Below are 54,639 nucleotides of genomic sequence, written 5' to 3'. Positions count from 1 at the left end.
GGGCCTCTCCCAGCTCCACCGGCACGCCCACGAGCGAGCCGTATTCGGTCCACGAACCGTCGTAGTTCTTGACGTTGGCCTGGCCGAGCAGCTCGTGCAGCACGAACCAGGTGTGCGCCGAACGCTCGCCGATGCGGCAGTAGGCGATGGTGTCCTTGCCGAAATCGACCCCGGCGTCGGCGTAGAGGGTCTTGAGCTCGTCGTCGGAACGGAAGGTGCCGTCGTCGTTCGCGGCCTTGCTCCACGGGATGTTGCGGGCGGTCGGCACGTGGCCGGCGCGCTGCGCCTGCTCCTGCGGAAGGTGCGCCGGGGCCAGCAGCTTGCCGGTGAACTCGTCGGGCGAACGGACGTCGACCAGGTTGAGCTTGCCGATCGCGGCCACGACGTCGTCGCGGAACGCGCGGATCGAGGCGTCCTGCTCCTGGGCGGTGTAGGTGGTGGCCTCGCGGCTCGGGACGTCCTTCACCAGTTCGCGGGAGTCGAGCTCCCACTTCTTGCGGCCGCCGTCGAGGAGCTGGACCTTCTCGTGGCCGTAGAGCTTGAAGTACCAGTAGGCGTAGGAGGCGAACCAGTTGTTGTTGCCACCGTAGAGGACCACGGTGTCGTCGTTGCCGATGCCGCGCGACGAGAGCAGCGCCTCGAAGCCGGCCTTGTCGACGAAGTCGCGACGGACCGGGTCCTGCAGGTCGTCGCGCCAGTCGATCTTGACGGCGCCGCGGATGTGACCCTTGTCGTAGGCGCTGGTGTCTTCGTCGACCTCGACGAGGACGACACCCGGCGTGTCGAGGTTGGCCTCGACCCAGTCAGCGTCGACCAGAGCAGCGGAGCGGCTCATGAGTAATTTCTCCCAGGTTGTAGACGGCGGATGAGCAGATACATTTCGCAGCCCAGGCACAAGCCGAAGGCGGCGTTGAGGAAGGCGGCCAGCAGTGCCGCTGCTGTCGCACCCAGGGCCAGAGGAATGATTCCGGAGGAGAAACCGATCAGGCCGACGACGCTGAAGAAGATGCCCACGCCCTGCGCGAACTGGGGCGGACGTGCGTCTTCCAGTTCTGACGGCGGTCCGAGCCGGGGCCTGACGAACTTCTTGAAGAAGAGCCCGTAGGGCGGATGGCCGAAAGCGCCGAACGCGAAGACGATCGCCTGGAGCGCCAATAACCAGGCGCTCCCCGTGACGAGGACTATCGCGAGAACCAGAGTGGTGACGGCCGCGCCGAAGCGAGGGCCTCGGGGATCGACTTGCATCGTCGGATGCTCCTGATGGGTTTCGTGACTGCGGCGGTGAATGCCGCTGGAATCACCCTCAGGCCATGCGACAGAGAGCCGTCGCGACGCGGCAGAAGTCAACCGCCCGTCGCTTCGTGAGCTTCTCTGTCGTGGGAGTCATGAGAGCGACAGTACCTTTCGTCTCGCCATCTGTCACATGCCGTCCGCTTACTGAGACGGATTGTCCACGGCCAGAGCGAGCGCCGCGATGACGTCGGCCTTCCTGGGCTGGCCAGATGCCTTTTTCACGATTCTTCCGTCTTTGTCCAGGACGAAAACCGTGGGCGTTCTCATCACGTCGTGGGCGCGTACGAGATCAAGTCTCGATTCGGCGTCGATCTCGACATGACGGACGCCGGGCACCATCTCCGCGACCTCCGCGAGCACCCGCCGGGTCGCCCGGCACGGCTGGCAGAACGCGGTCGAGAACTGGACGAGCGTGGCCCGCTCTCCGAGCGGCTCACCAAGATCCATCGCGCCGTCTCTCTCACGGAACGCGCCCGCGCGCGCCTTCAGCAGGAACCCCGCTAAGGTCCCCGCCGCGAGCGTCACCGCGAGCACGACGAAACCGGTCATCGTCGGGGGCAACCACCGGGAGCCCCGGGTTCATTCCCGGGTCAGCCGACGGGAATGGTGATGAGCCGGGTGCCGTTGGCGGCGCGCAGCTCGAACCGGGCGATCTCGGCGATCGCCAGTGAGGTCGAGCCGGTGAAGGTGGCGGTGCCGTCTTCGTAGGCGCCGCCCGCCTTGACGTCCCAGCTCGCGACCGGGGTGTCGGGGCCCTGGCGCGGGATCGCGAACAGCTGGCACGTGGTGTCGACGGGCACGCCGGTCATGGTGGCGGCGACCTCGGTGCCGCCCTCGCCGGGCGTCAGGTCGAGGCGCAGCGTGACCTTGCCCCGATGACCTTCGACGGTGACGGGCTCGGCGACCATCTTGGTGACCGCCTCGTCGCCGGGCTGGGTGGCGTCGGCGGGCGCGTCGGTCGTGGCCTTCGGAGCCTGGGTGACCCTGGGCGCCTTCGACGGGGCGGCCGGCGGTTCGGCGGACTCGATCTTGATCTCGGACGGGCCGGTGCCCGCCGCGGCGCTGTTCGCGCCGTCTTCCGCCGCCGCATCGGGGGTGTCGGCCGCGGTGTAGCCGGGAGCCCGGGCCGCGGCGCTGGCGGCCGGGGCTGCTTCCGGAGCGCCTCCGGCGGCGGTCATGGCCGGCGATTCGGACGCGGTGTTGAGGACGCTCACGCCGCCCCAGGTCACGATCGCGACGGTCGCGGCCAGGCCCAGCATCATGCGGGTGATCTTGAGGCGCCGGTGGCGCCTGGCCGAGTCGGCCAGCAGGCGGTCGAGGACCGCCCGGGGCGGGGTCGCGGCGTGTTCGACGTCGGCGGCCGACACGCGGCCCAGCATCGGCGGCAGGCCGGACAGCTCGGCCAGTTCGGCCTGACACTCGTCGCAGGTGTCGAGGTGGGCCTCGACCATGGCGGTCTCGCGGGCGTCGAGGGCGCCCAATACGTACACACCCAGAGAGATCTTGACGTCGTCGTGGTTCACGGCGCGAGCCCCCGCTCCTCCAGCGCCAGTTTGAGCGCGCGCAGCGCGTAGTAGGTGCGCGATTTCACGGTGCCCGGCGGGATGCCGAGCGACTCGGAGGCCTCCTTGACCGACTGGCCGCCGTAGTAGACGGCCAGCAGGACCTCACGATGGTCGGGCCGGAGCGAGGCCAGCGCGTCGGCGATGGCCCACGACTCGACGGCCTTGTCGAGTTCGTCGGCGGCCGGGAGGACCGCCAGCGCCTCGTCGCCGGTCTCCTGCGGGCGGGACTTGCGCGCCCTGGCCTGGTCGACGACCAGGTTGCGGGCCACGGTGAACAGCCACGCCCGGACCGGGCGGTCGGCGATGGGGTTCTTCCAGGCCCGGAGGATGGTCTCCTGCACGATGTCCTCCGCCCTCCCCGGGTCACCGGTCAATCGCAGTACGTAACCGTAGAGCGGCCCGGCATGGTCGTCGAAGAGGGCCCTCACGAGTTCCTCGTCGGCCGTCCCGGCTGCGCTCACATCCTCAGAACGCACCCGGCGGCGCTTCGGTTCACCGCGAAAGAGGGACATCGGTCGCCGTCGCGTCGATGGCCAGGCCGCCACCCGGGGCCGACCGGACCTCGGTGATCTCCAGGTCGAGCGGGAGTCCCTTCACCGGGACGGTGAAGGTGATCAGGCGCTCGGCGTTGGGCACGTTGAAGCCGCCCGCGATCGTCACCTTGGCGGGGGTGAGGCGCAGCACGCCGTCTTTGACCGCGACCTTCATGTCGGCGGTGACCGGGACCTTGTTGCCCAGAGCGGTCACCTCGCCGGAGACCCGGACCGTGCCGTTGCCGCCGCCGCCCTCGATCTTGATGCCGCGCGGCGCCCGCGCGTTGAGGGTCTCCTCGGAGATGGTGACCGTGCCGGTGACCCGCTCGGCGGTGATCTCGGTGCCCGAGGCGTTCTGGATCAGATCCATCAGCGGCGCGTTCACGCCGTAGAGGGTCGCCTGGACGTCGCTGAGCCGGATCCCCTCGCGCTCGATGTCACCGATGTCGATGGCGATCTCCTCGTAGCGGCCGCTGATCGCCTGGGTCAGGAACGGCACCCCGTTGACCTGGACGGTCGGCGGGACGTTGAGATCGGCACTGGCCTGGATCTGCTTGGCGATCTCGCGCTGCACACCGGCGACGGCCACGCGGTCGAGGACCACGGCCAACACGATGAGCACGAGCAGCGCCACCACGAGCTTGCGCACCGCATCCTCCGTCGGCCGGGGGGTTTCGGGTCAGCCTATCCGCCGGCAAACGGCGGCAGAACCTCCACGGTGGCACCTTCCGGGAGCATCACCGTGGCGGGGTCGCGGGTGCCGGCCGGGTGGCCGTCGACCAGGAACGAACAGCGCGGCAGCACTCTGGCCAGCGCCTCGGTCCTTGTGATTTTGGTAACAAGCTCGCCAAGTGTTTCCGCGTCGAATGTTTCCTCGCCGACGCCCGCCGCTTCCTTCGCCGCGGCCCAAAAGCGCACTGTTCCCCTAGCCATACGCCTCTCCAGCCCCATTTCCGCGTACTCACAGTGAGCGTTTGGATACGGTGATTCTCCACGTGAAGTGCTGTTCACACGGTGGACGCACATTGGACGCAAAGTTGCTGTGGGCTAATCTACGAGCAACGGGACCTGGGCGACGTAGCCCCCGGGTCCTTACGTGTTTCTACGGCCCTGCCGTTGACGCGGATCGAAGGAGGCGAGCCTGTGATCGTGCACAGCGCGGTGCTCTCCCGGCACGCCCGCCCGTTTGGCGAGGAGGCCTCATGAGCAATTTGCTATTGCTGACCAACGCACTGGAACCGTCCGCCGAAGTTCTGCCGGCGCTCGGGCTGCTGCTCCACTCGGTCCGGGTCGCCCCCGCCGAGGGGACCGCACTGCTCGACGCCCCACCCTCCGACGCGATCCTGGTCGACGCGCGGCGTGAGCTCGTGCAGGCCAAGAGCCTGTGCCGGCTGCTGCGGACCACCGGAATCGACTGCCCGCTCCTGGTCATCGTGACCGAGGGCGGCCTCGCGGCGATGACCGCCGAGTGGGGCGCAGATGACGTGATCCTCGACACCGCCGGCCCGGCCGAGGTCGAGGCCCGCCTCCGGATGGCGATCGGCAAGCTGTCGCTCGCCGCCGCCGAGGAGGTGCCCGACGAGATCCGCAGCGGCGATCTGGCGATCGACGAGGCGACCTACACCGCGCGTCTGCGCGGCCGGGCGCTCGACCTCACCTTCAAGGAGTTCGAGCTGCTCAAGTACCTGGCCCAGCACCCGGGCCGGGTCTTCACCCGAGCCCAGCTCCTCCAGGAGGTCTGGGGTTACGACTACTTCGGCGGCACCCGCACCGTCGACGTCCACGTGCGGCGCCTGCGCGCCAAGCTGGGCGCCGAGTACGAGGCCCTGATCGGCACGGTCCGCAACGTCGGCTACCGCTTCGTGCCCGACCGTGGCAACGAGATGGCCCAGGAGCTGGAAGCCGCTCGCCGCTGAGACATGTCACAGCATGGGAAAAGCCCCCGGTCGTCGTTGACCGGGGGCTTTCCTGTTCGCTACGGCAGAACGGTGATGTGGTTCGCGACCGGGGGCGCGATCGGGGAGTGCGCCACGAAGTAGGCCTCGAACGCGTCGATGTCGAGCGCGCCGCTCCACAGGTCGGTGCCCGCGGTGAAGCCGAGGAAGGCGTCACCGCCGCCGACGAGGAAGTTGTTGGCCGCGACACGGATCGACTGCGTCGGGGTCACCGGCACGCCGTCGATCTTGATGTTCGACACCTTCGAGCCCCAGGCGGCGCTGTTGCTGTAGGAGTAGGTGAAGTTGGACGACGGCTGCAGGATCTTGGTGAAGGCCTGGTTGTTCGGGCCACCCACCCACTGCTGCTCCAGAACCGTCTTGAGCTGGGCGCCGGTCAGCGTGACGACCTGCACGAGGTTGTTGAACGGCTGAACGGTGAACAGCTCGCCGTAGGTGGTCACACCCGCGCCCTCGCCGACGGGCGAGCTGGCGTAGGTGAGGTTCGCCCGCACGCCGCCCGGGTTCATCAGGGCGATCTCGGCGTTGCCGCCGGTCTTGGCGGACTCGAGCTGCGAGTCGGCGATCAGGTTGCCCAGGGGGGACTCACCCGAGGCGACCGCGGTGTTGTTGATGTCGGCGGTGATGTCGCCGACCTTCTTGTTGGCGACGGTCGCGACGCGGGCCTTCCAGTCGTTGATGAACGACACGGTGGCCGGGTCGGGCGTGACGGTGCGGCGCACGACGGTGTTGTCGGCGACGACCGAGGACCGGACGATGTCGCCGGTCGCCTTGTTGATCTTGAAGTCGATCTGGGTCAGCACGCGGCCGAACGACGAGCCCTGCGTGTAGACCCGGGTCTGGCCGGCCGGGTCGATGGCCTGGCAGATGTAGGCCTGGTGCGAGTGACCGCTGATGACGACGTCGATCTCGGGGTCGATGCCCTCGGCGATCCGCGAGCCGGGGCCCTTGGTGATCGGGCAGGCGTCGGGGCTCTGGTTCGGGGTGACCTGGTCACCCTCGTGGACCAGGACGACCTGGGCCTTGATGCCCTTGACGTCGCGGAGGTACTCGGAGGTGCGGTTGGCGGCGGCGACCTCGTCGGTGAACTCGAGCCCGGCGATGCCGGACGCGGTCACGATCGACGGGGTGGTCTTGGTGACCAGGCCGATGAACGCGACCTTCTCGCCGTTGATGCGTTCCACGTAGTAGGGCGAGAGGGCGTCCTTGTTCTTCTTCTTGTCGATCACGTTGGCCGCGATGAACTCGAAGTCGGTGCCCTTCCACTTGCCGGCGGGCGAGCACCCGTCGACCGGGTGGCACTTGCCCTCCATGATGCGCTTGAGCTCGGCGTAACCCTCGTCGAACTCGTGGTTACCGGCGCTGGAGGTGGCCAGCTCGAGCGAGTCGAGGAAGGCGGCGGTCGGCTCGTCGTGGAAAGCGGCCGACAGCAGCGGCGAGGCGCCGATCAGGTCACCGGCCGCGACGAGGACGGTGTCGCGGTTGCGCTGCTGCTTGACGTAGGTGGCGAGGTAGGCGGCGCCGCCCGCGCCGTCGACGATGGTGCCGGTCTCGTCGGCGATGCGGCCGCTGGAGCCCGTCGGGGGCTCCAGGTTGCCGTGCAGGTCGTTGATCGAGAGAATCCGGATCGGAATCAGCTCGTCCTTCTTGTCCTTGCCGGACGCGCTCGCACCCGCGGGGCCGATCGCGAGAGCTATCGCACCCGCCGTGGCGACCGTGGCCACGGCGAGTCTCTTGAGGGAAGCAGGGGTCATGGTCATTGAGCCTAGAGTGACCACCTGGCCAGCCAATGGCTCAAAGGTAACGATTCCCCGTAGCGACACCTGGCGGGATTTGCCAGTAGGGGGTACGTAGAGTGCCTTCCATGAACGCGCACGTGGAGATCAGGGAACGACTGGATGAAGACACGGTTTCCGAGGTCCGGCGGCTCGTCCAGGCCGCGACCGACGCCGATGGCGTCCGCCCGCTGAACGAGCACGTCATGCTCCATCTCCGGTACGGAGGTGACCCCGGCGCCAAGAGCGCACTTTTGTACGACTCGGGCGTTTTGTCAGGTTTTGCCCACTTGGACCCGACGGACGAGGTCGAGGGACCGTCCGGGGAACTGGTCGTCGCCCCCTCCGCCCGCGGACGCGGCCTGGGCCGGATGCTGCTCGACGCGGTCGTCACCGAGACCGGAGGCCGCCTGCGCCTGTGGGCCCACGGCGACCACCCCGCCGCCGGGCGCCTGGCCTCCTCGGCCGGGTTCCAGCGGGTCCGCTCGCTCTGGCAGATGCGCCGCAGCCTGTTCGCCCCGTTCCCGGCCGCCCGGGTGCCCGAGGGCGTGGAGATCCGCACGTTCACGCCCGGCCAGGACGAACTCGAATGGGTCGGCCTCAACGCCCGCGCGTTCGCCCACCACCCCGAGCAGGGCTCCTGGACCATCGACGACGTGAAGCGGCGCGAGGAGGAGCCCTGGTTCGACGCGGCCGGGTTCTTCACGGCCTTCCGGGGGCAGACGATGGCCGGCTTCCACTGGACCAAGGTCCACGGCGACGGCGGCCACGGCCACGAGCCCATCGGCGAGGTGTACGTGGTGGGCGTGGACCCCTCGGAGCAGGGCTCTGGCCTGGGGAAGGCGCTGACGCTGACGGGGCTCTCGCACCTGCGGGCGCTGGGGTTGTCGCAGGTGATGCTGTACGTGGATGAGGACAACGGCGCGGCGATCAGGTTGTACGAGGGCCTGGGCTTCAGCCGCTGGGACGTCGACGTGATGTACGCACCGTCCCCGTGAGATCGCCCGGCCCACCCACCCGGGGCCGGATCAGCATGCCCGATGTTGCCGACGGATTCGGATGCCGCTTCCACGGGCTGTGGATAACCCTGGCCCACCCACCCATGGCGTTGTGGATGACCCGTGACGGCGGCCCGCCGGGAGCGCGGGCTTGACGCCGGATGACAGAGCGCAGCGGAGACGGCGGGCAGTGCCGGGGTGGGCGGAGCCGTAACGGAGAAAAGAAAGGCGTGTGATCCCCGTGATCACACGCCTGTTCTCTTTAATAGGGCTACTCGATGATCGCGTGGGCGATCCAGTAGGTGATGGCCGCGACGATTCCGGCGGCCGGGATGGTCAGGACCCAGGCGGTGACGATGTTGCCGGCGACCCCCCAGCGGACGGCCGACAGGCGCTTGGTCGCGCCGACGCCCATGATCGCGCTGGTGATCGTGTGGGTGGTGGAGATGGGGGCCTGGAAGCCGATGGCCGCGACGTAGAGAACCGTCGCCGCCGCGCTCTCCGCCGCGAAACCCTGGGGCGGGTTGAGGGCGATGATGCGCCGGCCGAGGGTCCGCATGATCCGCCAGCCACCCGCGTAGGTGCCGAGCGAGATCGCCGCCGCGGCGGCCAGGATGACCCACTGCGGGATGTCCTCGCCGGGACCGGCGTATCCCCCGACGACCAGCGCGAGGAAGATCACGCCCATCGTCTTCTGGGCGTCCTGCAGACCGTGGCCGAGGGCCATGGCCGCGGCGGACACCGTCTGGGCGTACCGGAAGCCCCGCCCCGTGGAGTGGGGGTTCGATTTGCGGAAGATCCACAGAATCGCGATCATGATGCCACCCGCGAGGGTGAAGCCGACGAGCGGCGAGATGATCATCGGGATGACCACCTTCTCCAGCACGCCGTCCCAGTGGACGGTCACGCTGGCCGCCAGCGCCGACCCGACGAGCCCGCCGATGAGCGCGTGGGACGAGGAGGAGGGCAGCCCGAAGTACCACGTGATGAGGTTCCACGTGATCGCCCCGACGAGCCCCGCCCCCACGATGACCAGGCCATGCGTGCCTTCGGGCGGCTCGATGATGCCGCTGCCGACGGTCTTGGCGACCTGCTCCCCCAGGTGCGCGCCGATGAAGTTCATGACGGCCGCCATCAACAGCGCGGCCCGGGGAGTCAGCGCCCGCGTCGAGACCGAGGTCGCGATCGCGTTCGCCGCGTCGTGGAACCCATTCGTGTAGTCAAACACCAGTGCGATGACGACCACACTGATGACGAGCGCAAGCTCCACTTAACTTTCCTTGACCGCAATCGACTCGACCGTGTTGGCGACGTGCTCGAAGGCGTCGGCCGCCGACTCGAGCTGGTCGATGACCTCTTTCATCTTGAGGACGGTCAGCGCGTCGTACTCGCCGGAGAAGAGCTTGGCCAGCAGCCGCCGGTAGACCTGGTCGGCCTGGTTCTCGAGCCGGTTGATCTCGATCCAGTATTCGTTGAGGTTGTTCAGGCTCCGCAGCCGCGGCATCGCCTCGGCGGTCAGCTCGGCGGCGCGTTCCAGCACCTCGACCTGCCGCACGACCTCCTTGGGCAGATGATCGATCTGGTAGAGCACGATCAGATCGGCCGCCGCCTCCATGAAGTCCATGACGTCGTCGAGGTTGGACGCGAGCTTGTAGATGTCTTCCCGGTCGAACGGTGTGATGAAGCTCTCGTTCAACCGGTTGAGGATGGCGTGAGTACGCTCGTCGCCCGCGTGTTCACACGCGCGCATCTTCTCAGCGAGAGCCTCACGGTCGGAACCGTCACTGATGATCTCGACCAGCAGCCGTGACGCTGTGACGAGGTTGTTCGCCGAGTCGGCGAACAAGTCGTAGTAACTGTCCTCACGGGGCGTGAGACGCAGACGCACGTGGATCTCCAGATGTGCGGGGACTGTCCGCAGAGAAGAGTAGAGGCAACCAGGCAGAACGTGAACTTAAGGTAGATGTCACCTAATGGTTGCCCAATGGGCTTCCCCTGACACATAAGGTTCTTTGCTCGTTTTAGATCTTGGTGCGGTGGAAGTTCAGGAACGATCTTGACGGGGTGGGGCCGCGCTGGCCCTGGTACCTGGAGTCGTACTTGGCGGAGCCGTAAGGGTGCTCGGCCGGGCTGCTCAGCCGGAAGAGACAGAGCTGACCGATCTTCATGCCGGGCCACAGCTTGATGGGCAGCGTGGCGACGTTGCTGAGCTCCAGAGTGACGTGACCGTCGAACCCCGGGTCGATGAAGCCGGCGGTCGAGTGGGTGAGGAGGCCCAGCCTTCCCAGGCTCGACTTCCCCTCCAGACGGCTGGCGATGTCATCGGGCAACGAGATGACCTCGTAGGTGCTGGCGAGGACGAACTCCCCGGGGTGGAGGATGAACGGTTCGTCCGTCTCCGGCTCCACCAGTCTCGTCAGGTCGGGCTGCTCGATCGACGGGTCGATGTGGGGGTAGCGGTGGTTCTCGAAGACCCGGAACATCCGGTCCAGCCTCACGTCGATGCTGGACGGTTGGATCATGTCGGGGTCGTAGGGGGTGAGCCTGACTCTGCCCCGTTCCACCTCGGCTTTGATGTCGCGATCTGAAAGCAGCACGGACCACAGGGTAGTGGGAAGTGGGGCGTGTACCTGGCGGGGATCATGTAGAGTGGGCGATGCACCTTGCGGGTGTAGTTCAATGGCAGAACATCAGCTTCCCAAGCTGACAGCGCGGGTTCGATTCCCGTCACCCGCTCTTGGGCGAGCCCTGCTCGGCGCTTTTGGCGCCTTCGCGGGGCTTTTGTCATTCTGGGGGGCGACCCCCAGACCCCCGCTGTCAGGGGGCTTCGCCCCCTCACGCTCCCCCCGGCCGCTATCGCGTCCTGACATCGCTATCGCTCTGGGTCGCTGCGCTCCTTGCGAGGGCGCTCCGCCCCTCGCGCTCCCTGGCAAGGCCTCGCTGCGCTCGGGTTGCTGCTCGCTTCGCTCGTTAAGACTTTCTTTCTTTACGGCTTCGCCTGGCCGGTGGCCGATCGACTTCGGCTGCCCGGTCACTGTGGGCCGACAAGGTCATGTCTGGCGGAGTTGCTCATATCTCATGGCGATCCGGCGAGCGGCCGTTACGTAGTCACTCGCAGGGTTGAAGGCGTAAACCGGACGACCAGACCTGGATGTGCGCCCTGACTGCCAGCGGAACCAGTGGCCGTTGGTCCACACGACAAGGCCGTACCAGAGCGATAGCAAGCGACCAGTAATACCCTCACGATCGCCTGGTGGGGTTGAGCGCCGTAGGTGGTCGTGGCGATCGCCGGTCTGAGGCTTCGTTCCTCAGCCCCAGCCCATCGGAGACGTAGCGTCAAGGCTTAAAGCAAGCTGGCCTTCGCTCAACCAAGCAGATCGACGAACGGTGCGAGGGAGTAGGTGCTCCCGTCTGCCCCTGGTAAAGCCTCGCTTCGTTCAGACTGCTCTCGCTTCGCTGTCAGTGGAGGAGGAGGCTAGAAGCCGTGCAGCAACCGTCCATTTGGAGCCGAGCGCGCGATTGAACGAGCACTCGATTCGCTGCCGGCTTATAGCCCTTACGGCCGATACCTTAAAAGGGCGGTTTCGACAGCGTGGCGTGGAATGCCAACTCTCTCTAGATTTAGGATGCGAATTCTGTTCAGCCTGGAGTCGTATGCGGACATGCTTGGACTTGTGGTTAGCAGGGACGAGGCCGGGGTTGGTTGAGCGAGTAAGAAATCTCCAAGGGCTACGACATCTGCATAGTCACCAGGCCAATCGTCACCTAACCCGATATGAATGTCTACAACCTCTGACCAAGGGACAATAAGTGGGCGGCTTCCCCATTTCACCAACTTCACCTCTAGATCACTTACCTCTAACCTGCCACCTAAGAACCGCAACAATGTGGAAGAGTCGGAGCCTGCAACTGGAGAATCACCGCCACGCCGCCCAGCGCCTGTTGGTAGTCCGAGGTAAATCTGCAGGAGTGCGAAGATGGCCAACACGGTAAGTACACCCCATATCCATGGAGTGTACGACTCGGGTATTTTTATGGTGTTTGTTGCAAGATTGCCAATCAAGGGAAAAGCGACCAGCGCTAGCGCCCAGAGGGCAAAAGCGGCACGGTGACGCATACGTGCCCCGCTCCTTATATCTTTTTGTTCAATGCAGACGACCTAAGATAGCCATAAAATATGCGGGAGGGTGGAAGTGACTCCAAAGATTATCGCCGTGACAATCACAGAATAGATCAGGTGAACAATGCGAGAGACACCAGCCCGCTCAAGCCGCTTAATGCCATAGGCAAACCAAACAGGGATGATCAAGCCAATCAATGTTGCCACCTTAAGGATCATAGCCCTGTCGAATGCCAATTGGTACATGACACCTAGGTAGGCTGGTAGACCATAGACCGTAAGGGGCCCTATACACCAACCGATGATGCCGCCCCAGCGAATCCTTCGGTCGTCAATGTAGGCCATTATGCTTGCAGGCAGTTCTAGATCGGGACGCCCGATTAATCCACCCATAATAGCAAACTTTCGCAGAGCCTCCTTTAAGGCGATTTCGAGATCCTGGCATTTTTTCTCAGCCTTTTCCTTAGCCTCACGAGCCTCTTTTAAGTCGGCATTCAGTCGTTCAATCTCCACTTCGATGCCTTTTTGCGCCTGAACGAGAACAGCGCGGTCATCACGTTTGCGCTGTTCAATTTCTCGCTGCCTTCTGGCAGGTATGGCCTTTAGTTCGGTCGATTCCTCCAATTCTCTTCCCTCTTGTTGTACTAGGCTTACCTCCCCACGTAATGCCGATATCACGTCGATAAGTGTCCGCAGTCGCTCATCTGCCTCTTCCTTGGCCGCATTGGCGATTTCGACCTTTGCTCGCAGATCCTCTACTTCATACCGAGCGTTGGCGCTTGCCCGTACGGCCTCAAGCCGCAGTCGTTGCGCTCGTTCGATCTCTCCAGTGGACAACGGTCGCCGATTCGCGGCAGCAGCGTCCTTCAGTAACGAGGATATGAAGTCAGGCGGAGGAATCTCTTGCCCACGCAGGAAGCGCGAGATCAACCGAGTGCTCATTGATTTTTCTTGAGCATATTCTCGAATTGATTTGTCAAGTTGATTGAACAATAAGTTGATATACTCTGCGAGCTTGTGTACCTCTGGCAAGAGGTCGTCCGGAAGAGACTTCGATCGGCTCGTGGGCATAACTCACCTTGGCATGACAGCTTGACGGATTACTAGTGCCAAGCGTGGTCATCGACTAAACCAGATATGGGCTGGTCAGACGTCGATCATGCACCGTCAGGTAGTGCTCCCGGGCTTCCGTGGAGTCACTTTGCTTGACTTGTGGCCGGGCACCCAGGCTAGCCAGGTAGGTAGACACACATACCGCAGGTTATAGGGACGCTTGTCTAGCAGCGTGTCAGCTGCAGCCCGCTAGGACGCGTTCCGAAGTGCCGCACCAAGCAAGCGTGTCGCTGCTGGAAAATGAAGGAGATCGCCGATAGGTGAGTTGATCGGCCACCAGGAACCTGACCACATGAGATCTCACGGCCCCTCAGGGTGACGCAGCGGTTCGACTCAAGCGATGAGTATCGCGCCTGACGGACGCCCTCACCGCGTGTTCGCCATGCACTGGCAGGCGTACTGCGTGCCATTAGCCAAGGCAAGGAGGGGTCAACCACGGTCAGGCGTGACCAACAAGCTTCCCAGGTCAAGGCCCCCACAGGCCGTGATCCATGCACTTCCCAAGCTGACAGCGCGGGTTCGATTCCCGTCACCCGCTCTCGGGCGAGCTTTGCTCGCGCTTTTGGCGCCTTCGCGGGGCTTTTGTCATTCTGGGGGGCGACCCCCAGACCCCCGCTGTCAGGGGGCTTCCGCCCCCTCACGCTCCCCCTGGCCCGCTTCGCGGTCCTGGCATCGCTTCACCTCTGGGTCGCTTTCGCTCCTTGCCAGGGCGCTCCGCCCCTCGCGCTCCCTGGCAAGGCCTCGCTGCGCTCGGGATGCTGCTCGCTTCGCTCGTTCAATCCCTTTTTCCGTTACGGCTTCGCCTGGCCGGCCGCCCAACCGTCTCCTGCCACCCGTCAGGAGACCCGATGCTCGTGGTGACTCCAGTGGGCCGAAGGATTTGGTTGGCGTCATCAGCCTGAGCCGTTCCTTCGCGGGCGAGCTGGCATCATCAGAGGAGGAGGCTGAGACTATGAACTTCGATCGGATCACCGTGGAGCCTGGGAGGCTTGAAGGTAAGCCGACCATCCGTAGCCTGCGCATGTCTGTCGAGACGCTGGTGAGGCTGGTCGCCGGAGGATGGACTTTCGACGAGATCCTCTCCGATTACCCCGACCTGGAGCTTGAGGACATCAGGCAGGCGCTCGAATACGCAGCGGCCTCCACGAACGTCCACTTCTACAGTCTCCGCGAACCGGCGTGAACTTCCTGATCGACGAGAACCTTTCGCCCCGAGTCGCCGAGCTGTTGAGCAAGGCCGGTCACGATGCGGTACACGTACGCGATCTCCACGCGACGAGTGCTCCAGACGTGACGATCATGGAGCTCGCTGTACATGGCGGAAGGGTGATCGTGTCTGCGGACACTGACTTCGGGGCGCTTCTGGCCTATAGCCGCGCTACCGAACCATCCGTCATCCTCGTACGAGAGCTGATCGGACTCCGGCCACCAGAACTCGTCAACATCATTCTGGCCAACCTCGAGGTTCTCCAGGAGCATCTCGAGTCGGGAGCAGTCACGGCTTTCTCGCCGAACGGCATCCGAGTACGAGCGCTCCCCCTACGCTGAAGCCATCGATGATCCCCTTGCCAGAACGCAGGGTCACTCAAAGGCTCTCACGGGTTGTCACGGTCAACCGTCTTCACCTGTTGGACTGGATTCACCCAGCTTGGATAACAGCCTTCAGCCGTTGGTTCCCAAGTTGAACAGCGCAGGTTCGATTCCCGTCACCCACTCTTGGGCGAGCCCTGCTCGGCGCTTCTGGCGCCTTCGCAGGACTTTGCGTTGCCTGGGCCCCGCATGCGAAGGGACTTCTTCCCCTCGCGCTCCCCCTGGTCCGCTGTCGCGTCCCCGTCGTCGCGTCGCTCCTTGCGAAGGCGCTCCGCCCCTCGCGCTCCCTGGCAAGGCCTCGCTTCGCTCGGTCGGCTGCTCGCTTCGCTCGTAGAACCATTTTCTATTACGGCTTCGCCCAGCCTGCAGCCGATCGACTTCGGGGCCGGTTCCTCCGGTCGACCAGGTCTCACGCTCAGGTCTCACGTGACTTGGCGAGAAGAGGACCGCTGGGCAAGGCCGCACAGAGGCCCGGGACATACCGGTTCCCGTGGCGGGAGCCTTCAACTCGTCATTTCAACCCGCCCTCCCGCGGGTTGAACCAGGCCCGTGTGACGTACATGGTGGAGGAAAGAGATCTCCCTTTCCCTCAGCAGCGGAGGTTGGCATGTCGGTCGACGAGTCGGGGACTACACGTCGTACGGTGATCGTCAGGAGCCTGACCGGCGGATTCGCCGCCGTGCTCGGCTTGGTCGGAATACGCCCGGCGCACGCGTCCGTGGAGACTGCGGCCGAGGACGCGACTGCGGGAGTGGTCCTCGCCAAGACCAAGAGCATCCCTGTACGCGGTGGGAAGATCATCAAAGGAAAGTACGTCGTGACCCAGCCCAAGAAGGGGGTGTTCCGGGTGTTCAGTGCGAAATGCACCCACCAGGGGTGCACCGTGGCGAGCGTCAGCGGCGGCACGATCAACTGCCCCTGCCATGGCAGCAAGTTCGCGATCTCCACGGGATCCGTCGTGCAGGGCCCGGCCAACAAGCCACTGCCCCGGAAGCAGATCACCGTCTCCCGCGGGGTCATCCGTCTCAAGTGATTCCCGGTCCGGCTGTATGCACGGGATCACGGGCCTTGGTCTGCTGGATTGAGTGAGCGTCTTTCCTAGAGGACGACTTCAAGGAAGACATGACCTCGTCGCAGCCGAGGCCAGATCCTGCTACACCGACTTCTGGGACGGGAATCGGCTTATCGCTCCGATCCATGAGCAGCCCGAACTGGGCATTCTCAGCTCAATCAAGATCGTTAATGCTCTTTACAAGCAGGATGCCAGGAGTTCGAAATCTCCTAGGCACCACCGGCTGAACGGCACTTCCCTAGACCAAGAAGTGGCGTTCGTACCATTAGCCGACGGGTCGTCACGCCGCGTTCGGCCTCCACCCGAGCACTCACGGGCGGCAGTCGGGCGGGCGGCGTGGAAGTCGCCCCCAGCCGCCGGCAGCTCAAGCCGCTATGAACATCACAGTGTTCCTGACGGGACTCGAACCCGCATCAACGTAGCCAGGTGAGGAAATCGCGCTTCCCTGCCGGGGGCTAAGGTTCCCCAACCCGCACGGTTACCCGTACAGGCCCGGTCCCGGTGCATCCGCAACCCTCTGGCATGACACCCTTCGTTTTGGGCCGCTCTATCCAGTTGAGCTACAGGAACATTGGTGATCAGCAGCAAAGTCATCATCAGACGGCGTAGCCCCAGCCGCAAGAGCTCTTGCCCCCGGTGGAGGCCAATCACAGTCACGCACAAAGGGTCGCAGGAGCCTAACAGGGGCAGAAGCGGGTGACCGTAGCTCACCTCACCTCAAAGCGCCTGAACCGCAGTCAGGCTCTTGTGATGTCAGGGGGCTTTGCCCCCTCACACTCCCCCGGCCCGCTATCGCGTCCCCGCCGTCGCTTCGCTCGAAGGCGCTCCACCCCTCGCGCTCCCAGGCAAGGCCTCGCTTCGCTCGTGAAGACCTTCTTTCTTTACGGCTTCGCCTGCTCTCTGGCCGACCGACTCTGGTTCCCCGATCACTGTGGGCCGACAGTGTCATGTCTGGCCGAGTTGCTCATTTCTCATGGCTGGCTCAGGAAACGGGCCAGAATTTGGGCGGAGTCTCGGACGGTACGCAGAGTTTGTACCTTGAGCCGGGGCTCGGGTCGATACCGGTCAAGACGACGAGATGCTGGGCCGTGGCATGGGCGAGCAGGTTCAGGACGCCCGGAAGCGCCGCGCAGACAGTCGCGATTGCGATGCCCGTGCCGGTGAGGCCGGCGTGCTTGTGCGGGTATTGGATGCGGTGGATACCGGAGCGCGATTGCTTCGACCTCATGCGGGCGCTGCATCTGCTTGGCATCGTTGGTCAGGACTGCCCCGAACCCCTCGTCGGCGGCCATCGGCCACAAGGCCAGGTCCTTAGCGCCCTTCCAGCCGTCGAGGTCGAGGACGTGAGTGATCTCGTGGAGATCCTCGACGAGATTTCTGATGGCTACGGCGATGGGGGTGGCGACGTTCTCGTCGAGCAGCAGCCTCAAGCGGCCGTCCCGGTCTGCGGGCGGTAGCTCTCGACGTACCTCGCGAAGTCCAAGGCGTCTCGGGCGGCTTCAGGAGAGACCTGCGGGTAGAAGCGCTGAATACGTTCGGGGGCGACGCCGTCGCGGAGCAGGCCCGCGACTTCCTCGTAAGGTACGCGGGTTCCTTCAATGACCGGTTCGCCGCCGCGGATCTCCGGGTCGACTTCCAGGTGCTCCCGGGGCTTCATGAGGTCGGGGATCTGGCGGCCCTGGACGTAGAAGGGCCGGAGGACGTCTATGAACTGGTCGATGACGATCTGCCCGCCACGTTTGACCAGGTCGATCGCATGCTCAGGTTCGACCAGGTAGATCGTCGACAGGTCGGCCACGAGCTTGTACGCCGAAAGGTGTTCGGCGAAGCCGAGGCCGAAGCGGAGCTCGTTGAGGGCCTTGCGGATGCTCTGCAGAGACTGCTCGCGGCGGAGGCTGACGCAGGTTCGGAGGGCGACGATGTCCTTGAAGGAGTAGAGAATCGGGCGTTCCGGTGAGATCTCCGGGACGAGAATCGGGGTTCCGTCCGGGCCGGGTTTCCGCCAGTGCTGGAGCTGCCTCAGCGTGGCGCCGGACAACGCGGCCGCGAGTCTCGGCTCGTACGACATGGATCCTCACCCCCTCTCGTCTCTACCCATCATCGCAAAGGAGTTCAGCCTGACACAGGCGAATCGGACGTGCCCGAACAGCGCCCGATGGTGGGACTGTAGCCTCGCTAGGCTCGCGGGATGTTCGGGTGGTTTCGGAGGGATCGTCGGGTGGAAGTCCAGATCGTTCAGGGGCGGCTTGCCGAAGTGCCGACCGCTGAGGCGAAGGGTATGGATCGGCGCGCCTTTGGCGAGTTCGTGGGCCCCCAGGGTGAATTGGCCTCCTACGCCTTCGGGTGGACGACCGGGGAGGAGCCGAGAGTCGCCCGCTTGACGGTCGGGATCGGCGCCGGCAATCCCGGGGGCGGAACATTCCACGCCGTGGTGTTCGAGAACGAGGACGGTCATGCGTTCTCGCTCACCGATGAGCCGTTTGAGCGGGTGCCTGAGGGCGGACCGGACCTGACTGCAGACGAGGCACGCGCCCATCCGGACCTGCCGTTCATCTGGTGGGTCGTAGACCAGGTCATAGAACGTGATCAGCGCGCGTTGTGGATGCGGCATTGGCTTCTCGGCACCTCTTGCATCCAGACCGCTGAAGTCTTCGACCTTCGTGAGCCTGTTCTCCTCATCGGTCATGACGCCGGGGATGGCCTCTGGCAGCTCATCGGCACCACGGCCGCCGACAGCAGCGGAAAGATCGGCCATCTCCACCATGCGGTGGACACGGATCCGACCCTGGCCGAGGTGCTCGACCTGCCCCCGGGCCACACCGCGACCCGCCCCCACGTCGGAGCACCCTGGACCCGCCACCACGGCTACCCGGCGTAGATGCCCAGGCACGTCTCCTTCAGCTCGACCAGATCAAAGTGGACGTTGCGCGGTTCCAGCCTCAGCGGCGTCCACACATGTTCGAGAGGCGGCCATCTAGTGGCGGAGAGCGGTTTGACCTTTCCATGTTGGCGTGAGGAGGGCCTCGTCACCCTCGCAGGCCTTCTTACCTCTCTGGGTTCGATGGTCGAGGGATACCGGTGGCGGTTGGTGGTGGACGAACTGCTCAGCCCCCGCCACCGGGAGATCACCGAAGCCGCGGAAAGCTTCCTCATTCGTACTGAGCAGCTTGTCGCGATGTTCGGAGACGATGCTCAGCTCATCGATGGTGAGTTGACCGCTCACGATGCGGACGGGTCGGCTGTAGATCTGACGATTCGCGCCCTGGACAGCACGTGGTGGGACGTGGAGACGACCATGCAGGAAGTTCTGGACGAGGTATCGCGGCTCTATCCCGATGCGGAGGCGTTGCCTTAGCCATACTGCTTGATCACTTGGTCGGCGACTTGGAACGTCGTCCGGCAGTCGGGGCAGGTCGCGTCTCCGAAAAGGTGGAGCAGTTTCATCGCGAGGTTCTCCCGGCCGAGACTCTGCGCCATGTCGTACATGCGCCGCGCCAGAAGGTCGAGTCCGGAGGGAAGCGCAGGAGCCAGCTCACCCTTCGGAGGGTCGTCCTCGATCGCGTAGTCGCCCGAAGTAGCGAAATAGCCGTCCGCACCTATCGCGACGAAGAGATGGACACCGCAGCCGGGGCAGTTCTCCAGCTCGAACTCCCCTTGCGCCAACTGATCCAGACTTTCGTCCCAGACCGGCACGTTCTCGAAGGCGAGCAGCGCCTGCAGCATGTAGGTGAACGAGTCCTCGTCAATGGCGGCGTGCATGGTCTCATCGGTCAGGACCAGCAGTTCTTCGATCTCCGGAGCATGGATCGCGCGTACGTCCCCGGCTCCGTGTGGTTGTCTCGCCCCGGCCACGATCGAGCCGCACAGGGAGAGGATCATGGTGCGGTCTTCAGGGGCCCAGGTTCGGGCGATCTCCGTCAGGCGTGGAAGCGCGGCGAAGCTCGCCGGATAGACCGTCATCTGGTGGCAGATGCACGACCACAGCTCCTCCCATACCTCTGCGCGGGAATCCGGTACGAGCTGATCGAGTAGATCGGGAATGTTCTCCGCGGAGCCATAGGCATGGGTGAGCCGGGACCAATCCGTCATGTCGGCCATCCAACCAGGCTGCTCGACGTCGCGAACAAGGGCTGAGCGCACCACCGCCATTAGGCTCACGGGCGCACCGTCGAGCGATGGCGAACCCGAGAGGAAACACCGTCCGTGCATGACTACGACGTCCCGGCCTGGGGGCCGCTTCCCGTTCGTCCGGCGGCGCTGCGATGGCTGCTGCTTCTGCCCCTGACCCTGGTGGTTCTGCCGCTGTGGTGGGTGGTGTGGGTCGTCCTCGCGATCTGCCTCTACTGCTTGGCGCCGGTGGCCCAGCTGATCGTCTACGTCGTGCCGCGTGCCGAGAAGGGCGCGATCCGCATGCTGGACGCCACATTGGGCCGATTACCGTTCGTCCCGCTGTGGTGCGTGACCCCGGTGGCGCTGGTGCGGGAGGGCGACACGGCGTACTACCAAGAGCGTGTGGACCGGCGCGTCGAGAAGCAGACCCGACGCGTGGAGACCTCTCAGTACCACCGCGACCTGGAACTCGGCGCACACTACTTCCGCGGCGCCGGCGCCGGTTACGTCCTGCGCGTCGCCTCGGAGCAGGGCTGGAACCTTCACCCGGTGCTGCGCTCGCACCCCCGGCGACGGCTCCGGCTGCGTCACAACGGCCGACCACGGCCTGACCTCAGGGCGGGACGGTGACCGCCGGCGTGGCCACGTCGTCGTTTGGAGAGTTCGTCTACAGCTCACGGGGCGAGGGGATGGCGATCATCCCCAGCGCGGCGATTTCGGTGAGTGCCCGACCAGACAGATCTCGGACTTCCGCCCATCCGGGATCGGTGGCGAGCCCTTCGGGGGTCCATTTGTCGGCGTTGGGCTGACCACTCATCTCTGCCAAACGGTCGTCGATGCGACGTAACAGCTCATGAAAGGCCGGGGACAGCTCGTCGACGCTGTGCGGCACCCACCCGTTCGCCCAGTCGAAATCGAGCGCCAATTCGTCCTCGCTCCACCCGTGCCGGTCAAGCCACGCGACCTGTTCGTCAGCGGAGGCGGCCAGCATCACCAGCGTCTCCGCCAGTCGTAACACCGAGGTCGGTACGTCAGGCGTCGGCTTCACGACCATTGGTTGACGCCCCTGACAGGTCGGTCTGGGCACTCCGTACAGACGAAGAGATACATCGACCCAGCATCGCCGATCATGATGCCGGCGGGGCCCATCTGCTCCAGATCAAAGTCCGAACTCAGGAGATGGCGCTCCTCGATCGGGACCCACCTCGTCGCGGATCCAGGATCGTGCTCCCAACTGGCGATCGTCAGCAAGTGCCGCATCTCGTGACCCTGGCCGCACGTCACGACCTCGGAAGACTGGACCCAGTCGACCCACCCGCCGACCTTCGTTCCCGGAGCGACCGACAGGTGATATTGGTAACTCCACTTTTCCGGGTCGTCCAGAGACGACTCCCATTCATCGAGTTTCCCGAACAGTTCCGCTGTCATCTCCTCCGAAGCCGGAAACTCCTTGACCCGCTCAGGCGAGAGCACACAGGGCCTCGGAATGTATCCCTTCTCATAGGCTGCGGGTTCGGGCACCTCGGTGATGACGTCCTCGATGAGCTTCGAATCACGCCAGCTCACATGCACCACCGGCCGATAGTCGGATTCGTGGACGAACGGGCACCACAACACCTGGCACACATCAGCACCCGCCGGGAACGGCAGTTCAGGCACATGCCGAGCGTAGATCTGGAGAATCGGCACCATCGCTATCGGCTGCGAGCCCGAGAGGTCCTCGTGGTCGGCGGACTCGCAAAACGGCCAGGGCTCGTCGACGGGCCAGAGCAACGGTCCGCCCATGGAACTGTCCGTGACAGAAGGTGTGCCGCGGCGCGGGTGCAGGCGGACAGTGGTTTTGCTTTGGCCGGCCAGTTCCGGAAAGAGTGCCGCCACATCCACCGGTGGCGGCGGTGTCGTTAGCCCCATACCTTGTCACTCCGATCGCAGGCAACGTTGGGACGGCACACCATAAGGCAGCTTGAGGCGCCCTAGTCACCTGCGCTCTGGCCGTCCGAAGCCCCTCCGAGGGGAATGTCCAGCTCTCGAACTCGCCTTCCGTCTTCGTCCCGGCGGTAGACGCTCAGGGACGACGCCCTGCCGATCAGCGGCAGGTTCATCCCCGCCGCCTCACTGAAGCCGACTCGCAATGCGGCCTGGTCGGCATGGCGCCCGACGGTCATGTGAGGAAGGAAAAGCGACGGCTGCCGCACACCGCGAAGCACCTGGCGGTAGATGGACTCGTGCAGCCACCGCACCTGCTCTCGACCCACGCCGACCAGCAGGAACCAAACCGTCGGAGTCGAGAGCTCGATCGCGATCCGCCAGCCGGGACACCGGCCCAGGCCACTCGAACGGAAACGCGACGGTGATGTGGGCCGGCACGGCGGCGGCGAGAGGATCCCACCTATCGCGGAATCGCTCGACCCCTGCCGTGTTCATCTCGGGGAAGATGGCGATGACACGCGTGGTCACGGCGGCGATACTCCCGTCCCAAGGGCACGTCCTACTCGTCCGGTTCCCAGGCCAGGAGCAGGTCGAACAGGCGTCGGCCGCCGTCGAGCTCCAGCGAGTCCACCTGAATCCGGCCGTACAGAGCGAGGACCAGCTCACCGGCCGTGCCCCGGGCGGAGGCGTCAGCCGCGGTGCCCGGCGCGGAGAGACGGGTGATCCGTGCGCCTTCGGCGGAGAGGGAGAGGCGCCAGGAGCGGCCCTCGGTGGCGTGGTAGTCGACGGCGGCGGGCTCGTGCGGCCAGGGGGCCGTCCCGGCGACGCAGGTGGACAGGAATTCGTCGACACCGTCGAGCGCCACCTCGTCCGGTAGCGGTTGCGGGGCGCCCACGGTGACCTGGGCGTCGTAGGTGTGCAGGGCGATCTCCTGGAGCTGGTGCCGGGCGACGGCACCGCAAGTCTGCGGCGACTGCGACGTGCCCCACCACGTCCAGCAACCGCGATCCGGGCCGGCCTCCCGTAGTGCGTCCAATAGCTCCTGCGTCGATGCGGCCGACCAGGCCAGCAGGGCCTCGCGCTCCCGAGGCGGGGCGCCCTTCCACACGGATTTGGTTGTGGCGGCGGGTCCGGCGGCGATGGTCGCGGCCCAGGAGCGGCGCCCCTCGCCCAGGTGCCGCACCAAATCGAACAGCGTCCACTCGGGGCAGGTCGGCACCGGCATGTCGAGGCCGGGCGCGACGGCGACCGCGGCGCGGAAGGCGGCCGATCGTTCGCCGATCAGCCTCAGCAGATCCGGGAACTCCAGAGTGTTCTCCACTCCGGCTGTCTATCACCGCGCTCCGGCATCCGTGTCGTATCGAACGTGCCAGAACGCCGATCAGCGCTGAGTCGCACCCCCGCGCTCTTGGGCAAGGCCTCGCTTCGCTCGTTAAGAGCTTCTTTTTGTTACGGCTTCGCCTGCTCTCCGGCCAACCGACTTCGCTGGTCACTGCGGCCGACAACGCCGTATCTGACCCCGGCTGGGAGTCACCAGCAGCGAAGGTCCCAACCATGGCCGTCGTGGCCGTTGTCCTGAATCTCGACGATGATCCGCCGACGACCACCGTCGTCCGACGGGGAAGGCTGTGGCTGAGACAGTGTCCATACGTAGATCTCAAACGGCCCCTCTCCCTCGACCGGTTCGATCTTCGCCGCCTGGTAGTACTCGAGCGTCTCCTCCGCCGACATGAATGTATGCAGGTCGAAACGGACCCGATAGCCACACGAGTCCTTGGAATTCCGGCCGGGCGCCACCACGCCCTGCGCCTCGTAATCGCCGAAGTCGGTCCCCTGCGGGAGGGGATGGCTCATAACCCGGTCCGCGAAACCGGCGAGCAGATGATTGTGGAACCATGCCGGCGCCATGAGAACCGCGTAGACCAGCAGAATCGCCGTGAGCACCTTCACCGCACGGCGAGCCCACCGCCGTTGGCTACTCGATAAAGAGCGATGGGGCTGCAGTTCCTCTGGTGAAGCAGTTGACACGGCCACCATCCTCCTGCAGACGCGATCACCGGCCCTCTATCTTTTCACCTCACAGACGGCCTGTATTCCGCAGGGATTGGTCGCCTGCCGAATTCACGTGCGGCAAGACGAGAGAATGACAGAAAGCGCGAGGCCCACCATCCTGAGCCCCGGTAGCCAGGCCGTTGCACATCCGGATTGTCTGAAGGGGGGCCGGAACTGAGTGGAGACGCCAGACGAAAGCGGCTCGGCCAATGTCGGCGACTGGATAGCCGCCTATCAGCTCAACCAAATCCAGGCCCAACACCCTGAACGGGGTGAGGGCCGGCGGGTGTTCGCCCACATGGCCTTCTTCGCCCTGGACGGCGCGGAGAAGGCCGGATATCCCAAGCGGCACGCGGACGCCGTCCGGTTCCACCTCCGCGGCCTGCTGATCAATGAGCTGCCACCCGACGGAGATCCCCTGTGGGATCCCGACGCACTCGGCGCGGACGTACTGGCCGCTCTGCCGTTGTCCCTGCAGCAGGCCCAGACCTGGACTGCAGACTGGACCGCCCGGCCCCGGATCGAGATCCTGGCTCTGCGCACCTGCAAGAACCTGCTCGAACCGATGAGGACGATCGCCGACCGGGTGACCGCCGAACCGCTGAGAACGCAGCTTGACCAATGGCTCGAGCTTCAGCCGCGTCTCCCCTGACCGTCGGTCGCGAGACAACCTGTTCACATCACGTCCTCGCTTCCAAGGCCCCGCCAATGCCGTTGATGCCGGTCCTGACCGATGACCGCGTTTTGCCGGATTGGCAACACGGCTTGGGCTCTGACCTGGCCTGACTCTAAGGTCGGGGACGATCAACGAGTGGAGGGGCGATGCACCGGATCCTGGATGTGGGCGCAGGACGGATTCACGTGGTGGAGCAGGGCAGCGGTCCGCTGGTGCTGCTCGTCCACGGGTTTCCCGAGTCGTGGTACTCGTGGCGGCTGCAGCTTCCCGTGCTGGCGGCGGCCGGGTATCGGGCCGTTGCGATCGATGTGCGGGGGTATGGGCGTTCGTCCAAGCCGGACGACCCGGCCGCCTACCGGATGCTCGATCTGATCGCTGACAACGTGGCGGTGGTGCGGGCGCTCGGGGAGAGCTCCGCTGTGGTCGTCGGGCACGACTGGGGGGCGTCGATCGCGGCGCACTCAGCGCTCGTCGAGCCTGACGTGTTCCGGGCGGTCGCGATGTTGAGCGTTCCCTACACTCCGCCTGGCGGGCCTCGTCCCAGCGAGGTGTTCGCCCGGATGGGCGGTGAGGAGGAGTTCTACATCTCCTACTTCCAGCAGCCGGGGCGGGCCGAGGCCGAGATCGAGCCCGATGTGCGCGGCTGGCTGGGCGGGATCTACAGCGCCCTGTCGTCCGACACGATGGTGGACGGCCCCGACCCTCACTTCGTCGCCCTCGGCGGCACAATGCGGGAGCGGTTCCCCTCCGGGGTGCTGCCGTCGTGGATGTCACCCGACGACCTCGACTTCTACGCGGCCGAGTTCGAGCGGACGGGCTTTACCCATGCGCTCAATCGCTATCGCAACATGGATCGCGACTGGGAGGACCTGGCTCCTTACGCCGGATCCCCGATCAAGCAGCCGTCGCTCTTCATCGGCGGCACCCGGGACGCCTCCACGATGTGGCTGTCCGATGCCATCGAGGCCTATCCCCGGACGCTCCCGAACCTCACCGCGAGCCATCTTCTGGACTGTGGTCATTGGATCCAGCAGGAACGTCCCGACGAGGTCAACCGTCTGCTCCTGGAGTTCCTCGATGGTTTCGCCGGGCGACCTCGGCCGGTGTGAGTCCGGTGTCCGTGACCGCGTCGGCCTCGGCTCCGGCGGCGATCAGCAGGCGGGCCGAGCCCTCGTAGCCGTCGGCCGCAGCGAAGTGCAGAGGGGTCCATCCCGCCGCATCGCGGGCGTTGGCGTCCGCGCCCAGCTCGAGGAGGATGGGGAGCATCTCGGGGAGGTCCCGGCCTGCCACGAGGTTGTGCAAGAGCGACGGGACGGCCAAAGTGGCGCCGGATTCGACCAGTAAGCGCAGGACATCCGCGTGGCGGTAGGAGACGGCGAGTTCGACCAAGGTGGTTCCATCCTCGTCCACGGCGTCGGGATCGGCGCCGGTCGCGAGCATGGTGCGGACCGTCGGCAGGTCGCCGTCGAAGACGGCCCAGGCCAGCGACTCGTCGATCATCCGGAGACCAGTCCGGTTCGGTACGCCAGCACGACCGCCTGCACCCGGTCGCGCAGGTCAAGCTTGGTCAGGATCCGGGACACGTACGTCTTCACCGTCTCCGGGGTGATGAACAGTGCCGCCGCGATCTCCGCGTTCGACAACCCTGCCGCGATCTGCCGCAGCACCTCCAACTCCCGGGGCGTCAGCACGTCCACCACCTTGTTCTCCACCGCTGGGCGGAGGCGTTCGGCGTAGTGACCGATGAGGGTGCGGGTGACCGCGGGCGCCAGCAGGGATTCGCCAGCCGCGATCGTTCGCACGCCGTTGATCAGTTCGGCGGGGTGCGCGTCTTTCAGCAGGAAACCGCTGGCCCCTGCCCGCAGCGCCTCGTAGACGTATTCGTCCACGTTGAAAGTGGTGACGACGAGGATCTTCGCGGGGTTCACGGCGCCCGGACCCGCCAGTTGCCGGGTGGCTTCGATGCCGTCCAGGACCGGCATGCGGATGTCCATCACGATCACGTCCGGGTTCAGGCGGCGGGCGGTCTCCACCGCCGTGCGGCCGTCGGGGGCCTCGCCGACGACCTCCATGTCCGGTTGGGCGTCGAAGATGGTGACGTATCCGGCGCGGACCAGCGCCTGGTCTTCGCACACCAGTACTCGGATCATGCGTCGCTCCTGGAGGGGATCTGCGCGCGGACGCTGAACCCTCCTTCGGGTCTCGCGCCGGCGATCAGCTCACCATTGAGCATGCGGACGCGCTCCCGCAACCCGGACAGGCCCCGGCCGCCCGACCCAACGGCCGAGGTGGTGGGCGGGCCTTCGGTGGTCACCTCGATCTCGATGTGGGTGGCGCCGTGGCGGACCAGTACCGACGTCGGGTGGCCGGTCGCGTATTTGAGGGCGTTGGTCAGGGACTCCTGGACGACCCGGTAGACGGCCAGTTCCACGTCTACGCTCTGGGGCGGCGCGCTGCCCTCTTCGGTCCATTCGATGGGCTGGCCCGACAACCTGGCCTGTTCCACCAGGTCGCTCACCTTTCCCAACGCGGGTGTACGTTCGGCGGCCGACTCCCCGGTCGCTTCCAGGACGCCCAGCAAGGCGCGGAGCTCGGTCAGCGCCCGGCGGCCGGTGCCGCTGATCGCCGTCAATGATTCGCCCGCTCGGTCGGGGGCGCCGGTCAGGAGGTACTGCGCGGCGTCGGCCTGGACGACCATCGCGGTCACGTGGTGGGTGACGACGTCGTGGAGTTCGCGGGCGATCCTGTTGCGTTCGGCGGTGACGGCGATCTCGGCCGACAGGCGGCGGCGTTCGGCCTCGTCGGCCCGCCGGCGGCGGACGGCTGCTCCCGTTACCCACGCCGCTGCCAGGGCCAGAAAGAACGCCAGGTAGTCGGGGATCTGCTGGGGGGAGCCCAATACGTACAGGGTGATCGCCAGAGCGGCGTAGGCCGCGATCGCGGTGATCTGGGTGGTGCGGCGGCCGCGGATCTGGTGGGCGCCCGCCGCGTAGAGGGCCAGGTAGATGCCCACGGTGGCGAACGTCGGCGGGTAGGCCAGCGTCTGGTGGAGGGCGAACGCGGTGGCGACGATCGCCAGGCAGGTGGCGGGCCATCTGGTGCGGACGGCCAGCGGGAGGGTCATGGCCAGGGTCACTGCCACGCCTAAGATCTCCGGTGGACGTTCGGGCAGGTCGCCCAGTTCGGCGCCGATGCCCGACACGGTGGGGACGAACGCGAGCAGCGTGAGGATCGCCGCCAAGAGTGCGTCCCTTTTGGCTGACATCCGACGAGCCTAACCACGCTTGGCGCGGGTCAGCATCGCCACCGCGATCAGCACGCTCACGATGACCGGGATGACCGACGCCTCCAGGCCGAACGCGCCACCCGTGAGCCATTCGGCGCCGGAGAGGTGCGTGGTCAGCACTCCCTCGGACGTGTGGCCGGAGACGGGGATGCCCAGCAGCGCCTCGGTGGCGTTCCAGGCGAAGTGGAGGCCGATCACGAACCAGAGGTTGCGGCGCCACAGGAACGCGGCGCCCAGCAGGACGCCCGCTTCGACGGCGATGGCCAGGGAGCTCCACAGGGTGGCGCCGGGGTTGGCCAGGTGCAGGCCGCCGAACAGCAAAGCGGTGATGGCGACCGCGATCCGGCCGCCGAACCACCCCTCAAGGGCCTGTAACAGCAGGCCGCGGAAGAGCAACTCCTCGGTGACGGCCGCGCCGATCGAGATCGCGACCAGCGGCAGCACCGCCGACAGTCCCTGTGACCAGGTGAACGAATAGCCGCCGAGGATCGTGATCAGCAGGACCGAGACGAGGACGAACCCCAGGCCGACCGCCCCGCCCTTGGCCGCCTCCCGGAGGGCGCCCTCTCTGGCCAGTTCGGGCAGGGGGCGGCGGGCGACGTAGCGCATGACCGTCCAGTAGACGGCCAGTGCGGCGACCGCCGCGACGACGGCGAGAAAGGCTCCGCCGGAGGCCAGCGCGGAGACCGCGCCGACGGCGAGCAAGCCGACCGGGAGCCAGACGAAAGTCGATTTCATGAGGGGAACGCTACGAACGCGGGCACGGGCCACGGATCCCCGGCTGGCGAACACTTGGGGTAGCTCTCACGGGGGATGCGGGGCGTCGCGGGCCGCGATGGCCAGGGCGATGAAGGCGCGGAACCGGGTGAACTCGGACTCGTCCATCTTCAGGCTGACGCCGCCCACGACCTGGTCTTCGCCGCGCCTGGCCCCGATGCGGACCTTGAAGCCGTCGCGGTGCGGCTGGACGTCCACCCCGAGGAACGCCACGTGGTAGCGGTTGCTCTCGGACAGGCCCCGGTGGAAGATCTCCAGGGTCCGGCCGTCTTGGACCAGGATGTGCTCGCCGAGGTGGAACTCCGCCGCCATGGCCCCACTGTCCCATACGGTCGTCTCCCTACTTTCCGGCGGCGTTGACGCCTTCGGGGTTGCCGGGGGCGTAGACGGTGATGCCGTCGGGCAAGGCGTTGATCTTGTCGATCTCGACGCAGGCGGGGCAGGCCTCGTAGCCCTTCTGGCGGATGCGGTTGGCGTCGGCCTCGGCCTCGGCGCCGGTCACCAGGGCCCGGCCGTCGATCTTGGCCTGTTCGGCCCTCCCCTCTGCGTCGATCTTGGCCTGTTCGGCCTTGGCCTCCGACTGGCGGAGGTTGGCCTGGGCGCCCTGGGCGCTGGTGATGCTCTGCTGGACCTCGGCCGGGAGGGTGACCCTGACCAGGTTGAAACGGAATCCCGTCAGGTAGGGGCCGCCGAGCATGGCCTGGATCTCGCGTTCCAGGCTGGAGTTGACGCCCGACTGCACCCGGGCCAGGTTCGCCAGGCCGGCGCTCGGCTCGGGGAGGTCGGCGCCGTTGAGGTAGGCGCAGGTGGGCACGAGTTCCTCGCAGCGCATCGCGCCGATCTGCACGCGCAGCGTGTTGTAGATGACCGGGCGGACCGCCTGGCTGAAGAAGGCGCTCCAGCCTTCGTCGCCGTCCCAGGCGTAGAGCATCTCGTCGTCGTCACCGATGTAGGTGCGGGTGCCGTAGCGGTCGTCGAAGGCTTTGAGGGTCTCGTGGTCGAGGTTGAGGGTGAAGTAGAACGTGCCCTCCACCCCCACGTTGACGCCGTCGCCGCTGGGCATGACGACCTCGTCCACGCCGAGAGTGGTGGCCCGTTTGGGGTCCGAGGTGATCGTGTAGATGCGCTGCTGGGCCGGGTAGGCGTGCGTGGAGGACAGGAAACCGGTCCAGGTGGGTCCGGTCGCCGGGTCGAGGACCTGGCGGATCCCGCTCTCGTCGAGCGGGCCGCCGTCGCGGACGACGGTGATGACGCCCGCGTCCGTGGAGCTGAACCCGGTCGTGTACGTGATCAGCGTGAGCCCGATCAGGGCGACCACTAAGACACCGATCAAGGATTTGGCCATGTGTTCAATGTAAGTATTGTTGAACAATTTAAAAAGAGTCTAATGCGGGAACATCCTCGGCGGGCGAGAAGTGATCTCTCTGCGGAAGCCCTCGATGATCGAGATGACGTGGCGCATGAGGACGGTGCCTTCGAGACGGTCGAGATAGAGCGAGCGGCGGGCGAGGGCTCCGGCGTCGACGGCGAAGTACATGGCCATCAGGGGGTTGATGAACAGTTCGCTGCCCCTGGTGCGCGTCGTGAAATGGGCGTTGCCGAACCGGCCGTCGAGGGCCGCCGCGATGGAGCCGTTGACGATGCTCGGGTGGTCGGGGGTGTCGGCCTGAGCCTGGGCGACGGCGTCCAGATAGAGCTGCGCCGCCCTGCTCTCGCGGGGCACCGAGAAGGCGCCCAGATAGCCGCCCTCGCGGTCCAGCGCCGCCAGGTTCTCCAGCACCTGCACGTGGTTGACCCCGTGATAGGAGTCGACGCCGAACCCGAGGCAGACGACGAGCTTCTCCGCCACGTCGAGCCCGTGGACGGCGGCCAGGCTGGCCATGTCCTCTTCGGGGGTGCCGAGGCCCGCCTCGTCGCCGCGCAGCAGGATGTCGGTTCCGCCGTCGACCAGGACGATGGCGTCGACGGCCAGACGGTCGGCCAGTGCGCGGTACGCCGCGCGCAGGGGGTCGACGCCGACCTTGGGGAAGGCGTACACGACGGAAGGAAGGTCGTGAGCCTGGAGCCAGCGGGCGAGTGAGCGTTCGGGGAAATAGGTGTCGCGGGCGACGGTCTCCGGGCGAATCTCGGCGAGATCCTCGGCGAGCCATACGTCGAGGTCGAGGCCGTGTAATCGGCTGAACGACAAATTCGCCAGGTGGACCTCTTTCCCCGCCTCCCACAACTCGACAGCGAGGGGAAGTCCGGCGAATATGTCGAACCCTCCGCCGGCTCCGGCTATCAGAATCCGTCGCGCCCGCTTGAGCCGGGTGAACAGCGGGGGTTCCTGCAGCGAGAACACCTCCGGGAACCTACCAGCCCTCTCATGACTCTCGAACTCCAGGAAACGCGGGCGCGGATTTCCCTAAACCGAGTTGCTCGGTGGGGAATGCCGGGGATGACCCCGCAGTTAATGGTTGCCATGACAACTGTTGGATTCATCGGCAGCGGGCACATCGGTGGCACGGTCGCCCGTCTCGCCGTCGCGGCCGGTTACGACGTGGTGCTGAGCAACTCGCGTGGCCCGGAGACCCTGAAGAAACTGGTCGACGAGCTCGGGCCGAAGGCCAGTGCGGCGACCGCCGCCGAGGCGGCCGCGGCGGGCGACCTGGTGGTCGTCAGCATTCCGCTGGGCAGGTATCGCGAGGTTCCGGTCGAGCCGCTCGCTGGCAAGACGGTCCTCGACACCAACAACTACTACACCGAGCGCGACGGGGTCATCGCCGAGCTCGACGCCGCCTCGACCACGTCGAGCGAGCTGCTGCAGGAGCACTTGACGACGTCCAAGGTCGTCAAGGTCTTCAACAACATCTACTTCGCGCACCTGCTGGCCCTCCCGCGGGCCACCGGCGCCGAGGACCGCAGCGCCCTGGCGATCGCGGGCGACGACGCCGGTGCGAAGGCGGAGGCGACCGCCTTCCTCGACCGCATCGGCTACGACGCGGTCGACGCCGGATCGCTCGCGGACGGGTGGCGCTACCAGCCGGGCACCCCCGCCTACGGCGGTCTCTACGCGGGCGAGACCGCGAACTTCTGGGAGTCACCGGGCGTGCCCAGCGACGCCGCGGCCCTCAAGGAGAAGCTGGACGCCGCCCAGCGTTGATCAGCCGATCAGCCGCTTGCGCCAGTCGAGCGGGGTGATCGTGATGGCCTGCCCGGGGTCGCCGTTCCACACCACGGGCAGGCCCGCCTCCTCCAGCACCTTGACGACCTCACGGCCGACGGCCGCCGTGGTCTCCGGCGAGCCGTCGAATCCGCCGTACATGAGCGACAGCCCGTGCCCGTCGGCGGCGGCCTCGGTGCCCTGGGAGTGGAAGTAGACGAAGCCTCGTGCGCCGGGGCCGCCCTCGTCGCCGATCTCGCTGTTTCCGCAGGTACGGCAGCAGGTGAAGTCCTCCCTGGCCGTGATGCCCGACGTGTCGAGTTCTTCGAAGGCGCGGGAGATGCGGTCGGGGTCCGTCTCCCCGCTCCAGGCGGCCTGTTCCTGGACGCGTTCGACCCACAGACGGTCGGCGAGCTGCCGGGCCTGGTCCGCCGAGACCAGCTTTCGACCGCCGGAGACGAAGTACTCCTCGGTGCGCTCCGCGAGTTCCTGCCGCGTGACGTAACCGCAGACCAGCCATTCACGGACGCGCTCTTCGAGCCGGTTCCGCTTCTCGTCGTCGAGGTCGAGCGGAGGGACGGGGTCGGTGGCGAATTCCACCCGTGACCAGGTGATTCCGTCGTTCCAGCCGTCGTCGGCCCGCGCCCAGCCGATCATCGCCGCGATGACCTGGTCGGGGGCGTCGAGGCTCGCTTCGAAGCGGAGGCCGGGGGTGCCGTCGCGATACTCCAGCGTGTACGTTTCGCCCGTCGCGTGGGCCACCTGGATGAAGACGGCGGGCAGATCGGGGACGCGCTGGACGACGAGCCACTGATCGCTCGCGTCACCGAGCCGGCGGACCAGATCGGCCAGGTCGGTCTCGGTCGGCCGCAGGTGCCGCTGCCCGTTCTGGGTCGTCACGATGATCGCCGGCATGAGGGTTACTGTGCCAGAAGAATTTCCGGCGCTGGGCGGCGATCCGGAAGGCCCAGAAGGTCGAGGCCGTCGCGGATCGCGCGCGCCTCCTGGTCGAGCAGGCTCCGCTCCCTCGTGCCCCAGTCGGCCTCGACGCGAAAGCCGTCGCCCTCGAACCTGGGGAAGACGTGCAGGTGGAAGTGGAAGACCTCCTGGAAGGCGGCTGCTCCGTCGGCGAGGAAGACGTTCACGCCCTCGCACCGCAGGCGGGAGCGGCGCAGCGCCCGGCCCATGCGGTGGCCGATCCGCCAGATGTGGGTGCTTGTCTCCTCGTCGAGGTCTTCCAGCCCGACCGCGTGGACGCGCGGGATCACCAGGAGGTGGCCGGGGGTCACGGGCCCGATGTCCATGATCACCATGACGCGGTCGTCGGCGTAGGGGATGCTCGCCTCGACCTCGCCGCGCACGATCGCGCAGAACACGCAGGTCATCGCATGAACTCCCGGGCGCCGCGCAGCCTGGTCTTGAGGTGCCCCTGGGTCAGGGCGCAGTCGAGGCGCACGTCGCGCGGCCCGGTGAAACCGACGTCGGCGCACAGGCCGGGCGTCAGCCGGGACGCGTCCAGGCCGTCGCGCTCGGCGATGAGGGCGCCCAGTTCGTAGCGGCTGACGGCGTCGGCCCCGGCCACGTGGTGGATGCCCGAGCGGTCAGAGTTGGCGAGTTCGAGCAGGGCGGCCGCGAGGTCGCGTACATGAACAGGACAGCGCACGGCGTCGGTGAACAGGATGCCGGGAGCGCCTCCGGCCAGCGCGTGGACCAGGCGTTCGTGCGGTGAGCCGCCGTCGCCGACGATCAGTGAGGTCCTGGCGATCACGGCGGCGGGGTCGATGGCCCGCACGGCCGTCTCGGCCGCCGCCTTGGCCGCGCCGTAGGCGTAGACCGGATCGGGGACGCCGGTCTCGTCGTAGGTGATCGCCGCGCCGGAGAAGACGGCGTCGCTGGAGACGTGGACCAATCGCCGGCCGGTCGCCGCGACGGCCACGTGGGCGGCGCCGTCGGCCGTGGTCTCCCAGTCGGACTGGCGGTAGGCGGCGTTGACGACCACGTCGGGGGCCGTCGCGGCGATCACACCGGACACGGCCGCGCGGTCGCGCAGGTCGAGGAGGTGCCAGTCGGCCAGGTCGGCCGGGCCCGGCCCGGTCAGGTAGGTCGCGGCCACGGAGTGGCCGTCGGCCGCGGCCTGCCGCACGAGTTCGGCGCCCAGGAAGCCGCTGCCGCCGACGACCAGGATTCTCATGGCTGCGACCGTAGTGGATCTCTCAGTCCGTCGCGCAGGATCGCCAGCGCCCGGCGCGGGTCGCCGCTCCCCCGGCGGATGCCCAGGATCACGCCGCCCAGCAGGGCCATCACCTCGCCCGCGCCGACGTCGCGGCGCAGGCCGCCGTGCTCCTGGGCGCGGGCGAGCAGCAGGGCGATCGCGTCGCGCAGGTCCGCGCTCCGCGCGGCCATCTGGCTCTGTACGTCGACATTCGCGCCGGTCAGGGCATCGATGATCTCCCCTTTGGCCTCGGCGTCCGCGACGACCCGTTCGAGGGTGGTGAACAGGGCTTCGGCCGGGTCGGGGTCGGTCAGCGCCTCGCGGGCCCGCTCGACCAGGCGGTGGAGGTGATCGAGGATGATCGCCTCGTACAGCGACTTCTTGGTGGGGAAATGCCGGTAGAGGGTGCCGGGGCCGAGGTGGGCGCGGCGGGCGATCTCGTCCAGGGGAACGGAGAGACCGTCGGCGGCGAAGGCCTCTCTGGCCACCTCCAGGATCCGGTCCCGGTTCCTGCGGGCGTCGGATCTCATGGGGCCTCCCTGAAAACGGGGCGATGTCTCCGTTTACGATACCGGCATGACCCGATCAGCGTTCCTCGCGCTCGACTACGTCACGTACATCGTCGAGAACTTCAGCCATGATCCCGCCGTCGTCGAGCACGCCTCCGCCGCGCTCGACTCGGCCAGGGCGGAGGGGCTGCCCGTCTTCCACGTCGTCCCCGAGCCCATGCGCGAGCAGATCCATCCGACGCTGGCGCCGCGCGAGGGCGAGACGGTACTAGGGAAGACCTCGATGTCGGCGTTCGCCACCACCGACCTGCACTCACGGCTCCAGGAGGCCGGGGTCGGCCGGATCGTCATCGGCGGCGTCGCGACCTCGGGCACGGTGCTGTCGACCACGCGCTGGGCCCGCGACATCGGCTACGAGGTCGCCGTCTGCGCCGACGCGTGTGCCGATCCCGATGCGGGCGCCCACGCCGCGCTGGTCGACACGTCGGTGTTCCCCGAGAGCTGGATCGGGCTCTGGCGGCTGGCTCGTATGGTGCGATCAGGGGAACCGCTGATCTGAGAGGGGCGACATGCCTGACCAGCACGCCAAGGGCCTGACGTTCGCGAAGCTGCACGAGACGGGCACGTTCGTCCTGCCGAACCCCTGGGACGCCGGCACCGCCCGCCTGCTCGCCGGCCTCGGCTACGCCGCCCTCGGCACCACCAGCGGCGGCCTCGCGTTCACCTTGGGCCGCCGCGACGGCGCGGGCCTGATCCGCCGCGACGAGACCCTGCGCAACATCAGCGCCATCGCGACCGCCACCGACCTGCCGGTGTCGGCCGACCTGGAGAACGGCTTCGGCGACGTGGCCGAGACGATCCGCCTGGCCGCCGAAGCGGGCGCGGTCGGCGGCTCGATCGAGGACGCCACCGGCGATCCCGACCGCCCCGTCTTCGACTTCGACGCGGCAGTCGAGCGGGTGGCCGCAGCCGCGGCCGCCGCGCGGGCGCTGCCGGTGCCGTTCACGTTCACCGCCCGCGCCGAGAACTTCCTGTACGGCCGCCCCGACCTCGACGACACCATCCGCCGCCTGTGCGCCTTCGAAGAGGCGGGAGCCGATGTCCTGTACGCCCCCGGCCTGCCGAGCGCCGAAGCGATCCGGGAGGTGTGCGCGGCGGTGTCGAAGCCGGTGAACGTGCTGGTCACGGGCCCGGTGCTCGGCATGTCGGTGGCCGACCTCGCGGAACTGGGAGTGCGGCGGGTGAGCCTGGGCTCGGCCCTGTCCCGCGCCGCGCTGACGGCGACCCTGTCCGCCGCCCGGGAGATCGCCGACACGGGGACCTTCGGCTCGCTGCGCGACTCGGTCACGTACGCCGAGGCCAACGACCTTCAGGGCTGAAAACGCGTTGCACGACCACGTCCGGGCGGAGAAGGGTCGGGGAGATGCATGCCAACCAGCTGACGGTGTCGCCCACGACGGTGCGCGCGTTGGTCGACGAGCAGTTTCCCCAGTGGCGTGGCCTGGCCGTCACGAGCGTCGCCTCACATGGGACGGTCAACGCCATCTTCCGTATCGGCGACCGGTTCACGGCCCGTTTCCCGCTCCAGCCGCCCGACGGGGTGACGGCCACGCGACGGTGGCTGGAGGCCGAGGCGGATGCGGCGCGGGAGCTACACGGGCGCATCCGGTTCCCCTCGCCCGAGCCGATCGCGATCGGGGCGCCGGGGGCCGGATATCCGGTGCCGTGGTCGGTGCAGACGTGGGTGCCGGGGGTCGTGGCGGTCGACGACCATCCCGGGGAGTCGGCCGGGTTCGCGCACGACCTGGCCGAGCTCATCACCGACCTGCGCGCGATCGACACCCGGGGACGGACGTTCTCCGGGAGTGGCCGGGGCGGGGAGATCCACGTACACGACGAATGGATCGAGACCTGTCTGCGGCACAGCGAGGCGCTGCTCGACGTGCCGAGGCTGCGCAAGATGTGGGCGGAGTTCCGGGTGCTGCCGCGCGCATCCGGCGATGTCATGACGCACGGCGATCTCCTGCACGGGAACGTGCTGGTGAAGGGCGGGCGGCTCGCGGGGGTGCTCGACGTCGGCGGGTTCGGGGCGGCCGATCCGGCGCTCGATCTGCTGAGCGCCTGGAACCTGCTGGAGACGGGGCCGCGTGAGGTGTTCCGGTCGCTGCTCCGGCCGGACGACCTCGAATGGGAGCGGGGCCGGGCGTGGGCGTTCGTCCAGGCGATGGGGTGCGTCTGGTATTACGTCGACACCAATCCCGTCATGAGTGAAATGGGCCGGCGCTGCCTGGAGCGCATCATGAGCGACACATAGTTTTGCAGCGTCTCGGGCTGCCGAATCTCGCCAGGTAGTGCCAGACCTTCTTGAGCGCCTGCGCATCATGACCGGCCGCCATTCCGAGGATGTGCGGATTCAGCCACCCGTCGACGGCGATCTCGGCGGCCAGGTCGACGTATTCCTTGCCGCGATAGTCCTCGTGGTGCCGCAAACAGTCGATGGTCACCCGGAAACCGGGATGCCATTCGATCGGGCAGGGAAGACTCCGCGCGGCGGCTTCCACGTCCGTTCCGCGATGGCTGGGATCCAGGACCAGCGCCTCCACATCTCGATCGAGCCTGACCGGGCCGTGGACGTGGGCCTCGATGTAGTCGTCCAGGACATCTCGATCGTCTGCTTCGGCCAGGTCGATGAGGGCCATGCGGGAGGCGACGCCGAAATGCGTCGGCTCGAAATGGCTGTCGGGATAGCAGAAGGTCGTGCGGGCGAGGACCTCGTCGTTCAGACGGAAATGGGCCGAGCCGAACCGGGGGGCCGCGCCGGCGATTCTCCGGCGGAAATTCAGCGCGCCATAGACGGGGCGTTCGTCGGCGGGGGCGTGGTCGTAGGCGCCGCCGAAGATGCGGCTTTCCCAGTTCCACCGGTCGCCGCCCGGGTGGGCGGTCAGGCCGCCGTTGCTCGTGCCGGTGACGAACTGCGAGTGGTAGCGGCCGGTGTCCGCGAGGGCGCGCAGCACCGGCGGTTGCGGATGGAAGTTCAGCGTCACGGGTGATCGGGGGGCCAGCGGGCCACCTGACGACAGGGCGGTCACGTGGCGGAGAGCCCGCCCCCCGATCGGTGACGTCACGAGATGGTCAGGCTTCCGTTGGCGTTGCGGGCGCAGGTCACGACCGTCCGGGTGGCGGCGGTGAGGGCGCCGGTGAGGCACTGGCCGAGGACCGTGTGGCCGGCCGCGTTGGGGTGCCACGACTCCTGGCAGGTCTGGAAGTAGGTCACGCACGTGTTCGCGAACCGCTGGATGGCGATCTTGTCGCGGCCCGACAGCGACGTGATGTGGTTGCCCGAGGGGCCGTCCATCACCCTCACCGGAGTGGCGAGCGCGTTCCCCGGGCTGCCCGGGTTCTCACACAGGCGGGCGCCGTCGAAGGCCTTCTGCACGTCGAGAACGCGCAGGTCGGCGGTGGGTCGCTCGGCGGCTATGGTCGTGTACGCGTTCTTCACCAGATTCCCCAGGTTGGCCGAGAACACGTGGCCGGGGGCGAGGCTCGCGCGGTGGATCGGGCATCCGGCCGCGTAACGCTCGGCGCCGAGTTCGCGGAACTTGTCGCGGGTGTCGGTGCGGTTGTCCTCGTCGCGGTACTGCGTGGCCACGTCCAGGGGCAGGGGGTTCGTGTACGTCTGGAGCACGACCTGGTGCTGCCCGTCGGCGTCCACTTGGGCGAGGGTGTCGAGGATCTGGCGGAGGGCGGCGACCGTCTCGGCCGTTCCCGTGGCCACTTCGGCGTCGGAGGCGAGGTCGGACACCGTACACGGCTCCTGCGGGACGTCTCCACCGAGGTAGGCCCAGAACTCCCACCAGCCGGTCCAGGCGTCGGCGATGAACCGGTTCGCGCACAGCGTCGCGACGTCGCCGAAGGTGAACTGGCTGTTGTTGGACCCCAGCCCGATGAGCACGACGTCGATGTCGTGGGTCTGCGCGACGGTGCGGAGCTGGTCGAGCTGCGACTTCACGGTGCGTCCGTTGGGCCGGGCGCTGGAGGCGTTGGCGACGTCGGTCGGCTGCCCGCCGGAGCAGGCCAGGTTGAACCGGTCTTGGATGCCCGGGAGCGACGCCTTGAACAGCGAGGCGTTGGCCGACCGGTGGCAGAAGTAGGCGTTGTTGTTCGGCGCCGACCAGCCGGGGAACCCCTGCGCGGTGCCGTTGGAGTCGACGACCGGCTGATAGCTGCCGGCCCCCTCTCCGCTGATGAAGCTGTCGCCGAGCGCGACGGCCGCCGTCGGCAGCGCGGCCTGCGCCGTGCCGCTGTGGGCGAGGGGAAGTCCTGCGGCGGCTAAGAGGAGTGCGGTGGTGATCGCTGCCCGGCGAATTGAGCGCATGCGGAATTTCCTATCATACTGGCAGGTAATGGAGGGTATCCCGATGACAACACGACCCGGTCACCCAGTCAAGATCCCATTAAGACCGCCTCACTTAAGAGACCGCGTTTCTGTGCGATCGTCAAGCGTTGCTGTAACGTGCCGGGATGGATGCGATCGCCCTGCTCGACTGGCTGCTGGAGTGTGACGTCAACGCGCTTCTCCGGGTGGACGCGGGACGCGGCGGAGTACGTCCGTGGACTTTCGCCGCGAACGGCGACGAATGGTCTTTCCGGGTGGACGCGTTCTCAGCGGACGAATGCCTGGAAAAGGCCCTCAAGGCCCTCGCCGACCATGGGCTGGTACCGCCCGATTCTCTGACATATTGACCGGGTGGACGACTATTTCAGCGCCGCCACCGACGACGAGGCGATAGCGGTCATCGGCCGGCCGTCCGGGGTCTCGCCGAACGACCGCGTCGAGCTCAAGATGATCGACCCGCACGTGATGATGGGCAGCCTGGAATCGCTGCTCACCGGCGTGCCCTACGAGGAGATCTCCGCCCGCCCCCGCCACGCCAGGTTGCTCAGGCTCCACGACGACGAGAGCGAGGCGGTCGTCACCATCAGCGACGAGTTCACGTCGGCCCTCGCCGCCGCCACCGACGACGAGCTCCGCGCCGTCGCGGGGCCGTGGTCCGAGACGGAGGAGTTCTGGGGCCACGCCGACCCGGCGGAACTCACCGGGATCCTCATGGAGCTGCGAGATCTGGCCGTGCGGACCCTCGAAGGCGGTCGCCGGCTGTACTGCTGGATGCTGATCCCATGAACTTGCAGATCGACCCGGATCGGAAGGTCACCGCCGACACGTGTGACTGTTGCGGCACGGACTCCGACCGGGTGACCGGCTTCATCAACAACGACGACAGCGCTTACGCGATCTACTTCGCCAACTGCTACCACCACGACGGCGTCCACGAAGCCTGGATCGACGTCATCCTCGACGACGCCTGGGACCGCGAGGACATCGTGAACCAGCCGAGCCCCAACCGCGTCACCTTCGGCTGCCGCGTCGGCCCGATCGAGGGCCACCCCGCCCCCATGTGCAGCCTGGTGGCCGCCGCTTCCGTCCGCGCGGACGAACCGCTCTACGGGCGCAAACTGGACCGCGAGGCGGCCCTCGGGCACCCGTGGCTCGCCGACTACTGGCAGACCGTCGACCACATCCTGGAGAACGACGCGACCATCCACCGGCACCTCTACGGTCCGCCCGCGAGCTGAGGTTCGTGATTGGCTGACGTGGGTGAGGACTCAGCGCATCGCTTGGGGTGAGCTTCCCGCTTCGGTCGTCCAGGATGTCGAGACGCGGCTCGGTTCCGCGGTGGTCTCCTTCGAGGAGCGGCAGGGCGGGTTCTCGTTCGGGGTGCTCGGGGTGGCCACGCTCGCCGATGGTGGGCGGGTGTTCGTCAAGGCCGTCCGGGATGATGCCGGGAACGCCGCCGACTACCGGACCGAGGCGCTGGTCGCGGCCGTGCTGCCCCGCTCTGTTCCGACGCCGCGGTTGCTGTTCGCGGTCGAGGCGGGTGGGTGGTTTCTGCTCTGTTTCGAGGTCGCGCCGGGCGCGTTGGCGAGGGAGCCCTGGCAGCTGGACGAGTTGGCCGCCGCGCTCGACATGCTCGACACATGCGCCCGGGAGTTGACTCCGTCGCCGGTCCACGGCCTGCCGACGCTGGGTGAGCGGCTGGCCGGACGGTGCGAGACCTGGCGGGGGCTCGAACGTGACGGGGTCTGGGGGCTCGTCGAGAGCATCGGCGCGTGGGAGCGGGGGCATCTGTCGCGGCTGGCCGCCGTCGAGGGGGTGTGGAGTGAGGTCGTCGTCGGGGACTCGCTGGTGCATTTCGACCCGCGCTTCGACAACATCCTCGTCGACCCCGCCACCGGCACGGCGCGGATCGTCGACTGGGGGCGCGCCTGCCTCGGGCCCGCGTGGACCGACCGGGTCTGTCTGCTCCTTCAGTCCGACCTCGGTGGCCTTGACCCCGAGCCGCTTCTCGGAAGCGTCGCCGACGCCGATCAGGTCGATGCGTTTCTCGTCGCGCTGGCCAGTTATTGGACGCACACGGCCGCGCTGCCCGGGCTGGAGCATGCTCCACACCTGCGTCAACGGCGTGAGCAGGGGCGCCGGGCCACGATCGGGTGGCTGGAAAACCGGTGGGCAGGGCGGTAGAGCGTCTCGTAGCCTCCAGGCCAGACCTGAAAAGGGGTGGTATGCGGCTTTCCGAGCAGGCGTGGCCGGTGCTGGTCAGCAAGGTGCGCCTCGGGCGTGACGAATATCGGGTGGTCAGGCCCGCGCGGCCGGTCGAGGGCGCGTTGCTCTACCGGGACGGGTTCGGCGTGCAGTTCGATGTCGGCAGGCGGGCCGCCACGGCGTTCGCGATGGCGTGGGCGCTGGCCGGACGCTCCCCGCACAGCCTGGTCCACCTTCCGCTGCGCACAGCCTCGCCGAGCGAGGGCGTGCGACCGCTGGATCTCGTGCTCTTGCATCACCGGCTGGGGTTCCCGATCTCCCGGTGGAAAGAGGTGCGCGCCCGGCTGGGGGCCGGAGCCCGGCACAGCGTGACGCTGCCGCCGCGCGCGTTCCGGCGGACCCTGGACCTCTCCCGGCCCTACGACGCGTGCCGTGACCACCTGCGGTGGGGCGTCGCCGCCGACACGCTCTTCCTGACCGGGAGCCATGCGGCGTTCGAGATGGAGATCGACGTGGTCCGGGCGCTGGCCGAGGAGAGCCCGGCGCGCATCGCGGCCAGTCGGAAGGACCACTGCTGCGCCGAGATCGGCATGGGCCGACATTGGCTGGACCGCCGGAGTCCGGCGGCGGAACTCCACGTCGAGTACTCCCGATGACCGCGTCCCTGTACGACCAGGCGTCCCGCCTGCACACACTGACGCCCGACGGGCCTCTCTCCGAACAGCACCACGAGCCCGTGCGGCCCCGATCCGGTGGCCCCGATCCGGTCGCCCTGCTGAAAACGTTCTTCGCCGATCCCGGCCGCTCGGTCCAGGCGCTGCACGACGCTCTCCAGTCGTGCTCGGGGGCCGCCGAGCTACCGGGGATCCTGCCGGATCAGGCCCGTGAGACGGGTGTCTGGCTGGTCCGCCGCGGCATCGGCTCCCTCCCGGTGGAGACCGGCCTCCGGCTGCTGATGGGCCGTGCCCTCCCGGAGGACGTTCCGCTGGTCAGGACCATCGGCCTGCTCGACCGGTTCGGGTCACTGGCGGTGGACGTGCTGGCGGGGATCCCCGGCGCGGCGGGCGCCCTGACCTGGCTGGCCGATCGATCGAGGTGGCCAGTGCGAGAGAAGGTCGTCGAGTCGCTGTGCCGGATCGGTGATCCGGACACCTTCCCCTGGCTGCTGCGGGCGGACCCCGGCAAGCACGCCCTGCGGATCGCCGAGACCGTGTCACTGGCCGACCTGCTGGAGAGCGGCGCGGCGGTCACCGTCGAGGCGGGCCGGATCCTTCAGGCGCTCGTGTCCACGCAGGACTACACCGTCCGGCTGCACGAATACGCCGACGCCTGCCGCGCCGTCGCCGGGTTCGCGGTCCGGGCGGAGACGGCCGAGCCGGAGCTCGACCTGCTGGCCTCGGTCATCACGATGGCCCATGACCTGCGCGCCGGGCACGCCGCCTGCCTGCCCTGGCCGCCCGGCGAGCGCGCGGTCGTGCTCGACCGGCTGGAGCGGCTGCTCGTCTCCCCTCGTTGGGCACCCGTCGTGGCGGAGGCGGCGGGGTCACCCGACCAGATGACCCGGTGGCGGGCGGAGTGGGCGGCCAGGGCCGGTCGTCCGCTTCCGGTCGGCGACGGACCTCTCGCCGTCCACGCCGTCGCGCCCGACCCCGCTTCGGGCGAGTACGTCAGCACCCGGGTGCTGGTGGACGGCCGGCCCGTGGTGGCGGAGGCGTTCCGCGTGGGCGGGTCGTTCGGGCCGGAGGCACTGGCCCGGGTTCTGGCGGCGACGGAGGAACCACGGGAGACGACGCTGGCCTCGGCGTGGTGCGCCGAAGAGTGCTGCGGCGCCCTTCGCGTCACGATCGTCCGGGAGGGCGACACCGTGGTCTGGCGCGACTGGCTCGCCTCGGGGAAGGCCGTGCTGGAGACCTTTCGCTTCCCGGCGGCCCACTACGACGAGACGGTCGCCCGCGCCGACCGCGACCGGAGCTGGGAGTGGCCCGCCCAGAGCGTGGCCCGCGAGCTCGACCGGCTCCTGGAGGAGGATCCCGGCCTGCTCGGCGCCTGGCAGTGCGTGTCCGACGGCGCGTTCGCGCGTGCCGACGCCTACGACGAGGTCACCGTGTACTTCTGGTCTCCGGGCCGCCCCGGTGACCTCCCGGAGGGCGAACCGTCGCTCCAGTTCGAATGGGTCATCGCCGTCGACGGCACCGACGACCTCGCCGTGGTGGTGGAACTGCTGCGCGAGGTGGACCCCAGGACCGACGCCGAGGTCGTGGGCGGCTCAGGCCCTGGATGAAAACATCCCCGCCGCTGGACGAACCAGCGACGGGGATGCGCCGACCGCCGGGCCTCGGTGACGGGACCCGACACATCCGGTGCGGTGGTCGGCCACCGCACCGGACTCTTATTCAGGCTGGTTGGCCTCGATCAGATCGCCGGCGTCGCGGACGAAGGTGTCCCTGACGACCGGGTTGTTGACGGTCTTGGGGTTGTTGACCTCTTCGACGAAGCGGGTCAGCTTCTTGACGATCTTCTTCTGGTCGCGTTCCCGGCCCTTGTCCTCCGAGACCATGACCTTGGAGATGTCGTCCTCGAGCCTCGCGGCGCCCGTCGTCGACAGCGTGCCCGCCGTCTTGAACGCCACGATCAGGGCCGAGATCTCGTCGGTCGAGGTTGTCGTGGTGAACTTCAGCGACTGCTCGAACGAGGCGCCCGACTGGGTCTCGGCGGTCACCGTCAGGGTGTGCTCGCCGAGGGCCAGCTTGTAGAGCTCGGTCACCGCGCCGGAGGCCAGCGGCTGGTCGTCCAGGGTGCCGGTGACGGTCTTCACGCCGGTTCCGGTCACGTCCCAGCCGATGGTCAGCTTCTGGCTGTCGCCGTACGAGCCGCCGTCGTCGACGCCCGAGATGAGGATGGTGTTGCCGGTCTGCGGGATGGACCCGTAGACCTTCATCTCGTAGATCGAGTAGCCCCACTGACCGGCCTTCGTGACGCCCTGCATCCGGATGAACCGGGTGTCGGCGTTGAGGTCGATGATGTCGGAGCCGCCGTTGCTGTTGGTCTCGGTGAACGCGTCGGTCCACGCCTGGCCGTCCGGGCTGGTCTGGATCTTGTAGCCCTTGGCGTACGAGTCCTCCCAGTCGATGGCCACGCGGTAGACCTTGTACGTCTCCCCGAGGTCCACCTGGAGCCAGTTGTTCGCCGCCTCGCTGGCGCTCCAGCGTGAGGAGGCGTCACCGTCGAAGGCCGCCGCAGCGGTCTGCGAGGCGTTGGACGCCGACGAGGCGAGAGCCGTCTTGCCGAGGGCGATGTTGGGCGCCTCCTGGCCGTAGACCTCGAACTCGTGGATCGAGTAGCCCCACTGGAGCGCCTTCTCGACACCCTGCATCCGGACGAACCGGGCCTGCGTGTTCAGCGGGATCTTCTCGGTGCCGCCGGCTCCGGCGTTCTGGGTGAACGCGTCGGTCCAGCCCTGGCCGTCCATGGAGACCTGGATCTTGTGCTTCTTGGCGTACGACGCCTCCCAGGCCAGATCGACCTCGGTGAGGGCGTAGATGCCGCCCAGGTCGACCTGCACCCAGTTGGCCGGGTCCTCACTGGCGGCCCAGCGGGAGACCGGGTCACCGTCGAAGGCCTTGGCCGGGGCCTGGTCGGCGTTCGACTGCGACGAGGCCGTCGCGGTCTTGTTCAGGGCCAGGTTCACCCGCGAGACGTCCCGCAGGGTCAGGTCCAGCGTCACCGGCTGGCCCGCACGAAGCGGGACGATCCGAGCGATGCTGCCCAGCGGCGAGTTCTGCACCGTGGCGCCGGTGATCTGCTCGATGCCGGCGCGCTGGATCAGGGTGAGGTTCTGGTCGACGTCGGAGGTGATGGTCACGCGCGCCTTGTGCGTGTCCATGTCCCACGAGAGCTGGTTGATGGTGAACCGGCTCTTGCCCTTCAGGCCCGAGATGCTGCCCTTCTTCAGGCCCTTGGGCAGGGCCGGAAGCAGTTCCAGCGTTCCGGGGTCGGTCGTGGCCAGCATCTCCATCATGATCGTGGGCACCGAGTTGACCACGTCGGTCGCGAAGACGCCCTTGTTGTTGTAGTGCGACGTCGCGAGGCTGCTGTAGTAGTAGTCGTCCTTCGCGAAGCGCATCAGCTTCGCGTTGACCGAGTCGGCGTTGTTGAGGTTGGCCGCGATGAGCGCGCCGTGCAGCAGGCCGTGGCCCGCGTTCTCGTAGCTGCCGCCGTCCTTCTTCTGGAGGAAGACCTTCGCGGCGTCGTACAACCCCTTGTTCTTCTCGGGGGTCACCTCGCCGTAGGGCCAGACGGGCATCAGGCCGCTGGAGTGGCGGTGCTGGTAGGCGTTCTTGTTGGCCAGGTCGGGCCAGGCCCACTCGGCCAGGGCGCCGTCGTTGTTGACGATGTACGGCGGCAGGTTGTCGAGCTTCTCCTGCCACAGCGCGATCTTGTCGGCGTCCTTGCCCAGCGTCTTGCTGGTGGCGATGAGGGTTTCCAGCGCGAACCGGGCGCCGGAGATGTCGTACACCGAGTTGACCGACAGCGGCACGCCGCCCGCGGGACGGTTCTCCGGAGAGATCGACCCGGCGAAGATGTACTTGCCGTTGGCGTCCTTCGTCGTGAGGAAGTCCTCGTAGAAGTCGCCCATGTCGCGGATCAGCGGGTAGTACTGCTGCTCCAGGAAGGTGCGGTCACCGCTGATCTGGTAGTACTCCCAGAACGGGTAGAGCAGCCACGACTCGCCGCCCGTGACGTACTGGTACGGGTAGTCGAAGTTGATGTTGGAGATCAGGCCCTCGCCGTTCGGCGTGTTACCGCCGGTCAGCATGCCGCGGGTGCCGAGGAGCTTCTGGGCGTTGGTCCGGAAGTCCTTCTGCCAGGCCTTGTTGATGGCCCAGTAGCCCTGCATGACCTCGGGCAGGTTGCCGATGTTGCCACCGGAGATCTGCAGGTTGAGGTTGGCGTCGAGGTGGTAGTAGCCGTCCCAGCCGACGTTGCTGTCGCCGGTCCAGTTGCCGAGCAGGTCGGGCGGCGCCGTCGCGCTGCTCGAACCGATCAGGTGGTAGCGGCCCGAGTTGAACAGGCGCTCGAACAGGGCCAGGTTGGGCGTCGTCGCGGTCTTCTGCTCGGCGAGCAGGTCCTCGTTCGACTTCGAGCGGTCGGCGGCCGAGGCGCCGAGGTCGATGGCGACGCGGTTGAACATCTCGCTGTGCTTGGCGACATGGCGGTCTTTGAGAACCTGGTAGTCGCTCGGCAGCGCGGCCAGCTTGGTCTGGAGGAGGTTCTTGTTCCAGTCCTGCTCGGCCGGGACGCCGCCCTCGTAGGTGCCGTCGTAGCGCTGGGTCAGGGTCAGCAGCGTCACATAGGTGGCGCCGGTGACCTGGACCTCGCCGCCGACCAGCGTCTTGGTGCCGTCGGTGATGATGCGGGTGACGCCCTCGTAGCCGGCGTTGTAGCTGCCGTTCGGGTACTTCACCCGCAGGTTCAGGTAGTCGACAGACGAGTTGTTGGTCGCGACCAGGCCCTTGTTGAGCAGGTTCATGCCCGGGTCGATCGACAGGCCGAGCCGCACGTCGAGCTTCTGGCCCGACGGCGCCGGCAGGTACTGCACGGCCACGTGGTCGGTCTGCGACACGAACGCGTCGCGGCGCCAGTCGCCCTTGTCGTCGGTCCAGTTCACCGACACGACCCCGGCCGAGTAGTCGGTCGAGCGGACGTAGTTGGTGACCTCGCTCGAACCGGCGACCTGCATGGTCATCTTGAAGCCGGGGTGCTTGGACCCCTCGCCGCCGCCCTGGTAGCCCTGGACGTCGGCCGCGAGCTGGTTGGCCTGCTGGTACTGGCCGCCGATCAGCAGGTCGCGGATCCTCTGGAGGTTGCCCGTGCTGACCGTGTTGAAGGTCCGGTGGGGACGTGACTCGGTCCGCGCCATGAAGAAGTCGCGGTCGGTGAAGACCGTCGTCTCGTCACGCGGGTTGCCGAAGACGATCAGGCCCTGCTTGCCGTCACCGGCGAGCAGACCCTCCTCCCAGTCGGCATAGGTCTTCGGGTAGGTGGTGGAGATGGCCCGCGTCGCGGGGTTGCCCGGGGTCGTGAAGGTCCGGGTGAGCCCGGCGCCGTCGACGGAACCGACCGGGACGACCTTGACGGTGTAGGTCTGACCTGCGGACAGACCGGTCAGGGCGTAGGTGCGCGCGTCGGCGCCCAGCGTCGCCTTCAGCGCGGCGCCGAGGTAGACCTTGTACGCCGTCACGTTGCCGGTCGCGGCGGGCCAGGTGGCAGTGCCCGCGGTGCCGGTCAGGTTGCTCAGCGCGATCTGGGCCGACGACGGCCAGGTGGGGCCGGTGTCGGCGGGCTTCGCCTTGCCGTACACCTCGAACTCGTAGAGCGACAGGCCCCACTGCGTGGCCGCCTTGACGCCCTGGACCCGGAAGTAACGCCCCTCGACCGGCTGGGCGAAGGTGATCTCGTCGGTGCCGCCGTCGCTGGTCGCGGCGGTGTGCGCGTCGGACCACTGGGTGCCGTTGGCCGAGGTCTGGATCTTGTACTGGGACGCGTAGGCCGCCTCCCACTTCAGGACGACCTTGTCGACCAGGTTGCTCTTACCGGTGTCGACCTGGATCCACTGCGTGTCGCCGCCGTCGGAACCCCACCGGGTGGCGTCGTTGCCGTCGAAGGCGCGGAACGCCGAACGGTCGTTCTGCGGCTGGCTGTTGGTCGGGCCGCTGCCGTCGTTCGACTGCGAGGAGGCCGTGTACGAGGAGGGCGCCAGGTTCAGCGCGATGTTGACCGGGACCTCCGGCTGCACAGGGGTGCCGTAGATCTCGAACTCGTAGATCGAATATCCGTACTGGGTCTGCGGCAGCACACCCTGCATCCGGACGTAACGCGCCTGCTTGCGGATCGTGATCGACTCGGTGCTGCCGGTCCCGGTGGTGGTGGAGAAGGCGTCGGTCCACTGCTCGCCGTTGTCCGAGAGCTGGATCTTGTACGACTTCCCGTACGCCGCCTCCCACTGGAGGACCACACGCGAGATGTCGTATTTATCGCCGAGGTCGACCTGCATCCACGCGTTCGGGTCGTTGCTGTGGTCGCTCGACCAGCGCGAGGCGCCCGAGGCGACGCCGTCGATGGCGTTCTTGGCGAGGTAGGTGCCGTCCTCGTAGGAGGCCGTCGCCTTGGCGGCGGCGTTCCGCGAGAGGTTGACCGGGGTGTCGGTCGGCGGCGCCGGGGGCTCCGGCACGGTCTGGCCCGCCGGGGGCCACAGCGTGAAGGAGTTGGCGCCCTGCGTCGCCTCGGCGAACGGCCCGGCCACGCCGCTGAACGGCTTGCCGAAGAAGTCGGTCGTGACGTCGGCGGCGATCGACTCGTTGGCGAGCGGGATGACGCCGACCCGGGCCTTGGTCGCCGGGGTGGCGCCGGTGCCGCCGGTCAGCGTGAAGTCGAGCTTGACGTTCTTGTTGGTGGACGCGACCGCCACGTTGGAGAGGGCGGCGACGGCGTTGCCCTCCTTCACGTGGGTCTTGTTCGTCGCGTCGACCGGCAGCGTCATGCCCTGGACCAGGTTGTTGAACCAGAAGAACTTCTGGACCGAGTTGACCGCGCTGGTCTCGTTCATCGTGCCGGGCTGGAAGTAGTAGTTGTCCCGGCCACCGCCGTCGACGGCGAACCGGCCGCTGTCGAGGAAGAGGTTGTTGGCGTAGACGACACCGGTCGCGTCGAGCATCCGGATGTCCTGCGCGCCGATGAACACGTTGTTGTCGACGAGGATCGGCCCGTGCACGGCCTCGGCGTAGTAGCCCCAGGGCGCGTTCATCACGATGTTGCCGGTCACGCGGACGTTCTGGTTGCCCCAGTCGGTCCAGATGCCGGCGGAGTTGCCGCCCTTGGAGTTGCGGACGTAGTTCCCCTTGATCAGGCCCTCGTTCATGTAGTGGACCTTGATCGGGGCCGTCTCGGCGCCGCTGAACTCACCGCGGTAGTTGGTGTCCTCGATCATGTTGTAGAGGAGCTCGGAGTTCCACGAGAACACACCGGCGATGCCCGACTGCCCGGCCTTGCCGATGTAGTTGTTCCGCACGATGTGCGAGCCGTACTTCGCGGTGTCGCGGAAGTTGGTCTTCGTGGTGCCGGGACGGTTGCCGGCCCATTCGTCACAGCCGAGGCCGATGTCGATGGCGATCGTGCGGGCGTTGATGACCTTGTTCTGCTCGATGATCCAGCGCAGGCCGCCGTTGACGCTGATCGCGCCGGCCTGGCGGCGGTCGGGGCTGCTCGGGAAGTCCGAGTAGGTGCCGGCCGCGTGCTTGATCGTGAAGCCGTTGACCGTGATGTAGGCCAGGCCCCACGCCTCCGGCGCGAAGATCTGGCGGCGGACGTTGATCTCGGCGAGCTTGGCGTTGGGGTCGGCGCCGTCGAAGTTGGCGTAGATGGTGGTGTTGCCACCGCCGACCTCGGCGAACCAGGTGTTGGCCGCCGACGTGACCGCGCTCAGCGACGGCTTCTGGTAGTAGGCCTGCTCGTTGAGGTAGACGTCACCGGCGCTGTAGCCGGGGAACGACCCGCCCTCGCCGCCCTGCCACTGCTTGGCGGTGTAGGGGTTGAACGAGCCGAAGTAGGTGTCGGGGAGGGTGACCTTCCAGACGTCACCGCTCTGCTGCGTCCAGGTGTTGATCTCCTCCGAGCCCTTGATCGTCACCTCGCCGTCGCCGGCGTTGGTGTAGGTGATCCGGGCGTCCTCGCCGGTGCCGCCGCGGGCCGGGCGGACCCACTCGCGGTAGAGGCCGGCGTGCACGACGACGGTGTCACCGGGCTGCGCTTCCTGCGCGGCCTTGTTGATCGTGAGGTAGGGCGCGGCCGAGGAGCCCGCGTTGGAGTCGTTACCGGTTTTCGCCACGTGGAGCTGGCGCCCGGCGGCCGCGTGCGATGGCGTCACCATCGTCGCGACCATGACGGCGCTGATCAGGCCGCCGAGTATGGCCTTGAGTCTCATGAATTTCCTTTGCGAGTCGGGCCGGTGACCTCTGCGAAGGACCGGACCGATGCGTCGAGCAGGGTGTTGGGGAGAACGGCATGGCCGATCACATGACCGTCTCGGCGGGTGACTCTGAAGGTGTGGCTCTCGCCGGGGAGCAGCGTGACAAGAGCGTCGTCCACGGTGAGCGCGTGCGGTTCGAGGCCGAGCGTCCCGGCGAGCCGGTCGGCGGCCACGCACACGTCGCGCAGCGTGGTCACGGCGGTGACCGTGACGTTGAGTGCGCCGTCGGCGAAGGTGACGCCGACGGTCCGTTCGGGCCGCGGAGCGGTCAGCTCGCGGTCCGGCTTGAAGGTCCAGGTGGTACGTGTCCCGTCGGCCTCCACCACCAGCATCTCGGCGGCGGGGTCGTCGGGTGTCAGGTCGATGGCGGTCTTGACGATGCCGTCCGCCGGGCAGGCGAGGGTCGTCGAGACGCGGGCGAGTTCGCGGCCGTCCAGCGACACACGCCGGATGACCACGTCGGTCTCCCAGGTGGTGGACGTGTCGTTGACCAGCACGAGTTCCAGGCCGGCGTCGCCGGTCGGGTCGTGGGTCGGGCCGGGGTTCACCGGCTGCACGGTCACCAGCCGGGGGGCGAAGGCGTGGCGGAGGGCGTACCAGAGCGGCTTCTCGATGCCCCTGCCGTCGACGGCCGACCAGCTGATCACCGGCCAGCAGTCGTTGAGCTGCCAGACCACCGCGCCCGCGCAGCGTTCGCGCGACCGCAGCCACTCGACGCCGGCGGCGACCGCGCGGGCCTGCACGACCTGCGTGGCGAAGTGCCAGTCGGCGTCATTGCGCGGCGCCGGCACGTGCGGTTGCAGGCCACGGGTCAGCTTGTGCATGCCGTCGATGGCGCGCAGGTGGTGTTTGGTCAGCGGCGATTCGGGGCCGGGGTGCTCTCCGGGTACGGCGTTCTGGAGCGTGGTCCAGGCGGGCGGGCCGCACCAGCCCATCTCGGAGACGAACGACGGGTCGTGGTAGCGGTAGTGGGCGTAGTCGCGCTCGTTCCAGGCGTCCCACAGGTGGCTGATGCCATGGGTGTCGGCCGCGGGGTCGCGGTCGATGCTGCCCGACCAGGGCGAGTTCGGCACGTAGGGCCGGGTCGGGTCGAGCCGCTCCAGCACCTTCGGCAGGACGTCCATGTAGAAGCGGGCGCCCCAGCCGCGGACCCCCATCTGGTCGGCCCAGCCCCAGTGGTGCCAGCCGAGCACGGTCTCGTTGCCGCCGCACCAGATCACGAGGCTCGGGTGGGCCGCCATCCGCGCGACGGCCTGCTCGGCCTCGGCGGTGACCAGCTCGACCATCTCGTCGTCCTCGCAGTACGCGGCACACGCGAAGAGGAAATCGTGCCATACCAGGACACCGCGCTCATCACATGCGTCGAGGAACTCTTCGGTAACGAAATACCCGCCGCCCCAGACGCGGAGCAGGTTGGCGTTCCCGGCCACGGCCTGGTCGATCCGCTGATTGACGCGCTCGGGCGTGGCCCGGCTGGCGAAGGTGTCGTCGGGGATCCAGTTGTAGCCGCGGATCCTGACCCGCTGCCCGTTCACCTTCAGCGCCCAGCGGGTGCCGAGGTCGTCGGGGGTCTCGTCGATCTCGACGCTGCGCAGGCCGAGCCGGGTCGTATGGGCGTCGAAGGCGCCGAGCGTCACGTCGAGGCGGTAGAGCGGCTGGGCGCCCAGGCCCACGGGCCACCACAGTTCGGGGTCGTCGACCCTGAGGTGCAGCGTGACCTCGTCGCCCTCGACGAAACCGGTCGCCGCGCCCACGGGCCGGCCCGACGGGTCGGTCAGCTCGGCGCGGACCTCGGCGGCCTCGGGCGCGTCGACCCTGACGTGCACGGAGACCAGCGCTCCGACGTCGGAGAGGGTGACCAGCGGACGGACATGGTCGATCCGGCCCGTGTACGTCTCCAGCCGGATGTCCCGCCAGATCCCGGCGGTGACGAAGTGGGGTCCCCAGTCCCAGCCGAAGTTCGCGGCGGCCTTGCGGACGTGCGCGTAAGGCTCGTCGTAGGGGCTGGGCAGCGGGCCGTGGCTGTGCTCGTGGGCGAGCGCGGCCTCCCAAGCGGAGGCGAACCTGACCTCGACCGTGTTCTCGCCGTCGACGAGCACGCCGTCGACCTGCCAGCGGTGGGCGAGGTGCTGGCTGCGGGCCTGGCCGACCAGGTGGCCGTTCACGTAGACGTCGGCGATGGTGTCGAGACCGTCGGCGACGAGGTCGGTGCGGCCGCCGGGCGTCCAGTCGAAGGTGCGCCGGTAGACCCACTGCGAGTGGCCGACCCAGACCTGGGCGAGCTCGTTCAGCCCGACGTCGGGGTCGTCGAGCAGCCCGGCCGCCATCAGGGCGGTGTGGACCTCGCCCGGCACCGTGGCCGGGATCGTGATCGAGCGTTCCGGCCCCGGACCACCGGCCCAGGACAGTTCCCAGACGCCGCCGAGGTCGCGACGGATGGTGGTCGATGTGTCTGTTGTCTGAGTCATCCCTTGACCGCCCCCGCGGTGAGTGCTTCCTGCATACGACGGTTGAGCAGTGCGTACGCGACGTACACCGGCAGCACGGTCAGCACGGTGCCCGCGCTGAGGACGCCGAGGTTGGTCGCGTCGGAGAGCAAGGTGGGCAGAGCGACCTGGACGGTCCGGACGTCCGGCGAGGTGCCGGTGATCGTCAGGGCGAACAGGTACTCGTTCCAGAAGGTGAGGAGTTGCAGGATGGCCACGCTGACCACCCCGGGCATCGCGATCGGCACGTAGACGCGGGTCAGGAGCACCCAGTGCCCGGCGCCCTCCATCGCGGCCGACTCCGCCAGGGCGGGCGGCACGGTGAGCATGAACTGCGTGAGGAGCAGCACCGACAGCGGCAGCGCGCTGGCCGGGAGGAACAGCATCTGGAACTCGCGGGTGCCGTACAGGCCCAGCTCGATGGCGAGCACCACCGTGGGGATCAGCGCCGCGAACGGCGGGATCAGGAACCCGGCGGAGAAGGTGCCGGTGATCGCCCTGGCCAGCTTGTTGTCGGTCCGGGCCAGCGCGTAGGCGGCCGGGATCGCCAGCCCGAGCGTGAGCGCGATCGCCACGCCCGACACCAGCACCGAGTTGACCAGCGCGGGCCCGAGCTTGGCGGTCTCCCACGCGGTCGACACGTTGCGCCACAGCCACTCGGCCGGGAGGGAGAAGGGCTTCGTGAAGATCTCGATGTTGGTCTTGAACGCGCTGACCGCGAGGTAGTAGAGCGGCACGGCCAGGATGAGCGCGTACAGCCAGGAGAGGAACGTCGCCGGACGCAACTTCATCGGTCCTCTCCTTTCTTCGTACGGAAGAGAGCCCGGATGAGGAACATCCCGGCGATCCCGACCAGCAGCAGCACCACGCCCACGACCTGGCTGTAACCGAGGTCGCGCTGCGAGAAGGCCTTGGCGTAGACGAGGTAGGACAGCGTCGTCGACGAGGTGCCGGGCCCGCCCTTGGTGAGCAGCAGGATCAGGGCGGCCGAGGTGAACAGCGTCCAGAGGAACTGGAGCATCGTCAGCGTGCGGACGTAGTCCTTGACCATGGGGAAGGCGACCTGCCACATCGTGCGGAACCGGCCGGCGCCGTCGATCTGCGCGGCCTCCAGCACCTCGCCGTCGAGGCTGGCCAGGCGGGCGGCGAAGAGCACGGCCGTCCAGCCGACGCCGCGCCACAGGTCGATGGCGATCAGGGCGGGCAGCGCGGTGGCCGGGTCGGCCAGCCACGCGGTGGCCAGCGAGTCGAGGCCGACCGCGCCGAGCAGGCCGTTGACGCCGCCGTTCGGGGACAGCACGCCGTAGAAGATCATCCCGGTGGTGGAGATCGAGATGAGGCCCGGCGAGAAGTAGAGGACCGAGAGGACCCGGTAGCCGCGCGGCCGCGTGTTCAGGTGGTAGCCGAGCATGAAGGCCAGCGGGATCATCACCGGGATCGCGACGGCGACCTGGATCAGGCTGTTGCGCACCGCCGCGTGGAAGGTCGGGTCGGCGAACACCTTGGTGACGTTGTCGAGGCCGATGTACGTGGGTTCGTACAGCAGCCCCTTCCACTTGAGCGTCGCGATGACGAACATCGCGACCAGCGGACCGACCGAGAAGACGGCGAACCAGAGCAGAGACGGGACGGTCAGCCACAGAAGGCGGGACCTACGCATGGAAATCCTTGCAGCGAGGGCGGTGGGGGCCGCCGCGGCGCACGGCGGCCCCCACCCGGTGGTTGGTCCTAGCCCTGGGTGGCGGTGTCGAGGCCTTCGCAGATCTCCTGCGGGGTGGCCTTGCCGTACGCCCCGGCCAGCACGGTCGTGATCGGGTCGG

58 protein-coding genes and 1 tRNA gene (2 of these 59 only partly in view) are annotated in these 54,639 nt (G+C 67.5%); 21 read left to right on the top strand and 38 right to left on the bottom strand.

Features of this window, described 5'->3' with window-relative positions:
* The 8 genes in view from ACYQ78_RS30305 to ACYQ78_RS30270 are tightly spaced (at most 58 nt apart) and all read right to left on the bottom strand, a layout consistent with a single transcriptional unit that may run on beyond the window.
* Positions 1–835 carry the 5' portion of a sulfurtransferase gene (locus ACYQ78_RS30305; protein ID WP_459804371.1) on the bottom strand. 5 nt of this gene lie to the left of the window's left edge, so 835 of the gene's 840 nt are visible here — the first part of the coding sequence; its start codon is at positions 833–835; its stop codon lies beyond the left edge, outside the window.
* Positions 832–1,245 carry a DUF4395 domain-containing protein gene (locus ACYQ78_RS30300; RefSeq protein WP_459804370.1) on the bottom strand — a complete coding sequence of 138 codons (414 nt, stop codon included), beginning with the start codon at positions 1,243–1,245 and terminating at the stop codon, positions 832–834. Before ACYQ78_RS30300 ends, ACYQ78_RS30305 begins: the two co-directional genes overlap by 4 nt.
* 58 nt (positions 1,246–1,303) lie before the next feature.
* Positions 1,304–1,387, bottom strand: coding sequence for a putative leader peptide (locus tag ACYQ78_RS30295; RefSeq protein WP_369408764.1), 84 nt, complete (start codon positions 1,385–1,387; stop codon positions 1,304–1,306).
* Positions 1,388–1,434: 47 nt separating this feature from the next.
* Entirely contained in the window at positions 1,435–1,842 is a 408-nt protein-coding gene (locus tag ACYQ78_RS30290) for a TlpA family protein disulfide reductase (protein WP_459804369.1), read from the bottom strand.
* Positions 1,843–1,883: 41 nt separating this feature from the next.
* Positions 1,884–2,816 carry an anti-sigma factor family protein gene (locus ACYQ78_RS30285; RefSeq protein WP_459804368.1) on the bottom strand — a complete coding sequence of 311 codons (933 nt, stop codon included), beginning with the start codon at positions 2,814–2,816 and terminating at the stop codon, positions 1,884–1,886.
* Positions 2,813–3,319, bottom strand: a complete 507-nt coding sequence (locus ACYQ78_RS30280; protein ID WP_459804367.1) for a sigma-70 family RNA polymerase sigma factor — start codon at positions 3,317–3,319, stop codon at positions 2,813–2,815. Before ACYQ78_RS30280 ends, ACYQ78_RS30285 begins: the two co-directional genes overlap by 4 nt.
* Positions 3,320–3,350: 31 nt before the next feature.
* Positions 3,351–4,040 carry an LmeA family phospholipid-binding protein gene (locus ACYQ78_RS30275; RefSeq protein WP_459804366.1) on the bottom strand — a complete coding sequence of 230 codons (690 nt, stop codon included), beginning with the start codon at positions 4,038–4,040 and terminating at the stop codon, positions 3,351–3,353.
* A gap of 35 nt (positions 4,041–4,075) precedes the next feature.
* Entirely contained in the window at positions 4,076–4,324 is a 249-nt protein-coding gene (locus tag ACYQ78_RS30270) for a MoaD/ThiS family protein (RefSeq protein ID WP_459804365.1), read from the bottom strand.
* A gap of 269 nt (positions 4,325–4,593) precedes the next feature.
* Here ACYQ78_RS30270 and ACYQ78_RS30265 point away from each other — a divergent pair, with 269 nt between their 5' ends.
* Positions 4,594–5,307 (top strand): winged helix-turn-helix transcriptional regulator, encoded by a 714-nt coding sequence (locus ACYQ78_RS30265; RefSeq protein WP_459804364.1) that lies wholly within the window; start codon positions 4,594–4,596, stop codon positions 5,305–5,307.
* 59 nt (positions 5,308–5,366) lie between these two features.
* Here the strand turns inward: ACYQ78_RS30265 and ACYQ78_RS30260 are convergent, their stop codons facing one another.
* Complete coding sequence (locus ACYQ78_RS30260; RefSeq protein ID WP_459804363.1) at positions 5,367–7,100, bottom strand: bifunctional metallophosphatase/5'-nucleotidase; 1,734 nt, start codon at positions 7,098–7,100, stop codon at positions 5,367–5,369.
* A 110-nt stretch (positions 7,101–7,210) separates the two neighbouring features.
* On the opposite strand from ACYQ78_RS30260, the gene mshD reads away from it, so the two are divergent.
* Entirely contained in the window at positions 7,211–8,119 is a 909-nt protein-coding gene (gene mshD, locus ACYQ78_RS30255) for a mycothiol synthase (RefSeq protein WP_459804362.1), read from the top strand.
* A gap of 271 nt (positions 8,120–8,390) precedes the next feature.
* Here the strand turns inward: mshD and ACYQ78_RS30250 are convergent, their stop codons facing one another.
* The 3 genes from ACYQ78_RS30250 to dcd form a co-directional block, all read right to left on the bottom strand.
* A complete protein-coding gene (locus ACYQ78_RS30250; protein ID WP_459804361.1) occupies positions 8,391–9,389 on the bottom strand; it encodes an inorganic phosphate transporter in 999 nt (332 codons plus the stop codon).
* The gene (locus ACYQ78_RS30245; RefSeq protein WP_062345265.1) at positions 9,390–10,007 is read right to left on the bottom strand and encodes a DUF47 domain-containing protein; all 618 of its coding nucleotides are present in this window, start codon (positions 10,005–10,007) and stop codon (positions 9,390–9,392) included.
* Positions 10,008–10,140: 133 nt separating this feature from the next.
* Complete coding sequence (gene dcd, locus ACYQ78_RS30240; protein WP_459804360.1) at positions 10,141–10,716, bottom strand: dCTP deaminase; 576 nt, start codon at positions 10,714–10,716, stop codon at positions 10,141–10,143.
* Between the two features lie 68 nt (positions 10,717–10,784).
* Between dcd and ACYQ78_RS30235 the strand changes: the two genes are divergently transcribed.
* A tRNA-Gly gene (locus ACYQ78_RS30235) sits at positions 10,785–10,855 on the top strand.
* A 1,423-nt stretch (positions 10,856–12,278) separates the two neighbouring features.
* Here the strand turns inward: ACYQ78_RS30235 and ACYQ78_RS30230 are convergent.
* A complete protein-coding gene (locus ACYQ78_RS30230) occupies positions 12,279–13,310 on the bottom strand; it encodes a hypothetical protein (protein ID WP_459804359.1) in 1,032 nt (343 codons plus the stop codon).
* A 922-nt stretch (positions 13,311–14,232) separates the two neighbouring features.
* Here ACYQ78_RS30230 and ACYQ78_RS30225 point away from each other — a divergent pair.
* From ACYQ78_RS30225 to ACYQ78_RS30215, 3 genes are all read left to right on the top strand, one after another.
* Positions 14,233–14,535 (top strand): DUF433 domain-containing protein, encoded by a 303-nt coding sequence (locus ACYQ78_RS30225; protein WP_459804358.1) that lies wholly within the window; start codon positions 14,233–14,235, stop codon positions 14,533–14,535.
* Entirely contained in the window at positions 14,532–14,900 is a 369-nt protein-coding gene (locus ACYQ78_RS30220; protein ID WP_459804357.1) for a DUF5615 family PIN-like protein, read from the top strand. The genes ACYQ78_RS30225 and ACYQ78_RS30220 overlap by 4 nt, the downstream gene beginning before the upstream one ends.
* A 649-nt stretch (positions 14,901–15,549) precedes the next feature.
* On the top strand, positions 15,550–15,975 hold the full coding sequence (locus ACYQ78_RS30215) for a Rieske (2Fe-2S) protein (RefSeq protein WP_459804356.1): 426 nt from the start codon (positions 15,550–15,552) through the stop codon (positions 15,973–15,975).
* A 1,010-nt stretch (positions 15,976–16,985) separates the two neighbouring features.
* On the opposite strand, the gene ACYQ78_RS30210 is transcribed toward ACYQ78_RS30215, so the two are convergent.
* Both ACYQ78_RS30210 and ACYQ78_RS30205 read right to left on the bottom strand, forming a co-directional pair.
* The gene (locus tag ACYQ78_RS30210; protein ID WP_459804355.1) at positions 16,986–17,444 is read right to left on the bottom strand and encodes a DUF5615 family PIN-like protein; all 459 of its coding nucleotides are present in this window, start codon (positions 17,442–17,444) and stop codon (positions 16,986–16,988) included.
* Complete coding sequence (locus ACYQ78_RS30205) at positions 17,441–18,082, bottom strand: DUF433 domain-containing protein (protein ID WP_459804354.1); 642 nt, start codon at positions 18,080–18,082, stop codon at positions 17,441–17,443. Before ACYQ78_RS30205 ends, ACYQ78_RS30210 begins: the two co-directional genes overlap by 4 nt.
* 150 nt (positions 18,083–18,232) lie before the next feature.
* Between ACYQ78_RS30205 and ACYQ78_RS30200 the strand changes: the two genes are divergently transcribed.
* Positions 18,233–18,892 carry a hypothetical protein gene (locus tag ACYQ78_RS30200; RefSeq protein WP_459804353.1) on the top strand — a complete coding sequence of 220 codons (660 nt, stop codon included), beginning with the start codon at positions 18,233–18,235 and terminating at the stop codon, positions 18,890–18,892.
* A gap of 213 nt (positions 18,893–19,105) precedes the next feature.
* Positions 19,106–19,369: a hypothetical protein gene (locus ACYQ78_RS30195; RefSeq protein WP_459804352.1), complete on the top strand. Its 264-nt coding sequence runs from the start codon at positions 19,106–19,108 to the stop codon at positions 19,367–19,369.
* On the opposite strand, the gene ACYQ78_RS30190 is transcribed toward ACYQ78_RS30195, so the two are convergent.
* On the bottom strand, positions 19,366–20,112 hold the full coding sequence (locus ACYQ78_RS30190; RefSeq protein WP_459804351.1) for a hypothetical protein: 747 nt from the start codon (positions 20,110–20,112) through the stop codon (positions 19,366–19,368). The genes ACYQ78_RS30195 and ACYQ78_RS30190 overlap by 4 nt on opposite strands.
* A gap of 105 nt (positions 20,113–20,217) precedes the next feature.
* Here ACYQ78_RS30190 and ACYQ78_RS30185 point away from each other — a divergent pair, with 105 nt between their 5' ends.
* Positions 20,218–20,754 (top strand): hypothetical protein, encoded by a 537-nt coding sequence (locus ACYQ78_RS30185; protein WP_459804350.1) that lies wholly within the window; start codon positions 20,218–20,220, stop codon positions 20,752–20,754.
* Positions 20,755–20,791: 37 nt separating this feature from the next.
* Here the strand turns inward: ACYQ78_RS30185 and ACYQ78_RS30180 are convergent, their stop codons facing one another.
* The 4 genes from ACYQ78_RS30180 to ACYQ78_RS30165 all read right to left on the bottom strand — a co-directional run bounded on the left by ACYQ78_RS30180 (position 20,792) and on the right by ACYQ78_RS30165 (position 24,003).
* Positions 20,792–21,178: a hypothetical protein gene (locus ACYQ78_RS30180; protein ID WP_459804349.1), complete on the bottom strand. Its 387-nt coding sequence runs from the start codon at positions 21,176–21,178 to the stop codon at positions 20,792–20,794.
* Positions 21,169–22,035 (bottom strand): YwqG family protein, encoded by an 867-nt coding sequence (locus tag ACYQ78_RS30175; RefSeq protein ID WP_459804348.1) that lies wholly within the window; start codon positions 22,033–22,035, stop codon positions 21,169–21,171. The genes ACYQ78_RS30180 and ACYQ78_RS30175 overlap by 10 nt, the downstream gene beginning before the upstream one ends.
* Before the next feature lie 577 nt (positions 22,036–22,612).
* Complete coding sequence (locus ACYQ78_RS30170; protein WP_459804347.1) at positions 22,613–23,374, bottom strand: maleylpyruvate isomerase family mycothiol-dependent enzyme; 762 nt, start codon at positions 23,372–23,374, stop codon at positions 22,613–22,615.
* A gap of 209 nt (positions 23,375–23,583) precedes the next feature.
* Positions 23,584–24,003, bottom strand: a complete 420-nt coding sequence (locus tag ACYQ78_RS30165) for a hypothetical protein (protein ID WP_459804346.1) — start codon at positions 24,001–24,003, stop codon at positions 23,584–23,586.
* A 280-nt stretch (positions 24,004–24,283) separates the two neighbouring features.
* On the opposite strand from ACYQ78_RS30165, the gene ACYQ78_RS30160 reads away from it, so the two are divergent.
* Both ACYQ78_RS30160 and ACYQ78_RS30155 read left to right on the top strand, forming a co-directional pair.
* On the top strand, positions 24,284–24,757 hold the full coding sequence (locus tag ACYQ78_RS30160; protein ID WP_459804345.1) for a hypothetical protein: 474 nt from the start codon (positions 24,284–24,286) through the stop codon (positions 24,755–24,757).
* A 170-nt stretch (positions 24,758–24,927) separates the two neighbouring features.
* A complete protein-coding gene (locus tag ACYQ78_RS30155; protein WP_459804344.1) occupies positions 24,928–25,890 on the top strand; it encodes an alpha/beta fold hydrolase in 963 nt (320 codons plus the stop codon).
* Here the strand turns inward: ACYQ78_RS30155 and ACYQ78_RS30150 are convergent.
* The 7 genes from ACYQ78_RS30150 to ACYQ78_RS30120 all read right to left on the bottom strand — a co-directional run bounded on the left by ACYQ78_RS30150 (position 25,832) and on the right by ACYQ78_RS30120 (position 31,185).
* Complete coding sequence (locus ACYQ78_RS30150; RefSeq protein ID WP_459804343.1) at positions 25,832–26,281, bottom strand: ankyrin repeat domain-containing protein; 450 nt, start codon at positions 26,279–26,281, stop codon at positions 25,832–25,834. The two genes, ACYQ78_RS30155 and ACYQ78_RS30150, sit on opposite strands and share 59 nt — an antisense overlap.
* Complete coding sequence (locus tag ACYQ78_RS30145; RefSeq protein ID WP_459804342.1) at positions 26,278–26,931, bottom strand: response regulator; 654 nt, start codon at positions 26,929–26,931, stop codon at positions 26,278–26,280. The genes ACYQ78_RS30150 and ACYQ78_RS30145 overlap by 4 nt, the downstream gene beginning before the upstream one ends.
* Positions 26,928–28,046, bottom strand: coding sequence for a sensor histidine kinase (locus ACYQ78_RS30140; RefSeq protein ID WP_459804341.1), 1,119 nt, complete (start codon positions 28,044–28,046; stop codon positions 26,928–26,930). Before ACYQ78_RS30140 ends, ACYQ78_RS30145 begins: the two co-directional genes overlap by 4 nt.
* 9 nt (positions 28,047–28,055) lie before the next feature.
* On the bottom strand, positions 28,056–28,805 hold the full coding sequence (locus ACYQ78_RS30135) for a CPBP family intramembrane glutamic endopeptidase (RefSeq protein WP_459804340.1): 750 nt from the start codon (positions 28,803–28,805) through the stop codon (positions 28,056–28,058).
* A 66-nt stretch (positions 28,806–28,871) separates the two neighbouring features.
* Positions 28,872–29,156, bottom strand: a complete 285-nt coding sequence (locus tag ACYQ78_RS30130; protein ID WP_459804339.1) for a hypothetical protein — start codon at positions 29,154–29,156, stop codon at positions 28,872–28,874.
* Positions 29,157–29,184: 28 nt separating this feature from the next.
* The gene (locus ACYQ78_RS30125; RefSeq protein ID WP_459804338.1) at positions 29,185–30,189 is read right to left on the bottom strand and encodes an SPFH domain-containing protein; all 1,005 of its coding nucleotides are present in this window, start codon (positions 30,187–30,189) and stop codon (positions 29,185–29,187) included.
* A gap of 39 nt (positions 30,190–30,228) precedes the next feature.
* Positions 30,229–31,185, bottom strand: coding sequence for a DUF1152 domain-containing protein (locus ACYQ78_RS30120; protein WP_459804337.1), 957 nt, complete (start codon positions 31,183–31,185; stop codon positions 30,229–30,231).
* 24 nt (positions 31,186–31,209) lie between these two features.
* On the opposite strand from ACYQ78_RS30120, the gene ACYQ78_RS30115 reads away from it, so the two are divergent.
* Positions 31,210–31,986, top strand: a complete 777-nt coding sequence (locus ACYQ78_RS30115; protein WP_459804336.1) for an NADPH-dependent F420 reductase — start codon at positions 31,210–31,212, stop codon at positions 31,984–31,986.
* Here the strand turns inward: ACYQ78_RS30115 and ACYQ78_RS30110 are convergent, their stop codons facing one another.
* The 4 genes from ACYQ78_RS30110 to ACYQ78_RS30095 are packed head-to-tail and all read right to left on the bottom strand — an operon-like array spanning position 31,987 to position 34,728.
* Positions 31,987–32,901 (bottom strand): DUF6891 domain-containing protein, encoded by a 915-nt coding sequence (locus tag ACYQ78_RS30110; protein ID WP_459804335.1) that lies wholly within the window; start codon positions 32,899–32,901, stop codon positions 31,987–31,989.
* A 5-nt stretch (positions 32,902–32,906) separates the two neighbouring features.
* Entirely contained in the window at positions 32,907–33,371 is a 465-nt protein-coding gene (locus ACYQ78_RS30105) for an HIT family protein (protein WP_459804334.1), read from the bottom strand.
* Complete coding sequence (locus ACYQ78_RS30100; RefSeq protein ID WP_459804333.1) at positions 33,368–34,177, bottom strand: SDR family oxidoreductase; 810 nt, start codon at positions 34,175–34,177, stop codon at positions 33,368–33,370. The genes ACYQ78_RS30105 and ACYQ78_RS30100 overlap by 4 nt, the downstream gene beginning before the upstream one ends.
* Positions 34,174–34,728 (bottom strand): TetR/AcrR family transcriptional regulator, encoded by a 555-nt coding sequence (locus tag ACYQ78_RS30095; protein ID WP_459804332.1) that lies wholly within the window; start codon positions 34,726–34,728, stop codon positions 34,174–34,176. The genes ACYQ78_RS30100 and ACYQ78_RS30095 overlap by 4 nt, the downstream gene beginning before the upstream one ends.
* Before the next feature lie 46 nt (positions 34,729–34,774).
* Between ACYQ78_RS30095 and ACYQ78_RS30090 the strand changes: the two genes are divergently transcribed.
* From ACYQ78_RS30090 to ACYQ78_RS30080, 3 genes are read left to right on the top strand one after another with little or no spacing between them, the layout of a single operon-like run.
* Complete coding sequence (locus ACYQ78_RS30090; RefSeq protein ID WP_459804331.1) at positions 34,775–35,266, top strand: cysteine hydrolase family protein; 492 nt, start codon at positions 34,775–34,777, stop codon at positions 35,264–35,266.
* A 10-nt stretch (positions 35,267–35,276) separates the two neighbouring features.
* Positions 35,277–36,086 carry an isocitrate lyase/PEP mutase family protein gene (locus tag ACYQ78_RS30085; RefSeq protein ID WP_459804330.1) on the top strand — a complete coding sequence of 270 codons (810 nt, stop codon included), beginning with the start codon at positions 35,277–35,279 and terminating at the stop codon, positions 36,084–36,086.
* A gap of 44 nt (positions 36,087–36,130) precedes the next feature.
* The gene (locus ACYQ78_RS30080; RefSeq protein ID WP_459804329.1) at positions 36,131–37,021 is read left to right on the top strand and encodes an aminoglycoside phosphotransferase family protein; all 891 of its coding nucleotides are present in this window, start codon (positions 36,131–36,133) and stop codon (positions 37,019–37,021) included.
* Here the strand turns inward: ACYQ78_RS30080 and ACYQ78_RS30075 are convergent.
* Both ACYQ78_RS30075 and ACYQ78_RS30070 read right to left on the bottom strand, forming a co-directional pair.
* A complete protein-coding gene (locus tag ACYQ78_RS30075) occupies positions 37,005–37,832 on the bottom strand; it encodes a DUF3626 domain-containing protein (protein ID WP_459804328.1) in 828 nt (275 codons plus the stop codon). The genes ACYQ78_RS30080 and ACYQ78_RS30075 overlap by 17 nt on opposite strands.
* Positions 37,829–39,082 (bottom strand): SGNH/GDSL hydrolase family protein, encoded by a 1,254-nt coding sequence (locus ACYQ78_RS30070; protein ID WP_459804327.1) that lies wholly within the window; start codon positions 39,080–39,082, stop codon positions 37,829–37,831. Before ACYQ78_RS30070 ends, ACYQ78_RS30075 begins: the two co-directional genes overlap by 4 nt.
* Positions 39,083–39,228: 146 nt before the next feature.
* On the opposite strand from ACYQ78_RS30070, the gene ACYQ78_RS30065 reads away from it, so the two are divergent.
* From ACYQ78_RS30065 to ACYQ78_RS30040, 6 genes are read left to right on the top strand one after another with little or no spacing between them, the layout of a single operon-like run.
* Entirely contained in the window at positions 39,229–39,450 is a 222-nt protein-coding gene (locus ACYQ78_RS30065; protein WP_459804326.1) for a hypothetical protein, read from the top strand.
* Between the two features lie 4 nt (positions 39,451–39,454).
* Positions 39,455–39,889 (top strand): hypothetical protein, encoded by a 435-nt coding sequence (locus ACYQ78_RS30060; protein WP_459804325.1) that lies wholly within the window; start codon positions 39,455–39,457, stop codon positions 39,887–39,889.
* Positions 39,886–40,341, top strand: a complete 456-nt coding sequence (locus ACYQ78_RS30055; protein WP_459804324.1) for a hypothetical protein — start codon at positions 39,886–39,888, stop codon at positions 40,339–40,341. The genes ACYQ78_RS30060 and ACYQ78_RS30055 overlap by 4 nt, the downstream gene beginning before the upstream one ends.
* 22 nt (positions 40,342–40,363) lie before the next feature.
* Positions 40,364–41,287 (top strand): phosphotransferase, encoded by a 924-nt coding sequence (locus tag ACYQ78_RS30050; RefSeq protein ID WP_459804323.1) that lies wholly within the window; start codon positions 40,364–40,366, stop codon positions 41,285–41,287.
* A gap of 41 nt (positions 41,288–41,328) precedes the next feature.
* Entirely contained in the window at positions 41,329–41,964 is a 636-nt protein-coding gene (locus tag ACYQ78_RS30045; protein WP_459804322.1) for a hypothetical protein, read from the top strand.
* A complete protein-coding gene (locus ACYQ78_RS30040) occupies positions 41,961–43,589 on the top strand; it encodes a hypothetical protein (RefSeq protein ID WP_459804321.1) in 1,629 nt (542 codons plus the stop codon). The genes ACYQ78_RS30045 and ACYQ78_RS30040 overlap by 4 nt, the downstream gene beginning before the upstream one ends.
* Before the next feature lie 108 nt (positions 43,590–43,697).
* On the opposite strand, the gene ACYQ78_RS30035 is transcribed toward ACYQ78_RS30040, so the two are convergent.
* The 5 genes from ACYQ78_RS30035 to ACYQ78_RS30015 all read right to left on the bottom strand — a co-directional run.
* On the bottom strand, positions 43,698–50,288 hold the full coding sequence (locus ACYQ78_RS30035; RefSeq protein WP_459804320.1) for a discoidin domain-containing protein: 6,591 nt from the start codon (positions 50,286–50,288) through the stop codon (positions 43,698–43,700).
* Entirely contained in the window at positions 50,285–52,801 is a 2,517-nt protein-coding gene (locus ACYQ78_RS30030; protein ID WP_459804319.1) for a glycoside hydrolase family 2 protein, read from the bottom strand. Before ACYQ78_RS30030 ends, ACYQ78_RS30035 begins: the two co-directional genes overlap by 4 nt.
* On the bottom strand, positions 52,798–53,610 hold the full coding sequence (locus tag ACYQ78_RS30025) for a carbohydrate ABC transporter permease (RefSeq protein WP_459804318.1): 813 nt from the start codon (positions 53,608–53,610) through the stop codon (positions 52,798–52,800). The genes ACYQ78_RS30030 and ACYQ78_RS30025 overlap by 4 nt, the downstream gene beginning before the upstream one ends.
* The gene (locus ACYQ78_RS30020) at positions 53,607–54,479 is read right to left on the bottom strand and encodes a carbohydrate ABC transporter permease (protein WP_459804317.1); all 873 of its coding nucleotides are present in this window, start codon (positions 54,477–54,479) and stop codon (positions 53,607–53,609) included. The genes ACYQ78_RS30025 and ACYQ78_RS30020 overlap by 4 nt, the downstream gene beginning before the upstream one ends.
* Before the next feature lie 68 nt (positions 54,480–54,547).
* Positions 54,548–54,639, bottom strand: the 3' portion of a protein-coding gene (locus ACYQ78_RS30015; protein ID WP_459804316.1) for an ABC transporter substrate-binding protein. It continues 1,207 nt past the right edge of the window; 92 of the gene's 1,299 nt are visible here — the last part of the coding sequence; its start codon lies off the right edge, out of view; it ends in the stop codon at positions 54,548–54,550.

This window comes from Herbidospora sp. RD11066 (genome assembly GCF_054661255.1).
This window is presented reverse-complemented; position numbering and strand designations above follow the sequence as displayed.

Bases quoted from the DNA above. Each gene is read 5' to 3' on its own strand.
- ACYQ78_RS30215 (WP_459804356.1), top strand. From the start codon at position 15,550: ATGTCGGTCGACGAGTCGGGGACTACACGTCGTACGGTGATCGTCAGG.
- ACYQ78_RS30135 (WP_459804340.1), bottom strand. From the start codon at position 28,805: ATGAAATCGACTTTCGTCTGGCTCCCGGTCGGCTTGCTCGCCGTCGGC.
- ACYQ78_RS30290 (WP_459804369.1), bottom strand. From the start codon at position 1,842: ATGACCGGTTTCGTCGTGCTCGCGGTGACGCTCGCGGCGGGGACCTTA.
- ACYQ78_RS30140 (WP_459804341.1), bottom strand. From the start codon at position 28,046: ATGTCAGCCAAAAGGGACGCACTCTTGGCGGCGATCCTCACGCTGCTC.
- ACYQ78_RS30300 (WP_459804370.1), bottom strand. From the start codon at position 1,245: ATGCAAGTCGATCCCCGAGGCCCTCGCTTCGGCGCGGCCGTCACCACT.
- ACYQ78_RS30175 (WP_459804348.1), bottom strand. From the start codon at position 22,035: ATGGGGCTAACGACACCGCCGCCACCGGTGGATGTGGCGGCACTCTTT.
- ACYQ78_RS30115 (WP_459804336.1), top strand. From the start codon at position 31,210: ATGACTCTCGAACTCCAGGAAACGCGGGCGCGGATTTCCCTAAACCGA.
- ACYQ78_RS30110 (WP_459804335.1), bottom strand. From the start codon at position 32,901: ATGCCGGCGATCATCGTGACGACCCAGAACGGGCAGCGGCACCTGCGG.
- ACYQ78_RS30205 (WP_459804354.1), bottom strand. From the start codon at position 18,082: ATGTCGTACGAGCCGAGACTCGCGGCCGCGTTGTCCGGCGCCACGCTG.
- mshD (WP_459804362.1), top strand. From the start codon at position 7,211: ATGAACGCGCACGTGGAGATCAGGGAACGACTGGATGAAGACACGGTT.
- ACYQ78_RS30190 (WP_459804351.1), bottom strand. From the start codon at position 20,112: ATGGCCGACATGACGGATTGGTCCCGGCTCACCCATGCCTATGGCTCC.
- ACYQ78_RS30130 (WP_459804339.1), bottom strand. From the start codon at position 29,156: ATGGCGGCGGAGTTCCACCTCGGCGAGCACATCCTGGTCCAAGACGGC.
- ACYQ78_RS30040 (WP_459804321.1), top strand. From the start codon at position 41,961: ATGACCGCGTCCCTGTACGACCAGGCGTCCCGCCTGCACACACTGACG.
- ACYQ78_RS30145 (WP_459804342.1), bottom strand. From the start codon at position 26,931: ATGATCCGAGTACTGGTGTGCGAAGACCAGGCGCTGGTCCGCGCCGGA.
- ACYQ78_RS30180 (WP_459804349.1), bottom strand. From the start codon at position 21,178: ATGGTCGTGAAGCCGACGCCTGACGTACCGACCTCGGTGTTACGACTG.
- ACYQ78_RS30045 (WP_459804322.1), top strand. From the start codon at position 41,329: ATGCGGCTTTCCGAGCAGGCGTGGCCGGTGCTGGTCAGCAAGGTGCGC.
- ACYQ78_RS30100 (WP_459804333.1), bottom strand. From the start codon at position 34,177: ATGAGAATCCTGGTCGTCGGCGGCAGCGGCTTCCTGGGCGCCGAACTC.
- ACYQ78_RS30065 (WP_459804326.1), top strand. From the start codon at position 39,229: ATGGATGCGATCGCCCTGCTCGACTGGCTGCTGGAGTGTGACGTCAAC.
- ACYQ78_RS30035 (WP_459804320.1), bottom strand. From the start codon at position 50,288: ATGAGACTCAAGGCCATACTCGGCGGCCTGATCAGCGCCGTCATGGTC.
- ACYQ78_RS30030 (WP_459804319.1), bottom strand. From the start codon at position 52,801: ATGACTCAGACAACAGACACATCGACCACCATCCGTCGCGACCTCGGC.
- ACYQ78_RS30155 (WP_459804344.1), top strand. From the start codon at position 24,928: ATGCACCGGATCCTGGATGTGGGCGCAGGACGGATTCACGTGGTGGAG.
- ACYQ78_RS30070 (WP_459804327.1), bottom strand. From the start codon at position 39,082: ATGCGCTCAATTCGCCGGGCAGCGATCACCACCGCACTCCTCTTAGCC.
- ACYQ78_RS30230 (WP_459804359.1), bottom strand. From the start codon at position 13,310: ATGCCCACGAGCCGATCGAAGTCTCTTCCGGACGACCTCTTGCCAGAG.
- ACYQ78_RS30095 (WP_459804332.1), bottom strand. From the start codon at position 34,728: ATGAGATCCGACGCCCGCAGGAACCGGGACCGGATCCTGGAGGTGGCC.
- ACYQ78_RS30025 (WP_459804318.1), bottom strand. From the start codon at position 53,610: ATGAAGTTGCGTCCGGCGACGTTCCTCTCCTGGCTGTACGCGCTCATC.
- ACYQ78_RS30265 (WP_459804364.1), top strand. From the start codon at position 4,594: ATGAGCAATTTGCTATTGCTGACCAACGCACTGGAACCGTCCGCCGAA.
- ACYQ78_RS30260 (WP_459804363.1), bottom strand. From the start codon at position 7,100: ATGACCCCTGCTTCCCTCAAGAGACTCGCCGTGGCCACGGTCGCCACG.
- ACYQ78_RS30085 (WP_459804330.1), top strand. From the start codon at position 35,277: ATGCCTGACCAGCACGCCAAGGGCCTGACGTTCGCGAAGCTGCACGAG.
- ACYQ78_RS30270 (WP_459804365.1), bottom strand. From the start codon at position 4,324: ATGGCTAGGGGAACAGTGCGCTTTTGGGCCGCGGCGAAGGAAGCGGCG.
- ACYQ78_RS30105 (WP_459804334.1), bottom strand. From the start codon at position 33,371: ATGACCTGCGTGTTCTGCGCGATCGTGCGCGGCGAGGTCGAGGCGAGC.
- ACYQ78_RS30090 (WP_459804331.1), top strand. From the start codon at position 34,775: ATGACCCGATCAGCGTTCCTCGCGCTCGACTACGTCACGTACATCGTC.
- ACYQ78_RS30055 (WP_459804324.1), top strand. From the start codon at position 39,886: ATGAACTTGCAGATCGACCCGGATCGGAAGGTCACCGCCGACACGTGT.
- ACYQ78_RS30150 (WP_459804343.1), bottom strand. From the start codon at position 26,281: ATGATCGACGAGTCGCTGGCCTGGGCCGTCTTCGACGGCGACCTGCCG.
- ACYQ78_RS30020 (WP_459804317.1), bottom strand. From the start codon at position 54,479: ATGCGTAGGTCCCGCCTTCTGTGGCTGACCGTCCCGTCTCTGCTCTGG.
- ACYQ78_RS30125 (WP_459804338.1), bottom strand. From the start codon at position 30,189: ATGGCCAAATCCTTGATCGGTGTCTTAGTGGTCGCCCTGATCGGGCTC.
- ACYQ78_RS30080 (WP_459804329.1), top strand. From the start codon at position 36,131: ATGCATGCCAACCAGCTGACGGTGTCGCCCACGACGGTGCGCGCGTTG.
- ACYQ78_RS30295 (WP_369408764.1), bottom strand. From the start codon at position 1,387: ATGACTCCCACGACAGAGAAGCTCACGAAGCGACGGGCGGTTGACTTC.